The sequence below is a fragment of the Rubrivirga sp. S365 genome (assembly GCF_032248475.1).
GTDB classification, from domain to species: domain Bacteria; phylum Bacteroidota; class Rhodothermia; order Rhodothermales; family Rubricoccaceae; genus Rubrivirga; species Rubrivirga litoralis.
In genome coordinates this window covers 2,670,178-2,725,970 of sequence record NZ_JAVTTN010000001.1, presented here as the reverse complement: position 1 = coordinate 2,725,970, position 55,793 = coordinate 2,670,178, and the positions used below count along the sequence as shown (strand labels likewise).

At 75.0% G+C, this 55,793-nt stretch carries 51 protein-coding genes (2 of these 51 only partly in view); 16 read left to right on the top strand and 35 right to left on the bottom strand.

Features of this window, described 5'->3' with window-relative positions; translation table 11 throughout:
- The 6 genes from RQM47_RS11970 to RQM47_RS11945 form a co-directional block, all read left to right on the top strand.
- Positions 1-2,281, top strand: partial view of an efflux RND transporter permease subunit gene (locus RQM47_RS11970; protein ID WP_314009146.1) — the 3' portion only. 1,013 nt of this gene lie to the left of the window's left edge; only the last 2,281 of its 3,294 coding nucleotides appear in the window; the start codon falls outside the window, past its left edge; the stop codon is at positions 2,279-2,281.
- Between the two features lie 172 nt (positions 2,282-2,453).
- A complete protein-coding gene (locus RQM47_RS11965; RefSeq protein WP_311662143.1) occupies positions 2,454-2,837 on the top strand; it encodes a hypothetical protein in 384 nt (127 codons plus the stop codon).
- Positions 2,834-3,511, top strand: coding sequence for a TetR/AcrR family transcriptional regulator (locus RQM47_RS11960; RefSeq protein WP_311662142.1), 678 nt, complete (start codon positions 2,834-2,836; stop codon positions 3,509-3,511). Before RQM47_RS11965 ends, RQM47_RS11960 begins: the two co-directional genes overlap by 4 nt.
- Positions 3,512-3,653: 142 nt before the next feature.
- Entirely contained in the window at positions 3,654-4,316 is a 663-nt protein-coding gene (locus RQM47_RS11955) for a PhoU domain-containing protein (RefSeq protein ID WP_311662141.1), read from the top strand.
- Positions 4,317-4,408: 92 nt separating this feature from the next.
- The gene (locus tag RQM47_RS11950; protein WP_311662140.1) at positions 4,409-4,771 is read left to right on the top strand and encodes a hypothetical protein; all 363 of its coding nucleotides are present in this window, start codon (positions 4,409-4,411) and stop codon (positions 4,769-4,771) included.
- A gap of 173 nt (positions 4,772-4,944) precedes the next feature.
- The gene (locus RQM47_RS11945; RefSeq protein WP_311662139.1) at positions 4,945-9,342 is read left to right on the top strand and encodes a CusA/CzcA family heavy metal efflux RND transporter; all 4,398 of its coding nucleotides are present in this window, start codon (positions 4,945-4,947) and stop codon (positions 9,340-9,342) included.
- Positions 9,343-9,583: 241 nt separating this feature from the next.
- Here RQM47_RS11945 and RQM47_RS11940 read toward each other — a convergent pair whose 3' ends face one another.
- The 5 genes from RQM47_RS11940 to RQM47_RS11920 form a co-directional block, all read right to left on the bottom strand.
- Positions 9,584-11,053, bottom strand: coding sequence for an NAD-dependent epimerase/dehydratase family protein (locus RQM47_RS11940; protein ID WP_311662138.1), 1,470 nt, complete (start codon positions 11,051-11,053; stop codon positions 9,584-9,586).
- Between the two features lie 98 nt (positions 11,054-11,151).
- Entirely contained in the window at positions 11,152-11,553 is a 402-nt protein-coding gene (locus tag RQM47_RS11935) for a hypothetical protein (RefSeq protein ID WP_311662137.1), read from the bottom strand.
- Positions 11,553-11,792 (bottom strand): hypothetical protein, encoded by a 240-nt coding sequence (locus RQM47_RS11930; RefSeq protein ID WP_311662136.1) that lies wholly within the window; start codon positions 11,790-11,792, stop codon positions 11,553-11,555. Before RQM47_RS11930 ends, RQM47_RS11935 begins: the two co-directional genes overlap by 1 nt.
- A 383-nt stretch (positions 11,793-12,175) precedes the next feature.
- Positions 12,176-15,649, bottom strand: a complete 3,474-nt coding sequence (gene dnaE / locus RQM47_RS11925; protein WP_314009143.1) for a DNA polymerase III subunit alpha — start codon at positions 15,647-15,649, stop codon at positions 12,176-12,178.
- Between the two features lie 261 nt (positions 15,650-15,910).
- Positions 15,911-16,426, bottom strand: coding sequence for a fasciclin domain-containing protein (locus RQM47_RS11920; protein ID WP_314009141.1), 516 nt, complete (start codon positions 16,424-16,426; stop codon positions 15,911-15,913).
- 275 nt (positions 16,427-16,701) lie between these two features.
- Here RQM47_RS11920 and RQM47_RS11915 point away from each other — a divergent pair, with 275 nt between their 5' ends.
- From RQM47_RS11915 to RQM47_RS11895, 5 genes are all read left to right on the top strand, one after another.
- Positions 16,702-17,376 carry a hypothetical protein gene (locus tag RQM47_RS11915; protein ID WP_314009139.1) on the top strand — a complete coding sequence of 225 codons (675 nt, stop codon included), beginning with the start codon at positions 16,702-16,704 and terminating at the stop codon, positions 17,374-17,376.
- Between the two features lie 150 nt (positions 17,377-17,526).
- Positions 17,527-17,712: a histone H1 gene (locus tag RQM47_RS11910; RefSeq protein ID WP_311662132.1), complete on the top strand. Its 186-nt coding sequence runs from the start codon at positions 17,527-17,529 to the stop codon at positions 17,710-17,712.
- Positions 17,713-17,779: 67 nt separating this feature from the next.
- Positions 17,780-18,745, top strand: a complete 966-nt coding sequence (locus tag RQM47_RS11905) for a DUF3078 domain-containing protein (protein ID WP_314009137.1) — start codon at positions 17,780-17,782, stop codon at positions 18,743-18,745.
- A 72-nt stretch (positions 18,746-18,817) separates the two neighbouring features.
- On the top strand, positions 18,818-21,145 hold the full coding sequence (locus RQM47_RS11900; RefSeq protein WP_314009135.1) for a hypothetical protein: 2,328 nt from the start codon (positions 18,818-18,820) through the stop codon (positions 21,143-21,145).
- A gap of 69 nt (positions 21,146-21,214) precedes the next feature.
- Complete coding sequence (locus tag RQM47_RS11895; protein ID WP_314009133.1) at positions 21,215-22,495, top strand: type IX secretion system plug protein domain-containing protein; 1,281 nt, start codon at positions 21,215-21,217, stop codon at positions 22,493-22,495.
- 39 nt (positions 22,496-22,534) lie between these two features.
- Here RQM47_RS11895 and RQM47_RS11890 read toward each other — a convergent pair whose 3' ends face one another.
- From RQM47_RS11890 to aroB, 7 genes are all read right to left on the bottom strand, one after another.
- Positions 22,535-23,287, bottom strand: a complete 753-nt coding sequence (locus tag RQM47_RS11890; protein WP_314009131.1) for an SDR family oxidoreductase — start codon at positions 23,285-23,287, stop codon at positions 22,535-22,537.
- A gap of 47 nt (positions 23,288-23,334) precedes the next feature.
- Positions 23,335-23,925, bottom strand: a complete 591-nt coding sequence (locus tag RQM47_RS11885; protein WP_314009129.1) for a fasciclin domain-containing protein — start codon at positions 23,923-23,925, stop codon at positions 23,335-23,337.
- An 80-nt stretch (positions 23,926-24,005) separates the two neighbouring features.
- Complete coding sequence (locus tag RQM47_RS11880; protein ID WP_314009127.1) at positions 24,006-24,617, bottom strand: Maf family protein; 612 nt, start codon at positions 24,615-24,617, stop codon at positions 24,006-24,008.
- A gap of 360 nt (positions 24,618-24,977) precedes the next feature.
- Complete coding sequence (locus tag RQM47_RS11875) at positions 24,978-25,814, bottom strand: SDR family NAD(P)-dependent oxidoreductase (RefSeq protein ID WP_314009126.1); 837 nt, start codon at positions 25,812-25,814, stop codon at positions 24,978-24,980.
- A 118-nt stretch (positions 25,815-25,932) separates the two neighbouring features.
- Positions 25,933-27,024, bottom strand: a complete 1,092-nt coding sequence (locus RQM47_RS11870) for an alpha/beta hydrolase (RefSeq protein ID WP_311664205.1) — start codon at positions 27,022-27,024, stop codon at positions 25,933-25,935.
- Positions 27,017-28,498 carry an NAD(P)/FAD-dependent oxidoreductase gene (locus RQM47_RS11865; RefSeq protein WP_311664203.1) on the bottom strand — a complete coding sequence of 494 codons (1,482 nt, stop codon included), beginning with the start codon at positions 28,496-28,498 and terminating at the stop codon, positions 27,017-27,019. Before RQM47_RS11865 ends, RQM47_RS11870 begins: the two co-directional genes overlap by 8 nt.
- 388 nt (positions 28,499-28,886) lie before the next feature.
- Entirely contained in the window at positions 28,887-30,017 is a 1,131-nt protein-coding gene (gene aroB, locus RQM47_RS11860; protein WP_311664201.1) for a 3-dehydroquinate synthase, read from the bottom strand.
- Between the two features lie 195 nt (positions 30,018-30,212).
- On the opposite strand from aroB, the gene lysM reads away from it, so the two are divergent.
- Positions 30,213-30,689, top strand: a complete 477-nt coding sequence (gene lysM / locus RQM47_RS11855) for a peptidoglycan-binding protein LysM (protein WP_311664199.1) — start codon at positions 30,213-30,215, stop codon at positions 30,687-30,689.
- Positions 30,690-31,313: 624 nt separating this feature from the next.
- Here lysM and RQM47_RS11850 read toward each other — a convergent pair.
- The 14 genes from RQM47_RS11850 to RQM47_RS11785 all read right to left on the bottom strand — a co-directional run bounded on the left by RQM47_RS11850 (position 31,314) and on the right by RQM47_RS11785 (position 43,965).
- Positions 31,314-32,603: a flagellar hook protein FlgE gene (locus RQM47_RS11850; protein ID WP_311664197.1), complete on the bottom strand. Its 1,290-nt coding sequence runs from the start codon at positions 32,601-32,603 to the stop codon at positions 31,314-31,316.
- Between the two features lie 111 nt (positions 32,604-32,714).
- Complete coding sequence (locus RQM47_RS11845; RefSeq protein ID WP_314009124.1) at positions 32,715-33,104, bottom strand: TIGR02530 family flagellar biosynthesis protein; 390 nt, start codon at positions 33,102-33,104, stop codon at positions 32,715-32,717.
- 82 nt (positions 33,105-33,186) lie between these two features.
- A complete protein-coding gene (locus tag RQM47_RS11840) occupies positions 33,187-33,912 on the bottom strand; it encodes a flagellar hook assembly protein FlgD (RefSeq protein ID WP_314009122.1) in 726 nt (241 codons plus the stop codon).
- A gap of 12 nt (positions 33,913-33,924) precedes the next feature.
- On the bottom strand, positions 33,925-35,829 hold the full coding sequence (locus RQM47_RS11835) for a hypothetical protein (protein ID WP_314009120.1): 1,905 nt from the start codon (positions 35,827-35,829) through the stop codon (positions 33,925-33,927).
- The gene (locus tag RQM47_RS11830; protein ID WP_314009118.1) at positions 35,826-36,452 is read right to left on the bottom strand and encodes a hypothetical protein; all 627 of its coding nucleotides are present in this window, start codon (positions 36,450-36,452) and stop codon (positions 35,826-35,828) included. Before RQM47_RS11830 ends, RQM47_RS11835 begins: the two co-directional genes overlap by 4 nt.
- Complete coding sequence (locus RQM47_RS11825) at positions 36,449-36,904, bottom strand: flagellar FliJ family protein (RefSeq protein ID WP_314009116.1); 456 nt, start codon at positions 36,902-36,904, stop codon at positions 36,449-36,451. The genes RQM47_RS11830 and RQM47_RS11825 overlap by 4 nt, the downstream gene beginning before the upstream one ends.
- A gap of 301 nt (positions 36,905-37,205) precedes the next feature.
- Positions 37,206-38,486, bottom strand: a complete 1,281-nt coding sequence (locus RQM47_RS11820; RefSeq protein WP_409945977.1) for a FliI/YscN family ATPase — start codon at positions 38,484-38,486, stop codon at positions 37,206-37,208.
- A 44-nt stretch (positions 38,487-38,530) separates the two neighbouring features.
- Positions 38,531-39,505: a hypothetical protein gene (locus RQM47_RS11815; RefSeq protein WP_314009112.1), complete on the bottom strand. Its 975-nt coding sequence runs from the start codon at positions 39,503-39,505 to the stop codon at positions 38,531-38,533.
- A gap of 5 nt (positions 39,506-39,510) precedes the next feature.
- On the bottom strand, positions 39,511-40,644 hold the full coding sequence (gene fliG, locus RQM47_RS11810; RefSeq protein ID WP_311664181.1) for a flagellar motor switch protein FliG: 1,134 nt from the start codon (positions 40,642-40,644) through the stop codon (positions 39,511-39,513).
- Between the two features lie 143 nt (positions 40,645-40,787).
- Complete coding sequence (gene fliF, locus RQM47_RS11805) at positions 40,788-42,401, bottom strand: flagellar basal-body MS-ring/collar protein FliF (RefSeq protein WP_311664179.1); 1,614 nt, start codon at positions 42,399-42,401, stop codon at positions 40,788-40,790.
- A 126-nt stretch (positions 42,402-42,527) separates the two neighbouring features.
- Positions 42,528-42,836 carry a flagellar hook-basal body complex protein FliE gene (gene fliE, locus RQM47_RS11800; RefSeq protein ID WP_311664177.1) on the bottom strand — a complete coding sequence of 103 codons (309 nt, stop codon included), beginning with the start codon at positions 42,834-42,836 and terminating at the stop codon, positions 42,528-42,530.
- 3 nt (positions 42,837-42,839) lie between these two features.
- Entirely contained in the window at positions 42,840-43,109 is a 270-nt protein-coding gene (locus RQM47_RS11795; RefSeq protein ID WP_311664175.1) for a hypothetical protein, read from the bottom strand.
- 13 nt (positions 43,110-43,122) lie between these two features.
- Positions 43,123-43,623, bottom strand: coding sequence for a flagellar basal body rod protein FlgC (gene flgC / locus RQM47_RS11790; RefSeq protein ID WP_314009110.1), 501 nt, complete (start codon positions 43,621-43,623; stop codon positions 43,123-43,125).
- 3 nt (positions 43,624-43,626) lie between these two features.
- Positions 43,627-43,965, bottom strand: coding sequence for a flagellar basal body rod protein FlgB (locus RQM47_RS11785; RefSeq protein ID WP_311664171.1), 339 nt, complete (start codon positions 43,963-43,965; stop codon positions 43,627-43,629).
- Between the two features lie 287 nt (positions 43,966-44,252).
- Between RQM47_RS11785 and RQM47_RS11780 the strand changes: the two genes are divergently transcribed.
- On the top strand, positions 44,253-44,939 hold the full coding sequence (locus tag RQM47_RS11780; protein WP_314009108.1) for a HAMP domain-containing sensor histidine kinase: 687 nt from the start codon (positions 44,253-44,255) through the stop codon (positions 44,937-44,939).
- A complete protein-coding gene (locus tag RQM47_RS11775) occupies positions 44,932-46,383 on the top strand; it encodes a sigma-54 dependent transcriptional regulator (RefSeq protein ID WP_314009106.1) in 1,452 nt (483 codons plus the stop codon). Before RQM47_RS11780 ends, RQM47_RS11775 begins: the two co-directional genes overlap by 8 nt.
- A 171-nt stretch (positions 46,384-46,554) precedes the next feature.
- Here RQM47_RS11775 and RQM47_RS11770 read toward each other — a convergent pair whose 3' ends face one another.
- The 8 genes from RQM47_RS11770 to RQM47_RS11735 all read right to left on the bottom strand — a co-directional run bounded on the left by RQM47_RS11770 (position 46,555) and on the right by RQM47_RS11735 (position 53,895).
- Complete coding sequence (locus tag RQM47_RS11770; RefSeq protein WP_311664165.1) at positions 46,555-46,914, bottom strand: hypothetical protein; 360 nt, start codon at positions 46,912-46,914, stop codon at positions 46,555-46,557.
- 72 nt (positions 46,915-46,986) lie between these two features.
- A complete protein-coding gene (locus RQM47_RS11765) occupies positions 46,987-47,322 on the bottom strand; it encodes a hypothetical protein (RefSeq protein ID WP_314009105.1) in 336 nt (111 codons plus the stop codon).
- Between the two features lie 420 nt (positions 47,323-47,742).
- A complete protein-coding gene (gene fliD / locus RQM47_RS11760) occupies positions 47,743-49,230 on the bottom strand; it encodes a flagellar filament capping protein FliD (RefSeq protein WP_314009103.1) in 1,488 nt (495 codons plus the stop codon).
- 88 nt (positions 49,231-49,318) lie between these two features.
- A complete protein-coding gene (locus RQM47_RS11755) occupies positions 49,319-49,642 on the bottom strand; it encodes a flagellar export chaperone FliS (RefSeq protein WP_311664159.1) in 324 nt (107 codons plus the stop codon).
- A 239-nt stretch (positions 49,643-49,881) separates the two neighbouring features.
- On the bottom strand, positions 49,882-50,322 hold the full coding sequence (locus RQM47_RS11750; RefSeq protein WP_311664158.1) for a hypothetical protein: 441 nt from the start codon (positions 50,320-50,322) through the stop codon (positions 49,882-49,884).
- Between the two features lie 125 nt (positions 50,323-50,447).
- Positions 50,448-51,701, bottom strand: coding sequence for an NAD(P)/FAD-dependent oxidoreductase (locus RQM47_RS11745; RefSeq protein ID WP_314009101.1), 1,254 nt, complete (start codon positions 51,699-51,701; stop codon positions 50,448-50,450).
- A complete protein-coding gene (locus RQM47_RS11740) occupies positions 51,698-52,324 on the bottom strand; it encodes a hypothetical protein (protein ID WP_314009099.1) in 627 nt (208 codons plus the stop codon). Before RQM47_RS11740 ends, RQM47_RS11745 begins: the two co-directional genes overlap by 4 nt.
- Positions 52,325-52,422: 98 nt before the next feature.
- A complete protein-coding gene (locus RQM47_RS11735) occupies positions 52,423-53,895 on the bottom strand; it encodes a TIGR01777 family oxidoreductase (RefSeq protein ID WP_314009097.1) in 1,473 nt (490 codons plus the stop codon).
- A 291-nt stretch (positions 53,896-54,186) separates the two neighbouring features.
- On the opposite strand from RQM47_RS11735, the gene RQM47_RS11730 reads away from it, so the two are divergent.
- The gene (locus RQM47_RS11730) at positions 54,187-54,384 is read left to right on the top strand and encodes a hypothetical protein (protein ID WP_314009095.1); all 198 of its coding nucleotides are present in this window, start codon (positions 54,187-54,189) and stop codon (positions 54,382-54,384) included.
- Entirely contained in the window at positions 54,381-54,635 is a 255-nt protein-coding gene (locus RQM47_RS11725; RefSeq protein ID WP_314009093.1) for a hypothetical protein, read from the top strand. The genes RQM47_RS11730 and RQM47_RS11725 overlap by 4 nt, the downstream gene beginning before the upstream one ends.
- Positions 54,636-54,741: 106 nt before the next feature.
- Here RQM47_RS11725 and RQM47_RS11720 read toward each other — a convergent pair whose 3' ends face one another.
- Positions 54,742-55,793, bottom strand: partial view of an alpha/beta hydrolase family protein gene (locus tag RQM47_RS11720; protein ID WP_314009091.1) — the 3' portion only. The gene runs 328 nt beyond the window's last position; the window shows 1,052 of its 1,380 coding nt (coding positions 329-1,380); its start codon lies beyond the right edge, outside the window; it ends in the stop codon at positions 54,742-54,744.

The following is a 55,793-nucleotide window of genomic DNA, read 5'->3' as shown; positions in this document are numbered from 1 at the left end:
CGTGCGCGAGACCGTCGCCGAGATCCAGGCCGCCCTCCCCGCCCAAACCGAGCTCCAGGTGATCCGCGACAACTCGGTCACGATCGAGCACTCGGTCAACGACACGCTCTTCGAGCTGGTCCTGGGCGGCATCCTGACGGTCGTGATCGTCATGCTCTTCCTCAACGACGGGAAGGCCACGGTCATCACGGCGCTCGCGCTGCCCGTGTCGGTCATCGCGGCGTTCATCCTCATGGGCGTGCTCGGGTTCACGCTCAACATCATCTCGCTGCTCGCGCTCTCGCTCTCCATCGGCATCCTCATCGACGACGCCATCGTGGTCATCGAGAACGTCGTGCGGCACCGCGAGATGGGGAAGGGCTACTTCGAGGCCGCCGCCGACGGCACCAAGGAGATCTTCCTCGCCGTCATGGCGACGACGCTCTCGATCGTGGCCGTCTTTGTGCCGGTCGCGTTCATGGGCGGCATCGTCGGCCGCTTTTTCTACCAGTTCGGGCTGACGGTCGCCTTCGCGGTCCTCGTCTCGCTCTTCGTCGCGTTCACGCTCACGCCCATGATGGCCGCCCACTGGGGCGTGGACCCGCACGTCGAGGGCGGCCACGGGGCGCCGTCGAAGAATCCGCTCAAGCGCGCTATCTCGGCCTTTAACCGCTGGTTCGACCGGACCGCGCTCCGCTACCACGGCATCATCGAGTGGGCGCTCCGCCACCGCAAGACGACCGTCCTCGGGGCGACGGCCCTGTTCGTCGGGAGCCTGTTCCTGTTCCCGCTCATCGGCGGCAGCTTCCTGCCGCCCCAGGACCAGAGCCAGTTCGTGGTCCAGTTCGAGACGCCGGACGGGTCGAGCCTGACCTACACGCGCGACAAGGCCGAGCAGGTCTCTAGGGCGCTCCGCAGCCTCGACGGCGTGGACTACACCTACACGACGGTGGGCGCTGGGCAGACCGGGACGGTCACGTCCGGCGAGGTGTTCGTGTCGCTCGTCGGGACCGGCGAGCGGGACCGGACGCAGCAGGAGGTGCAGGCCGCCGCCCGCGAGACGCTCGCGCCCCTCTTCGGCGTGACCACGTCGGTGCTCGACGCCGGCGGCATCGGCGGGGCGGTCGCCCCGCTCGCCGTCGAGGTGCGGGGGCCGGACGTCGAGGGGCTCCAGGAGCTCGCGCAGGCCGTCGAGGCCGAGGTCGCCGCGCTCCCGGAGGTCGTCGACGTGCAGAACTCGCTGGGCCAGCCGCGGCCGGAGTTCCGGATCGCCGTCAACCGCAACGTCGCCAACGAGCTCGGGCTGACCGTGGGCGGGGTGGCGGGCACGGTGCGGCCCGAGCTGGCCGGCCAGGAGGTGACCACCTGGCAGGACCCGACGGGCGAGGAGCGCGACGTGGTCGTCCAGGTAGCCCCGGAGCTCCGCCAGTCGGTCCGCGACATCGCGCAGATCCCGATCGCGACGCCGCAGGGCGGGTCGGTCCCGCTCGAGCAGATCGCGGCCATCGAGGAGGGCACGGCGCCGTCCCAGATCGACCGGACCGACCTCCAGCGGACGGCGACGATCTCGGGGAGCCCGGCCACGGGCCTCTCGGTGTCGGAGGCCACGCAGGCCATCCAGGCCCGGCTCGACCAGATGGACATCCCGGCCGGCTACACGGTCGGGTTCGGCGGCGAGACCGAGCAGCTGGCCGAGACCGGCGGCTACGTGATCCAGGCCATCCTGCTCGCCATCATCCTCATCTTCCTCATCCTGGCCTCGCAGTTCGAGTCGATCACGCAGCCGTTCGCGATCATGATGTCGCTTCCGCTGTCGCTCATCGGCGTGTTCGTCGCGCTCCTGCTCACCAACGACACGTTGAACATGATGTCGATGATCGGGGTGATCCTGCTCTTCGGCCTCGTGGTCAAGAACGCGATCCTGCTCATCGACAACGCCAACGAGCGGCGGCGCGAGGGCGTCGATCGGTTCCAGGCGCTGGCCGAGGCCGGGCAGGTCCGGCTCCGGCCCATCGTCATGACGACGCTGGCGATGATCGCGGGCATGCTCCCGAGCGCGCTCGCGCTGGGCGAGGGCGGCGGGTTCCGCGCGCCGATGTCGCGGGCCGTGATCGGCGGCCTCATCACGTCGACGATCCTCACGCTCATCGTGGTGCCCGTGGCCTACACCTACTTCGACGACCTGGGCGCGTGGTTCCGCGGCAAGCTTGGCCGCGAGGACCCGCACGGCGACCCGACGACGGAGCCGAGCGCGACCGAGCGCCCAGACCCCGCCCTCGCGCCCGTCCCCGCCCTGGACTAAGGCACCCTCCGGATTGGGTACGGGGTACCGGGTACGCGGTACGGTCCTGCACATGCGCGGCGCTTGCGTACTCCGTACCGAGTACCCTGTACCATCCCGAACCGTGCTCTAGGGCGGGGCGGGGACACATACTCACCAGGGGGCCACCCGCCCAAACCCGCCACCCCGCCCCGTGTACGTCTCCACCTCCGAGGCCGCCCCGCCCGCCGGACCCCGTGTCCGCTCTGCGTACTTCGTGGGGGCCGTGGGCGAGGAGCACCGCGAGGCGTTGCTCGGCGACCTCCTGCGGTGGGCCGAGAGCGGCCCGTTCCGGCTGCTCGTCTTCGCCGAGGACGTCCTGGTCGTCGACGAGAGCCTGACGAGCGACGAGTTCCGCGTCGGGCGGGCGCTGCGCCGGCCACCGCTGTCCGGCGCCGTCGACCGGATCGCCCTTGTCGGCGCCACCCCGCCCCCCGCCGACCGCCCCGCCGGCGGCCCGTCGGTCCGCCGCTTCGGCGACGACTGGCAGGGCGCGCTCCGGTGGCTCCACGAGCCCACCTCACCCCTGACCCGATGACGTCTGAGAAGCCCCTCCCGACCTGGAAAGAGCGCGCGCAGGAGATGCTCCGGGCGGCGATCCTCGACGCAGCCCGCGCCACGTTCGCCGAGCGCGGCTACCTCGGCGCGACGGTGGACGAGATCGCCGCGCGCGCCGAGGTGGGCAAGGGGACGATCTACAACCACGTCGAGGGTGGCAAGGCTGGCCTGTTCGTGGCCGTCCTGGGTCAGCACTTCGACGAACTCCACGCCCTCGCCGACCGCCACCTGGCCGAGGACGGCACCCCGCTCCGGGGCCGCTTCCACGCGTTCGCCACTCGCGTGGCGGCCTACTTCGAGGCCCACCGCGATCTCCTGCGCGTCCACCTCCGCGAGGTCCCCCAACTGCTGGCCGCGGGCGGGGAGGGCGAGCAGGCGGAGGCGCTCCGGGCGCGGCGCGACGGGCTCGTCGAGGCGCTCGTGCCGCCCATCGAGCGGGCCGTGGCGCGCGGCGAGCTCCGCCCGGTGCCGGCCCGCCTCACGGCGCATGTCGCGTTCGGGGCGCTCATCGGGACGCTCATCCAAACCGTCGACGCGTGCGCCGCCCCGCCCCGCTCGGGTGGACCGGACGCGGGCGGACCCGGCGCGGGCGGCGTGGCCGACTACCTCACGGCGCTCCTGTTCGACGGTGTCGCGGCGGGGCCGGTGGAGTAGCGGCCACCCCGCCCGCTCCGCAGGGGCGGGGTGGGAGAGGGGCCGCCCCGCCCTCGGAGAGCGGGGCGGGGTGGGGAAACGCCGGGTGCGGCACCAATGGGTATCCCGGTGCGTAACAATTCGGTAACGCATCCCCCCGCCCATGCAGCTCTTCCGTTTCCTCACCGGCGCCCGCCCGCCCCTCATCGAGCGGGCCGTCCGCGACCTGGCCGCCATGCTCGACACGAGCGCCGAGATGTTCGCCGCGGCGACCGGCTGCCTCCTCGACAACGAGCCGCTGCGCATCGACCTGGGATCGCTCGACGACCGCGTCAACGACGGCGAGCAGGCCGTCCGCCGGGCCGTCCTGGAGCACATCGTGGCCGCGCCCCAACACGAGACCTCGTTCAGCCTCCTCCTCGTGTCCGTCGTCCAGGACGCCGAGCGGTGCGGGGACCTCGCGAAGACGCTCGCGAAGGTGTCCGAGCTGGCCGACCGCCCCCGGATGGGCCGCCACGTCGAAGCGCTGAGCGTGGTCCGCGACCGGGTCCAATCCGCGTTCCCCCGTGCCCGCCAGGCGTTTACTGGCGGCGACTCGCGCGAGGCCCGCGCGCTCATGGACGAGCACGCCCAGACCAAGGACGACGTGGCCACCTTCCTCCGTGAGATCACGTCGGACCCCGACCTCTCGCCCAACGCGGCCGCCGTGCTCGCCATGTCGGCCCGGATCATCGGGCGCGTGTCGTCGCACCTCTCGAACATCATCTCGGCCGTGGCGCTCCCGTTCGACCAGGTGCGCAACGCGCCGACGTGGAGCGAGGAGTAGGCCGCCCCGCCCGCTGCGTCTGGGGCGGGGTGGACGCCAATTCGCCGGAGCCTAGAGCGGCGCCCCTCCCCGCCCTCGTACCTTCGACGCGCATGACACGGCTCCGCCGCGCCCTCCCCGTTCTCGCCGCGCTCCTCGCGGTCGTCGTCGCCGTGCAGGCGACGGACCTCGTCGCGTGCGCCGACGAGGCGGAGGCGGCCGAGCACGGTGAGGCGCACACGGACGCCTCGTTCGCGCCGGGCGCCCACCCCGCCCCGGCGCCGGGCGACGCCCACGGCGCAGACGGCCACGCGGGCGCGTTCGCCGACTGCCTCTGCCACGTCGTGTTCGCGCCGACCGGCGTCGTCCCCGACGTCGGCGCCCGGTTGGTGGGCGGGGCGGCCGCGTTTGCCGCGTTCGTCGCCGCCCCGCCCGAGGTCGAGCCGCTGGGGCTCGACCACGTGCCCTTGGTCTAGGACCGTCCGCACGCTCTCGCGCTCGGTGAACCCGCAGCGCCGCCCCGTGTGGACCGCCGCGCCTGTTGGAGGCGCGGCCCGAACCACCCCGCCCGCTGCCTGCGGACGCGCGTAATCGCGCGCCGTCCCCGGCGGCCGGTGGGACTCCGCCCCGCCCGGTTCTCGGTCCCCCCATGTTCGATCGCATCGTCGCGTTCTCGCTCCGCCAGCGGGTCCTCGTCCTCTTCGGCACCGCCGCCCTCGTCGCCGCGGGCCTGTACGCCGCCACGCGGCTGCCCGTCGACGCCGTCCCCGACGTCACCAACAACCAGGTCCAGGTGCTCACGCAGGCGCCGGCGCTGTCGCCGCTCGAAGTCGAGCGGTTCGTGACGGTCCCGGTCGAGCTCTCGCTGAAGTCGCTGCCCGACGTGGTCGAGCTCCGCTCGCTCTCGCGCCAGGGGATCTCCGTCGTGACGGTCGTCTTCGAGGACGGCGTCGACACGTACTTCGGTCGCCAGCTCATCCTGGAGGCGCTGCGCGGCCTGAACGACGAGCTCCCGCCGGGCGCCGAGACGCCCGAGCTGGGGCCGGTCTCGACGGGGCTGGGCGAGGTGTTCCGGTACACGCTCCGCGACACGACCGGCCGCCTCTCGGCGATGGAGCTGCGCACGGTCCAGGACTGGATCGTCCGCCGGCAGCTGCTGGGCGTGCCGGGCTTGGCCGAGGTCAACTCGATCGGCGGCGAGCTCCGGCAGGTCCAGGTGCTCGTCGACCCCGACCGGCTCGCGGGCTACGGGCTGGAGCTCCGTGAGGTGTTCGAGGCGACGGCCGAGGCGAGCGGGAACGCGGGCGCGGCGACGATCGAGACCGGGCCGGAGCAGCTGGCGGTCCGCACGGCCGGCCTCGTCGAGTCGGCCGAGGACTTGAGGCAGTCGGTCGTCGCCACGCGCGGCGGCACGCCGGTCACGCTGGGCGACGTGGCCGAGGTCCGCGACGGCGCGGCCGTCCGCTTTGGGGCCGCGACGCAGGACGGCGAGGGCGAGGTCGTGACCGGCTTCGCGCTCCAGCTCAAGGGCGCGAACGCCCGCGTCGTCGTCTCGGCCGTGAAAGAGCGGATCGCCGAGATCCAGCGGGCGCTGCCCGACGGTGTCGTCATCGAGCCGTACTACGACCGGACAGCGCTCGTGGACCGCACGATCCGGACGGTCGCGAAGCACCTCGCCGAAGGCGCGCTCTTGGTCATCGTCGTGCTCCTGATCCTGCTCGTGAACCTGAGGGCGGGGCTGGTGCTCGCGAGCGTGATCCCGCTGGCCATGATGTTCGCCTTTATCGGCATGTGGATCACGGGCCAGAGCGCGAACCTCATGAGCCTGGGCGCCATCGACTTCGGGCTCGTCGTCGACGGCTCGCTCATCATCGTCGAGAACGTGCTCCGGCGGATCGGCGTGGTCCAGGACGAGGGCGGGGCGGGGCGGCTCACGAAGGAGGGCTTCCGCGACCTCGTGCGCGACGGGACGCTCGAGGTGCGGAAGGTGGCCCAGTTCGGCGAGGTCATCATCCTGGTCGTCTACCTGCCCATCCTGTTCCTGCGCGGCGTCGAGGGCAAGCTGTTCGCGCCGATGGCGCTGACGGTCAGCTTCGCGCTCGTCGGCGCCCTCGTCCTGTCGCTGACCTACGTGCCCGTCATGTGCTCGCTCGTGTTCGACCCGACGAAGCCGGTCAAGCACTCGCCGGTCGTCGCGTGGCTGCACCGGATCTACCGCCCGCTCCTCGACCGCGCGCTCGGCGCCCGCCGGCTCGTCGTGGGCGGGGCGGCGCTCCTGTTCGCGCTGGCGGCGGTCGGGTTCGGCGGGTTGGGCGCCGAGTTCGTCCCCCGACTGGACGAGGGCGACGTGGCGGCCCAGATCGTCCGGCTCCCGAGCGTGTCGCTGAGCGAGTCCATCGAGATCGCGGGCGACGTCGAGCGGCGGCTCGTGCGGTTCCCCGAGGTCGAGACCGTCGTCGGCAACACGGGCCGGCCCGAGATCTCGACCGACCCGATGGGCGTCGAGATCACCGACGCCTACGTCATCCTCAAGCCGCGCCACACGTGGCCCGAGGTCGACGGCGAGGTGCGGACGAAGGCCGCGCTCGTGGCGGCCATGCAGGAGGCCGTCGAGGACGTGCCGGCCGGCGTCCAGTTCTACCAGCCCATCGAGATGCGGACGAACGAGCTCGTGGCCGGCGCGCGCGGCGACGTCGTCGTGAAGGTGTTCGGTGAGGACTACGACGACCTCACCCCGCTCGCGGCCCAGATCGAGCGGATCGTGCGCGAGACGCCGGGCGCGTCGTCCGTGTCGCGCGACCAGACCGAGGGCTCCCCGCAGCTCGTCGTCCGCCCCGACCGCCCCGCCCTCGCCCGCTACGGGCTGACGGTCGCGGCGCTCAACCGGATCGTCGAGACGGCCGTGGGTGGGGCGGTGGCCGGCCAGGTGTACGAGGGCGAGCGGCGGTTCGACCTCGTCGTCCGGTTCCAGGCGGGCGTGCGGTCGAGCCCGGCCGCGATCGAGGCGCTCCCGGTCGTGACGCCGACGGGCGCGCGCGTCCCGCTCTCGGCGCTCGCGTCAGTGGCCGTCGAGTCCGGGCCGGCGTCGGTCTCGCGCGAGGAGGGCAGCCGGTTCGTGTCGGTCCAGTCGAACGTGGCCGGGCGCGACCTGGCCGGCTTCGTCGACGAGGTGCGGGCGCGCGTCCGGGCCGAGGTGGACCTGCCGCCGGGCACGCGCGTGGCCTACGGCGGCCAGTTCGAGAACCTGGAGGCGGCGTCGCGGCGGCTCGCGCTCGTGGTCCCGATCGCGCTCGCGCTCATCGTCGTGCTCCTGTACCAGACGTTCGGGTCGGCCCGGGCCGCGGCCGTCATCTTCCTGTGCGTGCCGATGTCGGTCGTGGGCGGGGTGGCGATGCTGTACCTGCTGGGCCTGCCGTTCTCGATCTCGGCCGGCGTCGGCTTTATCGCCTTGTTCGGCATCGCGGTCCTCAACGGGCTCGTGATGGTGGGCGCCATCCGCGGCTTCGAGGAGCAGGGGCTGCCGACGCGCGAGGCGGTCCTGGCGGGGGCCGACCAGCGCCTCCGCGCGGTCGTCACGACGGCGACGCTCGCGGGCGTCGGCTTCCTGCCGATGCTGCTGGGCAGCGGCGCTGGGTCCGAAGTGCAGCGGCCGCTCGCGGCCGTCGTCATCGGTGGCCTCGTTACGAGCACGGTCCTGACGCTCTTCGTGCTCCCGACCGTCTACGCCTGGATCGGCTCGGGCGCCGCCCCGCCCCCGGCCAGCGCGCAGGGCGACGGCCACGCGCCCGCCCCGCCCGCGCGGCTCGGCCGGGGCGGGGTGGCGCTCGGGCTCGCGCTCCTCGCCGCGGGCGGGGCGGCGCAGGCGCAGGACGCCCCGCTCACGCTCGCCGACGCGCTCGACCGCGCCGAGGCCGTCGCGCCGGAGCTCGCGGGCGGGGCGGCGGCTGTCGCCCGCGAGGCGGCCCGGCGCGAGAGCGCGGCGATCCTCCCAGCAACCGAGTTTTTCTTGGGCGTCGACCGCGTGCCCACGGTCGACGGCGGGTTCGGGGGGACCGAGACGGCGCTCGGCGTGGGGCAGTCGTTCCGGCTCCCGGCGTTCTACCGCGCCCAGCGCGGGGCGGCCGATGCGCTCTTGGCTCAGGCCGAGGCCGAGCGCGGCGCGCTGCGGCGGGGCGTCCGCCTCCGGGCCGCGCTCGCCTACGTCGAGGCCGTGGCCGCCGACGCCCGGCTCGCGATCGCCGACTCGTCCGTGGCCGTGGCCCGGAGCTTTGCGACCGCCTCGACGCGGCGGCAGGAGCTGGGCGCGGCCGGCGCGCTCGAACCGCTCCAGGCCGAGGTCGCGCTCGCCCAGGCCGAGCGCGCCCGCGCCGAGGCCGCCGGACTCGCCCGCGCCGCGCGCGCCGCGCTGGGCGCCTACCTCGGCACGACCGCCCCGCCCGCGCTCGCGGACCGCCTGCCGCTCGCGGTCGAGCCGCTCCCTGAGGGCGGGGCGGACGCGCTCGCCCCGACGGATTCGCTCCTCGTCCGGGCCAACCCGCGCCTCCAGGCAGCCGAGGCCGCCGTGCGCGTGGCCGAGGCTGACGCCCGCGCCGTGGCGGCGGAGCGGCTCGTGTCGTTCGGGGCCGAGGCCGCGCTCCAGACCGAGGGCGGGGCGGTCGGCTTCCTCGGCGGCCGCGTCGGCGTGGCGGTCCCGCTCGCGCGGCTGGCGACGGACGCGCCGGACCGGGCGGCCGCGGCCGCCGTCGAGGTCGCGCGGGCCGAGCGCGACCGGCTCGCCGTGGGCCTCGCGGTCGACCTCCGCCAGCGGGCCGCACGGCTCGCCGCCGCCGTCGAGCAGGCCGGCCTCTACGCCGAGCGCCTGGTGCCGCAGGCGGAGCGGGCCTACGCCATCGCGCTCCGCCTGCGCCGCGAGGGGGCCGCGAGCTACCTCGAAGTGCTCCAGGCGCAGACGGCCCTGCTCCAGACGCGCGCCGACGCGCTCGACGCGCGCCTCGACGCTGCCCGCCTGCGGACGGAAGTCGACGCGCTCCTCGACCCCGCGTTCTGACCCGGCGGCCGCCCCGCCCCACCCATGCGCCGCGGCCCGACGGCGTTGCACGCAACGCCGCTACGGCGCCACCCCGCCCACGCCGCGGGCGGGGTGGGTTTTGTCTCGGCCGGCGGGCGACCGCCGGTCGCTCCTACGGGCGGGGTGGGGCGGTTCTCGCCGGCCCGCTGCCTGCCTGCCTTCCCTCCGGTTTCCGCCCCGCCCGCTTGCCGCCCCGCCCATCTGGTCGGGCGGGGCGGTCCTACGCCGGAGCCGGGGCGCCGGCGGCCGCCGCGTCCGCCCGGTCGACGAGCCGGCGGAGGTGGCGGCCGAACTCGTGCATCACGAACAGGTGCGCGAGCGCCTGCGTCGACTGGTAGAGCCGCCACGGGAGGCGCGGCGCGAAGTCGTGGATGCCGGCCAGGAGCGTCCGCCCGCCGAGCATCTGGCGGAATTCGAGGCGCCCGCGGTGCGGCGTGTCGGGCTTGTGGAGGAGCCCGCCGGTCACGTAGAACAGGGCGCGGTCGGGGTGGCTCCGGTCGGGCGAGTACGTGAGCTCCAGCACCGGCCGCGGCACCGGCCCGACGCGGAACCGGGCGACCGTGTGCTCGTCGCCGCCCGACACCTCGACGTCGATGAACGGGCCGGCAAAGCGGTCGAGCCACCGGAGGTATTCCTGCGCGGCCCACGCGGCCGAGCGCCCCGGCGGCAGCGGGAACCGCTGGACCGACCGCACGAGCCGCTCCTCGCGGATCACGCGGGCGTCGGGCTTGCGGAGCGGCGTCCGCGGGTCGGGGAGCAGATGCCCCTCGGCGTCGAGCGAGGCGCGGAGGGCGTCGTCGAACCCCAGCGCGTCGGGCGCGATCGCCTCCTGCACGGGGTTGTCGCGGACCACCATGTCGTGCTTGAGGCTGGCGACGAGCGGCCCCGCGAGCGCCCGCGGGCTCCCCGACACGAGGCTGACCCAGAGCGTCGAGAGCCGCGGCGTGATCAGCGGGACCCCGAACATGGGCCGGTCGAGGCGCATCACACGGGCCGTCCGCTCCATCATCTCGCGGTAAGTCATCACCTCCGGCCCAGCCACGTCGAACACGCCGTCGAAGCGGGCGGGGTGGCCCAGCACCAGGCGCACGGCGCGGACCACGTCGCGGAGCGCGACCGGCTGCGTGTCCGACTCGGTCCACGACGGGAGCACCATCGCCGGCAGCCGCCGCACGAGGTTGACGAGGATGCGGAGCGACGACCCGCCCGCCCCGACCACGAGGCCCGTTCGGAGCGTGGTCACGGGCGTCGACCGCGCGGCCAGCGTCTGCTCGACCTCGAACCGGCTGCGGAGGTGGCGCGAGAGGTCCTGCCTGTCGTCGGGGAGCAGGCCGCTGAGGTAGACGACCTGCTTTACGCCGTTGTGCTCGGCCGCGCGCGCGAAGTTGTCGGCGAGCACCAGGTCGAGGTCCGCGAACGTCCCCTGCGTCAGCCGCGACGACGGAAGCATCGAGTGGACGAGGTAGACGGCGTAGTCGGCGCCTTCGAGCCCGCGCTCCAGCTCGAGCAGCGAGAACAGGTCGCACCGCCGCCACTCGACGGGGTCGTCCGGGTCCTTCCGCCCCGCCCGCGTGGCCGAGCGCGTGAGGCCGACGAGCCGGTAGTCGTCCGCGAGCGCCTTGCGGATCGCGGTGCCGACGAAGCCCGTGGCCCCGGCGATCGCGACGGTCGGCCGGTCGGACATGGACATCAAGGCAGGGTGGGGGAGGGGCGCCTCGCGGTCGGGGCGACTCGAAATGGGCGGGGCGGCCGTGAGACCACCCCGCCCGCGCGTCTTGAGGTGCGGCGCTAGCGGCGGAGGCCGAGGAGCAGGCCGAGCGCGAACGCCCCGCCCACGACGCCCCGACGCACGCGCGGGTCGGCGAACGCCGTCGCGGCGGCCGCCCCGCCTTCGATCTGGACGCCGCCCAGGCCGACGGCGCGGGCGAGCCGGCCGGACACGGCCGACGGGCCGACCGACGCGAGCGGGCGGCCGCCCAGGACCACCTCGACGTCGACGCCGAACCGCTCCAGCAGGTCGACGAGCGAGCGGACGGCGCCGCGGCCGGGCCTGCGCCCGCCGAACACCTTCCACGCCGTCTGCGCGTCGCCCACGTCGACGACCACGCGCGGCCCGTCGCCGCGGACGGTGACGGGGCGGCCGTCGACGGTCAGGTCGAGGTCGGCGTCGACGAGGAGTCGGCGGGCCACTACTTGTTGGCGGCCCCGCCGTTCTGGTCGTCGCGCGTGCGGATGCGGAGCGTCCCGTTCATCTTCCACGTCGCGTGGTCGACGTTGTCGCCGACGCCGCTCGGGACCATGAGCTCGAAGTTGTCGAACTCGTAGGCGATCTCGGCGCCGCGGCCGGTGAGCTTGTCGTAGAGGCCGATGGCGAGCTCGGGCCAGCTTTTGGTCTGGTTGTCAGCGCCGGGTTGTGTAGGGGCAGCCATGAGGGGCGGGGTGGTGAAGGGGGCGGTGTCAATCGCCGCCGCCCCTCGCAGTTCCTCCACAAACGCTCACAGGAAATCCCTGAGCGGCGCCCCGCCCCGCCCGTGCGCGTGGGCGGAATGGCCCCGCCCCGCTCTGGGCCACCCCGTCGTTGCGGCCGCCCCGCCCATGGCGCGGGCGGGGTGGTACATGGTGATCGGACGCTGCGGCCCGACGGCGTTGCATGCAACGCCGCTACGGCGGCCACCCCGCCCCGCCCTCGCATTCTGCGGGCGGGGCGGTGCACCTTGGCTGCCCGCTGCCCGCTGCCCGCTGCCCGCTGCCCGCTGCCCGCTGCCCGCTGCCCGCTGCCCGCTGCCCGCTGCCCGCTGCCCGGGCGGGGCGGCTACCCCTCGCCCTCCAGCACGACGGACCGCGCGCCGAACAGGCCGTTCAGCCCCTTCATCAGCTCCGGCGTCAGGTCCACGACCGCCGTCCGCGCGTGGAGGCGGACGGGGCGGGGCAGCGCCCGGCTCGCCACCTCGAAGTACACCTTGCACGCGCCCGGGTGCTCAGCGCACAGCCCGGCGAGCGCGTCCACGTCGGCCTCGGTCGCCACATCGGGGTCGATCCGCAGCACGACCGCCTTGACCATCTGCTCGCGGACGCGCCACATGGGCAGGATCTCCTTCGCCACCAGCTTGAGGTCGCCGCGCGTCGTCTCGGCCTTGCCGCGCACCATCATCACCGAGTCCACCTCGATCAGGTGGCCGCACCGCTCCAGCGTCTGCGCGAACAGGACCACCTCGGCCTGGCCCGTCGTGTCCTCGATCGTCACGAACGCGATGGGCCGGCCCGACTTCGTCGTCCGCCGCGTGACCTCGGTCACGATCGCGAGCACCGTCTGGTCCGACTCGTGCGGGATGTTCTCGACGTTCCCCAATTGGCACGACGCGAAGGCGGCGGCCTCGGCGGCGAAGTCGTCGAGCGGGTGGCCCGAGACGTAGAACCCCATGAGGTCGCGCTCGTAGCGGAGCGTCTCGCCCTTCGTCCACGGCTCGGCGTGCGGGAGCGTCGGCGTGAACGACGAGCCCACCTCGTCGGCGGCCCCGAACAGCGACGACTGGCCCGCCAGCTTGTCCGCCTGGTGCTTCTGCGCGTAGGCCCACGCGAGGTCCACGGCGTCGACGAGCTGCCGGCGGTGGGCCTCGAACGTGTCCATCGCGCCGGCCGCCGCGAGCGCCTCCAGCGTCTTCTTGCCGACCGTCCTGAGGTCGAGGTCGCGGGCCAGCGCGAACACGTCGTCGAACGCCCCGCCCGCCGCCTCGCGCGCCTCCACGAGCGCGTCGATGGCCCCGTGCCCAACGCCCTTGATGGCGGCCAGCCCGAACCGGACGCGCCCGTGCTCGACCGTGAAGTGGGCGTCCGAGCGGTTCACGCACGGCGGCAGGATCTCGATGCCCGCCACGCGCGTGGCGTCGAGGGCCGTCGCCAGCTTCGAGCTGTCGGCCATCTCCGTCGTGAGGACCGCGGCCATGAACTCGGCCGGGTAGTGGGCCTTGAGGTACGCCGTGTGGTAGGCGACGACGGAGTAAGCGGCACTGTGGGATTTGTTGAACCCGTAACCTGCAAACTTGGCCATCATGTCGAAGACCTCGTTCGCCGTCTTCTTGTCCACGCCCTTGTCCGCCGCCCCGCCCACGAAGATGACCCGCTGCTTGTCCATCTCCGACTGCTTTTTCTTGCCCATCGCCCGCCGCAGGAGGTCCGCCCCGCCCAGCGAGTAGCCGCCCATGACCTGGGCCATCTGCATCACCTGCTCCTGGTACACCGGGATGCCGTAGGTCGGCGCCAGGATCGACTCCAGCATCGGGTGCGGGTACTCGACCGGCTCCTTCCCGTGCTTCCGGTCGATGTAGCTCGGGATGAGGTCCATCGGCCCCGGCCGGTAGAGCGCGTTCATCGCGATGAGGTCGTCGAGCGACGTCGGCTTCAGCTTCCGCATCCACTCGCGCATCCCCGACGACTCGAACTGGAAGATGGCGACCGTGTCGCCGCGCTGGAAGAGCGTGTAGGTGTCGGGGTCGTCGAGGGGCAGCGCGTCGAGGTCGATCTCGACGCCATGGTTCTCCTGGATGAGCGCGAGCGCGTCGTCCAGGATCGTCAGCGTCTTCAGCCCCAGGAAGTCCATCTTGAGCAGGCCGAACTCCTCGACCCACTTCCCGTCGTACTGCGTGACGACGGCGTCGGCCGCCCCGCCCTTGCCCTTCTGGATGGACACCGGCACGTACTGGCTCACGTCGCCCGGCGCGATGATGACGCCGGCCGCGTGGACGCCCGTGTGCCGCGCGCTCCCCTCCAGCACCGTCGCGTAGTGCATGAGCTTGCGGATCTGGGGGTCCTGGTGCTCGTAGAGCTTGGCGAACTCCGGCACCTCGCCCTTGGCCTTGTCCAGCGACACCTTGACGCCGTCCGGGATCATCTTGGCGATCCGGTCGGCCTCCGGGAGCGGCACGCCGAGCACGCGCGAGACGTCGCGGATGACGCTCTTCGAGCCCATCGTCCCGAACGTCACGATCTGGCAGACCGACTCGCGCCCGTACTTCTCGACCACGTAGTCGATCACCTTGCCCCGCCCGCGGTCGTCGAAGTCGATGTCGATGTCGGGCATCGACACGCGCTCCGGGTTCAGGAAGCGCTCGAAGAGGAGGTCGTACTGGAGCGGGTCGATGTTCGTGATCCCCAGGCAGTACGCGACGGCTGAGCCCGCCGCCGACCCGCGGCCCGGCCCGACCGACACGCCCATGTCGCGGGCCGCCGTCGTAAAGTCCTGCACGATGAGGAAGTAGCCCGCGTAGCCCATCGTCTGGATCACGCCCAGCTCCAGGTCCAGCCGCTCGCGGACCGTCTCGGAGATCTCCGGGTAGCGCCGCCCCGCCCCCTCGTACGCCAGCGCGCGGAGGTAGGCGTCCGGCCCGGCGTGCTCGGGCGGGATGGGGAAGTGGGGCATGAGGAGCTCGCCCATCGGGATCTCCAGCCGGCACTTGTCGGCGATCTCGCGCGTCGCGTCGAGCGCGGCGTCGACGGCCGCTTCGGACCCGAACACGCCCTCGCGGACCGACGGCCCGAAGGCGAGCCGCATCTCGTCGGCCGACTTGAGGAAGAACTGGTCGTTCTCGAACCGCATCCGGTTCGGGTCGTGGAGGTCCTTCCCCGTCTGGAGGCACAAGAGCACGTCCTGCGCCTCGGCGTCGGCCTGGTCGACGTAGTGGACGTCGTTCGTGGCGACGACCGTCACGCCGTACTCCTCGGCCCACCGCATGAGGACCGCGTTGCACTGCCGCTGCTCGGGGATCGCGTGGTCCTGGACCTCGATGTAGTAGTCGTCGCCGAAGATGTCGAGGTAGTCCTCGAACACGCGCCGTGCCTCGGCCTCGCCCTGCTTGAGGATCGTCTGGAGCACCTCGCCCTGGAGGCAGCACGTCGTCGCCACGAGGCCGCCCGAGTGCTTGCGGAGCGTCTCGCGGTCGATCCGCGGCTTGTAGTAGTAGCCGTCGGTGTAGCTCTGCGACGAGAGCGCGATAAGGTTCTGGTAGCCCTCTAGGTTCTTGGCGAGCAGCACCTGGTGGTAGCGCGTCCGGTCCTGCGTGTCGCCCATGCCCGACGGCGTGACGTAGAACTCGCACCCGACGATGGGCTGCACGCCGGCGCGGCGGGCCTTGGTGTAGAGCTCGGGGACGCCGTACAGGTTGCCGTGGTCCGTGATGGCGACCGCTTTATGGTCCAGCTGCACCGCCCGGTCTACGAGCCGCTCGATCCGGGCCGCTCCGTCGAGCAGCGAGTACTGCGTGTGGCAGTGGAGGTGGCAGAACTCGGGCATGGGATCTCGGCGTCGCGGGGGGACGGCAAGAACGCCCACCCCGCCCCGCCCGGGCAACCCGTGTGCGTAACTCGCCGGCAGTTCAGAGACGCGGCCGCGCCGCCACCCCGCCCGGCGGCGGGCGCCGTGAGGGATACGACGCGCCGCGCCCGACGCGGGCGGGGCGGTCTGAGGCGCCGCCGAAAGCGGGCGGGGCGGCCCAAAACGAACGGGCGCGGCCCGGAGGCCGCGCCCGCGCGCCACGAGAGACGGACGTCGTCCCTAGTTGTCGGTCGGGAGGAGGACCGCGTCGATCTTGTGGATGACCCCGTTGTCGGCGTCGATGTCGGTGTCGACGATGAGGGCGTTGGCGTTGGTGTCGGCGTCCTCGGTGTCGAGCCCGAGCCCGGACCCGACCGCGACGACCGTCAGCGTCTCGCCGTTGAGGGTCTGGACGACGTCGCCGACGTTGAGGTCGTCGGCGTCGAGGTCGGCGTTGGGGACCACGTGGAGCCGGAGGATGTCGGCCAGGTTCTCGAGGGCGACGACCTCGTCCGGCGTTCCGACCGCGGCGAAGGCGGCGTCGGTCGGGGCGAAGACGGTGAACGGGCCGCCGCCGGCGAGGGCGTTAGCCAGACCGGCCTCGACGACGGCGTCTTCGAGCGTCGAGAGGTCGGCGTCGGCGACGACGAGGTCCGTGATGGTATCGCCGTCGCCGACGACGTCGTCGGAGTCGCAGGCGGTGAGGGACAGGGCGAGAACGGAGAGCCCGAGAAGGGCGGGGCGGGGGACGTACATGGGACTGGGGGGTGGAGAGTGGGCGGGGGACGTCCCCGCGCTCGGGCAGGAAAGGGCGGGGGGGCGCCAGTCGTGCGGAGGGATCTGACGGTGAGGTGTGGTTGCGGTGTGGAACGGGGTGTGGTTCTGGTGTAGAACAGGGGAGGGGCGGGCTGGGGGCGCCCCCGCGCGGAATCAGCGGGCGTTCGGGCGGCGTCTCCCGCCACCCCGCCCGCGGCGCGGGCCGGGCGGGGCGCTCGTCCGGACCCGCCGCCTCTCCTCCCGCACCCGAGCCCATGGTCTTGCTCCTCGACGCCTACCACCTCGGCGACCCCCTCTTCCTGACCGGCCTCGCCCGCGACCTCGCCGCGCGGGCGGGCGGGGCGGTCCTCGTGCACGGGAGCGGCGAGCGGGGCGAGCGGGCGCTCGAATCGCTCGGGCTCCTGCCCGAAGCCGTGGGCGGCGCGTGGGCGACCGCCACCGACGAGGAGGCCGCGGCCGTCGAGCGCGCCACGCGGGCGCTCAGCCGCGAGATCGTCCACGAGCTGAACGAGGCCGGCGTCTCGGCGGTCCGTGCGCTCGGGGCCGACCGGGGGCTCTTGAAGCGCTCCGGGGGCGGGGTGGTGGCCGGAAAAACGGCGTGGCTCCAGACGCTCGTCGGGCAGGGCGTCGTGGCCGTGGTGGCGTCGCTCGTGGCGGCCGCGGACGGCGGCCCGCTCGCCGAGGCAGACCCGGCCGCGGCCACCGCGGCGCTGGCCGGCGCGCTCGAAGAGCCGGTGACGGTCCTGCTCAAAAAAGGGCTTCCCAGTGGCGGAGGGGCCGTTTCGCTCGCCGCCCCGCCCACGCGCGCCGCGCTCGGCGACCCCGACGGCGCCGGGCGTCTCGTGGCGTCGGGCGCCCGCGTGGTGGCTCTCCCCAAGGGCGCCCTCCGCGACGCGGGCGGGGCGGCCGCGGTGCCCGTCTCGGGCTGACGGCGGCGTAGGGAACCGGCGTTTCTGGCCGATGCGGGCCGGTGATCCTTGACAGGCCAGAAGGCCGCACGGTATGTTGAGGTCCTTCCGAGCGCTTCTGAGGGCGATTTTGCCCGCGCCGCTCCTCTCCCCACTCACTCCCCCCTCCCCATGGCCCAGAGCATGTACAACAAGCTCCAGGAGCACGTCGCCTCGCTCGAGGACGACTTCAGCAAGTTCTACGACAAGAGCAACAAGGCCGCCGGCACCCGCGTCCGCAAGGGCATGCAGGAGCTGAAGCAGATGGCCCAGGACATCCGCACCGACGTCCAGGACAAGAAGAACGCCGAGGGCTAAGCGACGCCCTCCCTGGTTGCCGAGGCCGCGCCACCGCTGTGGCGCGGCCTCGCTCGTATGTCGCCCCATGCCCCGGACCGCCCTGCCCCGCCGCCCCGCCCTCGCCGCCGCGCTCCGCCCCGCCCTCGCGCTCGCCCTCCTGTTCGGCGCCCCCGCCGCGGCCCAGGACGCGGCCTTGGAGAAAGCCCCGGCCCGCGCCCTGGGCAAGGCCGACACGCTCCGCGCCGCCGACGGCTGGCGCACGTCGCTCGTGGCCCAGCTCCAGGGGAACCAAGCGGCCTACTCGAACTGGCAAGAGGGGGGCGTCAACGCGCTCGCGTTCACGGCCTCGGCCGAGGGCTCGTTCGACCGCGTGGTCGGCCGGTTCCTGATCAGCCAGAACGGCCGGCTCGCGTTCGGGCTGCTCCGCCAGGACACGCTCTCGTTCCGCAAGGCCGTCGACGTGGTCCGCTACGGGGCCACGGTCGAGACGGCCTCGGACGACGCGTTCCGCCCGTACCTCGGGGTCTCGCTGCGGACCCAGTTCGCCGACGGCTACGACTACGACCCGTCGCCGGAGGACTACCCGTCGCTCGTGGTCGTCCCCGGCGAGGAGGTCCGCGTGAGCACGTTTGCCGCCCCGCTCGTGCTCGGGCAGTCGGTGGGCCTGGCGTACCGGCCGGGTGGCGGGTTCGTGGCGCGGAGCGGGCTCGCGCTGCGGGAGACGGCCGTGAGCGTGCGCGAGCTCCGGCCGGTCTACGGGAACGGGCTCGACCAAACCGTGCGGGTCGAAGTCGGCGTGGACGTCGAGGCGATCTTCGAGCGGGACGTGATGGAGAACGTCCGCCTGCGGTCGCGGCTGACGGCGTTCCAGGGGTTCGGCGTGGTGGGCGAGGCGCTCCCCGACGTCCTGTTCGAGAACGCCCTCGTGCTGAAGGTGAACGACCTGATCAACGTGACGCTCAACGGGTCGGCGCTCTACGACCGCGACGTGAGCTCCGACCTCCAGCTCCGCGAGACGGTCGCGCTCGGGCTCACGTTCGAGCTGCTGTAGCGGGCGGGGCGGAGGCTCGGCCGCCCCGCCCTGGCTGCGAGACCTCGGCCGCCCCGCCCGCGTCCCCACGCCATGCCGCCCGCCCCGCCCGACCCGTCGGACACTTTGGGGCCGACCGCCCGGCCGCCCCGCCCGTGGGCGACCGCGCGGGCGCGGCGGCTCCGGTGGCCGGCGCTGGCCTACGCGGCCGTGTGCGTCGCGCTGTGGCCGGTCCCGGTTCTCGGCCTGCTCCACGCCGAGTCGTCGGCGGTCGTCGCGGCCGTGGCGTTCCTCGTGGGCGGCGTCGCGGGCGGGGCGGCCGTCCGCGCCGGCGTGCCGCTGCGGACGGTCGTGGCCGAGCACCTCGCGCTGCTGGCCCTCCCCGCGCTCCTCCTGACCGTCACGCTGCTGTGGCGGCCGAACTGCGGGATCGCCCAGGGCGCCGGCCTCTACGCGCTGCTCGTGCCGCCGAGCCTGCTGTTCGGGGTCGCCCTCGGGGTCGCGCTCGACGCGTGGGCGGTGCGCCGCCCCGCCCTCTGGGGCGTCGGCGTCGGGCTCGCGGTGGCGGCGGGCGGCGTCGCGTGGGACCTGGGGCTCCACCCGCAGCTGTTCACCTACAGCCACGTGTTCGGCGGCGTCCTCGGGCCGATCTACGACGAGGAGCTGGCGGTGCGGCCGGGGCTGTGGGCGGCCAAGGCGCAGACGCTCCTGTGGGCGGCCTTTTTGCTGTTCGCGGCGCGGTGGAAGCGGGGGCGGGGCGGGGTCGAGCCGCGCGAGGGCGGGGCGGGGCGGAGGCCCGCGCTCGCGGTCGGCGCGCTGCTCGCGGCGAGCTACGCGCTCGCGGTCCCACTCGGCATCCAGCAGAGCGCGGCGCACCTCCAGCGCGCGCTGTCGCAGCGGGTCGACCTCGGCCCGCTCGTGCTGCACCTCGACCCGGCCGCCCCGCCCGAGGAGGCGCGGCGGCTGGCGGACGAGGCGCTCTACCGGTATGCGCAGGTCACGGGCGCGCTCGGCGTGGCGCCGGCCGAGCCCGTCGACGTGTACCTGTACCCGGACGCCGACGCGAAGGCGGCGCTCATCGGGTCGCGGCGGACGAGCGTGGTGCCGGTGTGGCTGCCCTCGCCGCAGGTCCACATGCTGGCGGACCAGGTGCCGGCGTCGCTGGGGCACGAGCTGGTCCACGTGGTCGCGCGCGAGTTTGGGGCGCCGGTCCTGCGGGCGTCGCCGGCCGTCGGGCTGGTCGAGGGGTTGGCCGTCGCGCTGGAGCCGCCGGACGGCCGCCCCGCCCCGGCCGACCTCGTGGCGGCGGGGCGGGCGCTGGGCGGCGACGCCGGCGGGCTCGACGCCGACCCGGCCGCCGTCGTGACGCGCGTGATGAGCCCGGCCGGGTTCTGGACGGCGCGGGCCGGCGTGGCGTACACGGCGAGCGGGGCGTTCGCGGCGTGGCTCCTCGACACGCGCGGCCCCGGCCCGCTCCGCGAGGCCTACCGCACGGGCGACTTCGAGGGCGCCTACGGCGAGAGCCTGGGCGCGCTCGCCGCCGCATGGGGGCGGGACCTCGCCGGCCGCCCCGCCCAGCCCGAGGCCGTCGCCGTGGCCGCGTGGCTGTTCCGGCGGCCGTCGCTGTTCGAGGTCCGGTGTCCGCACCACGTCCCGCCGGCCGTCCGCCACGCGCGGGCGGGGTGGGAGGCGCTCCGGGACGGTCGCGATGGCGACGCGCTGGCGGCCTTCGACGACGCGCTCGCCGCCGAGCCGCTCTCGGCCGCGGCCGAGGCTGGCCGGCTCCAGGCGCTCGCCCGGCGGGGCCGCCGCCCCGTTCCCGCCGATCTCGACCGCGCCCGCGCCGCCGCCGACTCGTTGGGCGACGCCCTCTCCCTCCGCGTCCTGGCCGACGTGCGTCGCCTCCGGGGCGAGCCCGGCGCCGCCCGCGCCTACCGCGCCGCGACCGACTCGCTGAGCGTGGTCGACGCCGTCGGCCGTCTGCTCCTGCGGCGCCGGGCGGGGTGGAGCGCGCCGACGCTCGCGGCCGTCCTGGGCGCCCCGCCCGATTCGGTCCCCCCGCGCGTCGAGGCTGCGGCGCCCGTCGCCGCCGCGCTCGGGTGGGCGCAGGCCGACCGCCCCGCCCGCGCCTGGCGCCTCGCGCGGGCGTGGGACGACGGCGCCCTCCTGGCGGGCTCCGCGCCGGACGCCGCGCGCGAGGGCGGGGCGGCGCTCGACCTGCTCCGCGCGCAGCTCGCCTACCGCGCGGGCGCCACGAGCGACGCCGAACGCTTTGCCGAGCGGGCCGCCGCGCGGTTCCGCGCCGCCGGGCCGCAGTCGCTTGTCGCCGTTGCCGAGGACTGGGCGGCCCGCGCCCGGTGGCGGCGCGGGCTCCCGCCCCGCCCGCGGGCTAGCTTGGGCGGGAGAGGGGCCGGGAGGTGAGCACGGAGCGCCCCCGCCCACCGTCCCCGACGCGCGGCGCGCCTCCCGCCCCTCCTTGCCACCCCGCCCATGACGCCCGCCCGCTTTTTCGCGCTCCTCGCCTTGTGCGCGCTGGCCGCCTGCGCCCCGCCCGACGAGACGTTCGACGGGGGCGGACCGGCGCCGGCGCCCGTCCGCGCGGCGGCGCCGGGCGAGTGGGTCTACGCCAGCGACGCCGTCGGGGCGGCCCAGCTCTACCAGACCGGCGACGAGGCCTCGCTGCCGGTCCTGACGCTGGGCGGGGCGGGCACGCTCACGCTCGCGTTCGACCTGCTGGGCCAGGAGGCTGGCGCCCCGCTCGACGTCTCGTTCGTCCACACCGACCGGCTGGGGCGGCCGGACCTGGTGCCGTCGGAGTACCTGACGGCGTTCGAGCGCGACGACATCCTGGACTACCGGCCGTCGGGCGCCGCCGTCGCCGTCCCGTACGTCCACTACGAGTACGCTTTCCCGAACGAGTCCATCGGGTTCCGCGTGAGCGGGAACTACCGGGTGCGCGTCAGCCGGCCCGACGGGACGCCTCTGTTCGAGGCCCCGTTCTACGTGTCCGAGGAGCTGGCCCAGGTGGGCCTCGCGTTCGGGGCCGCGGTCCAGGGCGGGACAATCGGTACGTCGATCCAGCCGTCGGTCCAGGTCCGCCCGGACCGCCGGATCGCCCAGTTCGACGCCTCGCAGTACACGGTCTGCTTTGCCCGGAACGGCCAGACCGACGGCGTCCGGTGCGCGCCGCAGCCGTCGCTCATCGACCTCGCGCTGTTCCAGTTCTACCTCCCGCGCGACGACGTCTTCGAGCCGGCCGCCCCGCTCTACGAGTTCGACCTGGGCCTCCTCGGCCTGGGAACCGAGGTCGTCGAGGTCGACCGCGCGGCGCGGCCGCCGACGGCGGTCCTCGACCTGGACTACGCCGAGTTCGGCGGCGACGTCCGCGACCCGGTCCTCGCGGCGACGCCGCTCATCGGGGCCGTTTACCGCGACGTCGGCACGTCCGACACCGACGCGCAGTACGTCGACGTCCTGTTCCGGTACGTGCCCCCGGGCAGCCGCCAGCTCACGCGGCGCGTCTACGTGCAGGGCTCGTTCAACGGGTGGCGCCGGGAGCCGTCGACGGAGCTCGCGTGGGTCGAGGCCGAGGGCCGCTACGAGGGCGTCGTCCTCGTCAAGCAGGGCCGGTACGTCTACGGCTACGCCCCGCCCCCAGCCCGCGTCGCGCCGGCCGCGCGGCCCCAGCTGTTTACGGCGTTCGTCTACCTCCAGGACCCGATCCTGTTTACGGACCGCCTCGTGGCCGTCCAGAGCGGCGTGGCGCAGTAGGGCGGGGTGGCCGCCGGGCGGGGCGGTCGGGCGGGGCGGTCAGCGCGGGCGGACGGTCGAGAACCCGCCGTCGACCGACAGGGTCTGCCCCGTGACCCACCCGCTCCGCTCGCGGTCGAGGAGGAACGCGAGCGCGTCGGTGAGGTCCTCGGGCTCGCCGATCCGCCCCAGCGGGTGCATCGCGGCCGACGCCTCGACGGCCTGCTCCGAGGCCACGAGCCGCCCCGCCAGCGGCGTCCGCACGAGGCCCGGCGCGACCGAGTTCACGCGGATCCCCTGCGGCGCGTAGGTCGCCGCGGCCGCCCGCACCAGGCCGTCGACGCCGGCCTTGGCCGCCGCGACCGCCTCGTGGTTGGCGAGCCCCAGCCGGGCCGCCACGCTCGACATGAGCACGACCGCCCCGCCCGCCGGATCGGCGTTTTTGCGCATGGCCGTGGCCGCGGCGCGGACGGCGTAGAACGCGGTGTGGAGGTTGAGCCGGAGCGTCTCGTCGAACGCCTCGGGCGAGAGCGCATGGGCGGGCTTGAGCGTGATCGACCCGACCAGGTTGGCGATCCCGTCGACGCGGCCGTGCGCCTCGACCGCGGCGCCGACGAGGCCGCCGATGGCGTCGGGCTCGGTCGCGTCGAGCGTGAACGCCTTGGCGCCCGTCTCGCCGGCGAGCGCCGAGAGCTTGTCAGCGTCGCGGCCGCCGAGCACGACGCGCGCGCCGTCCGCGGCCAGCCGCCGCGCGAGCGGCGCGCCGATGCCGCCGGTGCCTCCAACGAGAACGTAAACGGGAGCGTCGGGCATAGGTCGAGAAGGAGGAAGGGGGAACGAGAGGCCAGCCGCCCCGCCCGCTAGACCGCGCTCGGCCGAGCGAGGACGGCGTCGACCACGTGGACCACGCCGTTGGCCGCGTCGAGGTCCGCCGTCGTGACGCGCCCCGCCCCGCCCGGGCCGCTCGCGGTCACGCCCGCGTCGTCGGCGTCGACCGTGAGGTCGGTCCCGCCCGGGGTCTCGAACGCGATCTCGGCGAACACGTCGGCCGCCGGCAGCCGCGTCGGGACGACGTGGGACAGGAGCAGGGCGCGCGTGGCGGCCGGGTCGGCGCGGAGGGCGTCGAGCGCCCCGGCGGGGAGCGCGGCGAACGCCGCGTCGCTCGGCGCGAAGAGCGTGATCGTCTGCGACGTGTCGCGGAGCACGGCGCCGAGGTCGGCGCGCTCGATCAGTTCCGCCAGCGTCGAGAGGTCCGGCGTCGCGGCGACGACGTCGAGCACCGTCTGCGGCCCCGCCGGCGGACGCGCGGCGCCCTCGGCGGCCACCCCGCCCGCCGCCGGGGGCGGGGCGGGCTCGGGCTCGGCGCCGCACGCGGCGAGGCACGCGGCGGCGACGACGAAGGCGGCGAGGCGGGCGGGGCGGAGGCGCCCCGCGAGCGGGAGCACGGGCATCGGGCGGGGTGGAAGAGGGGCGTCGCCGGGGAGCCGCTCGGGCTCCGGCCTAGGAGCGCCGCGCCGCAGGCGGGGTTCCCTCACGCCGCCCCGCCCGCGTCCGCCCCGCCCGGGGGGGCGACGAGGTCGGGGAAGGCCGCGCGGAGCGTGACGTAGAGGAGCCGGAGCGGGAGCCCGACCACGTTCGAGTAGTCGCCGTCGATGCGCTCGACGAGCAGCGCCCCGGCGTCGTCCTGGATGCCGTAGGCGCCGGCCTTGTCGAGCGGCGACCCCGTCGCGACGTAGGCCGCGATCTCGGCGTCGGCCAGCGCGCCGAACGTGACGTGCGTGACGGCGTGGGCGGTCTCCTCACGGTCGCCGTAGCGGAGGGCGATCCCGGTCGCGACGCGGTGCGTCCGGCCGCTCAGGCGGCGGAGCGTCCGACGCGCGGCGTCGGGCGTGGGCGGCTTGCCCAGGACGTCGCCGTCGAGCTCGACGACGGTGTCGGCCGCCAGGACGAGCGCGCTTGGCGCCTCGAGCGCCCGGGCCTTGCGGAGCGCGACGGCCTCGGCCGCCGGCCCCAGGTCGAGGTCCGGCCACGTCTCGTCGGCGTCCGTCGGGCGGACGTCGAACGCGAGCCCCAGCCGTCTGAGCAGGTCGCGCCGCCGCGGCGAGGCGGACGCGAGGACGAGCGGGACGCGGAGAGCGAGCACGGGCGGGGCGGCGAGGAGCCGGAAGCTCGCTCCGGGGAAGAGGGGAACGGGCGGGGCGGCAAGGTTCCGGTCATCCCGTTGTCTCCCAACGTGAGCCGGCCGATGTGGGCACCCGTAGGGACACGACTCGTCGTGTCCGGGCCGAGCGGGGCGGTCCCGCTGCTTGCGCGCCTGCCCAGCGCGGATCCGCCCACGCCCACGCCGCCATCCACGCCACGGGCGGGGCGGTCCGTCCTCGCCCGCTGCGTCCCCCGGCACCACCCCGCCCCAGCGCCACGGGCGGGGCGGGCGCCGCCGGGGCCGCCAGCCCGCCCCGCCCCCGCGCCGCCGGAGTGGGCGAGCACTCTCAACCCTCAACCCTCAACCCACCTCACCCGTGATCCGCTGGTACTGGCGGCGCATGATCGACCAGTAGCGGCCCGGCGAGAGGCGGGCGAGCGCGTCGCCGGCCTGGGCGTCGGCGCCGATGAGGACGCGGGCCTTGCGGCGCTCGATGCCCCGGACGATGGCGGCGGCCGCCACCTCGGGCTCCAGGCGGAGCGCGTGGTCCGTGAACGCCTTCGTTTTGCGAGCGGCGGCGTCGGCGTCCATGCGCGCGGCCACGCGGCTGCTCGCCGCGATCCCCGTGCGGATCCCGCCCGGGTGGACGACCGTCACGCCGACCGGCGTGCCCTCGAGCTCGTGGCGCAGCGCCTCGCTAAAGCCGCGGACGGCGAACTTGGACGAGGCGTAGGCCACCTGCTCGGCCGGGCCGATGAGCCCGAACAGGCTCGACACGTTGACGAGGCGGGCCTCCGGCTGCTCGCTGAGGAGCGGCAGGAACGCTTTGGTGAGGCCGACGACGCTGAAGAAGTTGACCTCCATCAGCCACCGGAACTCCTTCAGCGACACGTCCTCGAAGTGGCCGACGAGCGAGGCGCCGGCGTTGTTGAGGAGCACGCCCACGCGCCCGTGGGCCGACCGTACGCCGACGGGGAAGGCGCGGACGTCGGCGGCGTCGGTGACGTCGAACGCGTGGCGGCTTACGCGGACGCCGTGCCCCTCGGCCTGCTCGATCGTGGCGTCCAGGCCGGCCTCGTCGCGGTCGGCCAGGGCCAGGTGGCACCCCCGCGCCGCGAGCGCGAGCGCCGTCGCCCGGCCGATGCCGGAGGCCGCGCCCGTCACGGCGGCCACGTTGTCTCGGAGCGGGAAGGGCATCGTCGGGGGCGGGGCGGCGGCACGGTTTGGGTCCGCATCGAGCGGGTCCGAATTCTACGCACACCCGTGGCCGAATGCGTCCGCACGCCGCTCGCAGATCTCGTTGTCAGACGGACCCCTACGCCGCCCCGCCCGCCGCGTGCTCGGCAAGGAACCGCCGCCACCGCCGCGCGACGGCGACGGTCGCCCGCCGCGCCGCCGGGCTCACGCCCGTGAGGTTGACGAACCCGTGCGGGAGCGCCGCCTGCCGGTAGAGCGCGACCGCCCCGCCCGCGCTGTCGAGAGCGCGCGCGTAGGCTTCGCCCTCGTCGCGGAGCACGTCGAACCCGGCCGTCACCACGAACGCCGGCGCGAGCCCGTCGAGGCGACCGCTGATGGGGGAGAGGCGCGGGTCGTCGTCGTCCACGCCCGTCCCGCGCGTGTAGACGTCGAAATAAGCCCGGCGGAGCGCGTCGGGGAGGATGTAGCCGTCGAAGAGCGTCCGCGAGGGGCGGGGCGTCGGGTGGTCCGCCGATGGGTAGATCAGGAGCTGCGCCACGGGACCGCCCCGCCCGCGCACGGCCTGGGCCGTGACCGCGGCGAGCGCCCCGCCCGCGCTGTCGCCGCCGACGGCCACGCGGCCGGGGTCGGCGCCGAGGCGCTCGGCGTGGTCGCGCGCCCACCGGAAGGCGGCCTCGGCGTCCTCGACGGCGGCCGGGAACCGGGCCTCCGGCGCCAGCCGGTAGTCCACGCTCAGGACGGCGTGCCCGGCCTGCCGGCACAGGAGCCGGCACGGCTCGTCGTGCGTGTCGAGGTCGCCCTGCGTGTAGCCGCCGCCGTGGAAGTAAACGACGAGGGGCGGCCGCTCGGCGTGGGCGGGGCGGTAGAGCCGGGCGTCGAGCGGGCCGGCCGCCCCGCCCACGACGAGGTTTTGCACGCGGCCCACGGCCGTCGGCCGCCCCGCCAGCCCGAGCACCTCGCGGCGGAGCCGTGCGCGCGCGCCGACGGGGTCGGCCCGGACGTGGGAGGCGTTGCCCGCGCCGTCGGGGTTGAGCGCGAGGAGCAGGCGGACCGCCGGGTCCAGCCGCTGGCCGTCGACGGCGGGCGCCGGGCCGCCGGGGAGCGCGTCGGCCAGGGCGTCCTGGAGCGGGGCGGGGAGGCGGCCGAGGGCGCGGGCGGCGGCGCCGCGCACGCGGTCGGTGGTCGTGGGCTCGGGCGGACTCTCAGGCATGGACGGGCGCGGGGGCGGGGTGGAGGCGGTACTCGCTCTCGTCGAACGGCCCGACGCGGCGGCGGAACGCGCCCACCCCGCCCGGCCACAGCGCCGCGTTGCGGCCGGTCTCGTCGAGGTACCAGCTTTCGCACCCCGACAGCCACACGGTCCGCTCCATCTGCGCGTCGACGTCGGCCACGAAGGCGGCCTGCGCCTCGGGCCGCGGCTCGACGGCGGCCACGTCGGGCCGGTCGAGGAAGGCGAGGGCGTTGACCAGGTGCTCGATCTGGGCCTCGGCCATCAGGAGCACGGACGAGTGGCCCAGCCCGGTGTTCGGCCCCTGGAGCACGAACAGGTTGGGGAAGCCGGCGACGGTCGTGCCCAGGTGCGCCTTCGGGCTCGCCCCCCAGACCTCGCCCAGCGTCCGGCCGTCGGCGCCCACGAGGTGCTCGGCGAACGGGAATTCGGTCGCGTAGAACCCCGTCGCGAACACGACCACGTCCGCCGGCCGCTCGACGCCGTCGGCCCCGACCACGCCGCCCGGGCGGACCTCGACCGCCCCGCCCGCGACGACCTCGACGTTGGGCTGCGTGAGGGCGGGGTAGTAATCGTCCGAGAGGAGCACGCGCCTGCAGCCCAGCGTGTCGTCGGGCCGGAGCGTCTCGCGCAGGGCGGGGTCCTTGACCTGGCGCCGGAGGTGGAGCCCGAGGACGTGGCCGGCGACGCGCGCCAGGCTCACGTGGCGGAACACGAACCCGAGCGCCTCGTGGTGGACGTAGAGCGACCCGCGGAGCGCCTTCCGCACGAGCGGGACGCGCCGGAGCAGCCGCCGCACGCGCGGCGAGAGCGCCTTGTCGCGGCGCGGGATGACCCACGCCGGCGTCCGCTGGTACAGCGTGAGCCGGCCGACGCGCGGCTGGATCCCGGGGACCACCTGGATCGCCGAGGCGCCCGTCCCGATCACGGCCACGCGCTGGCCGTCGAGGTCCACCGACTCGTCCCACTGCGCCGTGTGGAACGCCGGCCCCTCGAACGTGTCGAGGCCGGGGAGGTCGGGCAGGCGCGGCTCGGCGAGCGCGCCCGGCGCCGCCACCAGGACGTCGGCCGTGAGCGCGCCGCGCGAGGTGTCGAGGCGCCACCGCGCGGCGTCCTCGTCCCACCGCGCCGCCTCCAGTTCGGTCCCCAACGCGAGGTGCGGCCCCAGCTCGAAGTCGCCGACGAGCCCGCGGAGGTAGGCGCCGATCTCCTCGCCCCCGGCGAACCGGCGCGACCAGTCGGGGTTGGGGGCCGCGTCGAGCTCGTAGAGCCGCGACTCGACGTCGCAGGCGGCGCCGGGGTAGCGGTTCTCGCGCCACACCCCGCCCACCTCGTGGGCCCGCTCCAGGACCACGAAGTCGTCCTCGCCCTCCTGCGTCAGCCGGATGGCCGTGGCGAGCCCGGCGAATCCGGCTCCGACAATCGCGACGCGGACGTGGGCGGGGAGGTCAGGCATGGGACGGCAAGGGAGGCGAACCTGGAGGGCGGGGCGGGTCTGACCCGCGGGGCGGGGCGGAGGGTCCCGCGGGCGGTCGCGACGGGCACGTTGCTGTCCCGAGGCGGCGGCAGTCCCCCTCCTGGCCACCGCGCAGCGTCGGCGCAGCCAAGAGGGGATCGGGGTGGTTGTGGGGCGGGCGGGGCGGTCGGAGAAGGCGCCGCCCCGCCCGATGACGGGCACCCGTAGGGACACGACTCGTCGTGTCCGACGCGAGCGGACCCAGAGGGCGGGGCGGTCCTGAACGCCGCCGCCCCGCCCGGACGCCGCGCCCGACGGCGTTGCATGCAACGCCGCTACGACGGGCGCCCCGCCTACGCCGGGGGCGGGGCGGTGGTCTTCCGCTGCCCTACTCGCCGCGGGCGTAGCGCCAGGCCGCGGCGATGGCGTCCGCGGGCACGTCCTCGGCCAGCCGCGCGCGGCCGACGTCGTCGAGGACCACGAACCGGAGCCCGCGCGACGTCCGCTTTTTGTCCGTCTGCATGGCGTCCGTGAGGGCGTCGTCCGAGACGGCCGCGTCGAGGGCGGGCGGGGCGAGGCGGGCGACGAGCGCGTCGGCCCGGTCGAACGGGGCGGGGAGGACGCCGGCCACGCGCCCCGAGGCGAGCGAGGCCGAGAGGTGGACGGCCGCCCGCATCCCCAGCGCCACGGCTTCGCCGTGCGTGAGGGCGCCGTAGCCCGCCTCGCGCTCGACGGCGTGGCCGAACGTGTGGCCAAAGTTGAGCAGCGCCCGGTCGCCGGTCTCGAACTCGTCGGCCGCCACGACCCCCACTTTGACCGCCGCCGCGTCGCGGACGACGCGCCCGAGCACAGCCTCGTCGCGGTCGAGGAGTTGGTCCCAGTCGCGCTCCAGCCGCTCGACGAGCGCCGCGTCCGCGATCAGCGCGTGCTTGACGACCTCGGCCAGCCCGCTCCGCAGCTCGCGGTCCGGGAGCGTTTGGAGCGTGGCCGGGTCGGCGAGCACGAAGCGGGGCTGGTAGAACGCGCCGACGAGGTTCTTGCCCGTCGCGTGGTTGACGCCCGTCTTGCCCCCGATCGCGCTGTCGACCTGGGCGATGACCGTCGTCGGGAGGTGGACGAGCGGGAGCCCGCGGAGGAGCGTGGCCGCGGCGAACCCGGCGAGGTCGCCCACGACGCCGCCGCCGAGCGCGAGGACCGGCGTCTGGCGGTCGACCCCGAGCCTGAGCGCCCAGTCCAGGACGCCCGACCACTGGCCGACGCTCTTCGACGCCTCGCCGGCCGGGACCGCGAGGGCCTCGACGTCCCACCCCGCCCCGCCCAGCGCCGCGCGCACGGCGTCGAGGTAGAGCGGGCCGACCGTCTCGTCGGTGACCACGAGCGCGCGCGGGCCGCGCAGCCCGGCCTCGCGGAGGTGCCGCGCGAGCTCGGCGAGAGGGTCGAAGTGGACGGCGTAGTCGCGGCCTCCGGGGAGGGCCACGACGGCGGCGGGGGGCGGGGTCGAGCCGGGCGGGGCGGGCATGGCGAGGGCGGAGCGGGCCGGAAGATCGCCCCGCCCGGGGTCCGAGAGGGCGGGGCGAGCCGCGCGTTCCGCCCCGCCCCAGGCCGCCCCGCACGGGCGGGGTGGGGGCGCCGCTGACGGCGCCGTCGGGGAACAGCGGAGGCCCGAGCGTCGTGTCGAGCGGCCCCCTCTCTCTCCCCACGCTCCGCCTCTCTTATGGGACTCCTCGACTTTATCAAAGACGCCGGCAAGCAGCTGTTCGACAAGGACGAGAACGCCGCCGAGACCATCAAGAAAGAGGTCGAGCGCGCGCTCGGCAGCAACGTCCCGACGCTGGGCGTCCGCTACGACAAGGGCCGCGTGACGCTCCAGGGCGAGGCCAAGAGCCAGGCGGCCAAGGAGAAGGCTGCGCTCATCGCCGGCAACGTCAAGGGCGTCACGAGCGTCGACGACGACGGCCTCCGCGTGGCCGGTCAGCGCGCCCAGACGGCCGGCGCCACGACCGCGGCCGCGCCCGCCGCCTCGCGCTCGACGTACTACACGATCCAGAGCGGTGACACGCTCTCGAAGATCGCCCAGGACAAGTACGGCGACCCCGGCGACTACACCAAGATCTTCGAGGCCAACCGCGAGGTGATCGAGGACCCCGACAAGATCTACCCGGGCCAGCAGATCCGGCTTCCCGCCGCGTAGCGCCCGACGTTCCGCCCCGCCCGCGCGCCCCGCCGACGTCTCTCGGCGGGGCGCTCGCTGTTTGCCCGCCCCGCCCGTGCCCGCCTCCGCGGGCGGCGCGTACCGCTCGGCGGACCGCCACCCGTACGCCGCGGGCGGAGCGGTGTAGGCGTCGCTCTTCCACCCCGCCCGCGCTCACCCCGCCCTCGGCGCCGGGTACGCCGAGGGGTTCGCGGCCAACTTCGGTCGCTGCTGACTCGGCCTCCAGAACGCGCCCGTAGGCGGGGCGGGGCGGGGTCCATGGGATTCTGTGAACATGGCGTGCACGGCGCGCGGTGTCGTCGTTATCCTTGCGTCACGTTCTTAGACACGGCGACGGGCGTCTGCTTTATCTCTCTCTCCTTCGGCCTGCATCGTCGGGTCCGAATACATATCAGGGAATAAAGTGGTGGAGACATCTGCGGTTCGGAGACGCGGAATTAAAACTTGTCCGTCGGCCCGCTCTTTCTAACCTCCGAAAGGGGGCGGTGCAGCGTCGGGAACGGCGTGGGGCGCCGGCTGCGATTGCAGCCAGCGCCCCATTTTTGGGCACACCGTGGCAGGCGGGGCGGCCTCAGCCCGTCCCTCTACCCATTAACACGCCTCCTAGCGCTTGAGCTGGACGAGCTCCTGGAGCAGCTCATCCGACGTCGTGATCACGCGCGCCGAGGCCTGGTAGCCGCGCTGCGTCACGATCATGTCGGTGAACTCGTTGGCCAGGTCCACGTTGCTCGACTCGAGGGCGCCGGCGACGACCGACGTGTTCACCTCCTGGCCGGCCCGGCCGACGAGGAGGTCGCCGGCCGCGCTCGTGACGCCGTAGAAGTTCTCGCCGCGCTGCTCGAGCCCGTTCGGGTTGTTGACCTGCGCGATCGCGATCTTCGAGACGTCCCGCTGCTCGCCGTTCGAGAAGTTGAGCGAGAGCGTGCCCGAGGGGTCGATCCCGTAGCCGACGAGCCGGCCGGCGGCCTGCCCGTTCTGGCTGCTGATGGTGGCCGTCGTCGAGCCCCCGTACTGCGTCAGCTGGGCGACGTCGAGCGTGAGCGCGACGTCGTCGCCGGCCGTCCCGGGGTAGGTCCCCGTGATGTCGAACGTGGCCGGGTCGGGCGCCGTCAGGTTCCCGGCGTTGTCGAACGTGACGGCCCCGGCCGAGACCGTGAGGTCGGTGGCGGGCACGGGCGGGGTGGCGTTGGCGTCGCCGGCGAGCTGGGCCGAGGCCACGCCCCACTCGTTCGTGGCCGTCTTCTGGAGCGTCGTGACGAGCGTGTGGGCGCGGCCCTGGCCGTCGTAGACCACCTGCGACATGGTGATCTGGCTGTCGAGCGGCTGCGGGTCGGCGGCCGGGTCGAGCGGGGCGGCGTCGAGGTTGGCCGAGAGGTTCCCGCCGATGCCGACCTCGTCCGTCTCCTTCGGGGCCGCGTTGAGCTCGAGGTCGAGCCGGATGTTCTGGAGCTGGCCCGTGTTCAGCGTCCCGTCCGGGTTGTACTGCCAGCCCTGGACCGGGAGGCCGCCGGCGGTCACGAGCTCGCCGTCGGCGTTGAACGTGAAGTTGCCGGCGCGCGTGAGCACGTTGCCGTCGCCGCCCTTGGCGATAAAGTAGCCGTCGCCCGAGAGGGCCAGGTCGGTGCCCACGTTCGTGTACTCGAACGTGCCCTGGCTCCAGTCCTGGTCGACGGAGCCGATCGCGACGCCGGTCCCGATCGACGCCGGGTTGATGCCCGACCCGCCCGAGGAGCGGCCGAGCCCGAGCAGGCGCTGCCCGAGCAGCTCGTTGAAGGCGACGCGGCTGCGCTTGAACGCGGCCGTGTTGACGTTGGCGATGTTGTTGCCAATCACGTCCATGCGGACCTGGTTGGACTTGAGGCCGGAGACGCCGGTGCGGAGGGAGCGGATCATAGTGTGGGGTGTAGGGTGCGCAGCGTCGGTCGGTCGGCTGCGGCCCGGCGTCCCGTGCCCCGCCAGAGTGCGGGGCGTGGGGCCAGCCGGAGTGAGACAAAAAGGGGGGAGCTAGAGCACGAGGGCGCTGTCGATCCCGGTAAAGACGCGGGCGGTGAGGTCGTCCGCAGCGAGGGCCGTCACGACCGTCCGGTTGGGGACGTTGACGACGAAGGCGGCGTCGGATCGGAGCAGGAGGGCGTCGCGGGCGCCCTTGGCGTCGAGCGTCGCCACGGCCTCGCTCATCGCCTCCTGCTGGGGCGGGGTGAGGGAGATGGCGCGCTGCTCGATCCGCTGCTCGGCGTGGGCCGAGAGCGTGAGCGGGCGGGGCGCGCCCTCCTGGGCTCGACGCAGCGCGTCGGCGAACGACGAGCCGGGCGGGGCGGGGGCGCGCGGCGGCGGCGCAGGCGGTCCCGGGCGGGACGGGCCAGCCGTGCGCGTGGCGAGGTGGCGGACGTTCATGGGCGGCGGGCGGGTAACGAGTGACGGGTGATGAGTAAAGGGTTAGAAGGCGTGGGGCGGGGTGGCGAGGCGGGACGGTCCGCTACCCGACCAGGCTGAGGAGGTCGTTCATCGGGACGCCGTGGGAGCCGATCCAGAAGCGGACACCGTCGGCCTCGATCGTCACGCGGTCGACGCGGCCCTGGGTGAAGGGCGTCGCCTCGACGGGGTCGCCGGCGGGGTCTGTGGCCTCGACCGTGAACGAGTAGGCGCCCGGCGCCGCAGGCCGACCTGCGTCGTCCAGGCCGTCCCAGGCCGCCGTGTTCCGCCCCGCCCCCAGGTGCCCGAGCTGGAGCGCGCGGACGGGCTGGCCGGCCGCGTCGCGGACGACGACGCGGACGTCGGCCGCCGGGCGCTCCAGCGTCACGCCGACCGTGGCCGGTGCTTGGCCGTCCCACACGGCTCGGTTGCCCTGGGCCTCGACCGTCTTCCCGATGAGGCTGGCCGCTGACGTGAGGTCGCCCCGCTTCGTGAGCGAGTCGGCCAGCTCGCCCTGGCGCAGGGCGGCGTCGTCGAGCCCGGCGGCGAGCTCGGCCAGCATCTCGCGCTGCGCGCCCAGCGTCTGGCCGATCGACGTCAGCTGCTCGACCGACGTGAACTGGGCCAGCTGCGCGGCGAACTCGTGGCCCTCCTGGGGGTTCAGCGGGTCCTGGTTCGAGAGCTGGGTGACGAGCAGCTGGAGGAACGCGTCGCGGTCGAGCGACTTTTCGGCGCTGGAGAAGACGGCGCCGGTGTCCGGCGGAGCCGAGGGGATGGGGGACGTGGTCATGGCAGGGGAGGGTCAGCCGACCCACTCGTGGCGGGACGCGGCCGGCCGGGACGGCGCGGGCGTGCCCGAGGGAGCGGGGCGGGGGGATTCGGGGCGGGGCGGGGCCGTCGACGGCCGCGGGGCGTCGTCGGAGGGGCGGTCGCTGCCGCCCTGCTCGAAGGAGAGGTCGACGGAGGTCCCGTAGTGCTGTTCGAGCCGGACGCGGATCTCGTCGGCCTGGCCCTGGGCCGCCGCGCGGACGGCGGCGTCGCTGAGGTGGACGGCGACGACGAGGCGGCCGTCGTCGCGGCGCGCGCGGACGGTCAGGCTGCCGTCGCCGTCACCCAGGTCGACGGCGAGCGTTGCCCACTCGGCCGGGGCCTCCAGCGCGGGGTCGATCTGCTGGGCGAGCAGGGACGACCACGTGCCGGCGGGGCGGGCCGCTGCGCGGAGCCCGGGGCCGGCCGGCGCGTCGGGCGTCCGGGGCGCGCCGGCAGCGGCAACGTCGGCGTCGGCGTCGGGCGGAGCCTCGGCAGCCTCGACATCGAGGGGCGCGTCGGGCGGGGCGTCGCCCCGATCGGCGTCCTGCCCAGACGCGAAGGCGTCGGCGGACGCGTCGGCGGCCTGGACCGCCCCGACCGGCGCGTTCTGCGCGGCTCCGCCCGTCGTTTCGCGCCCCGCCCCGCCCGGCGCCTGTGCGGCCTCGGGGGCGGGGCGGAGCCCACGGGCGTCGGAGGCGACCGGCCGCCCCGCCCTCAGCGGAGCGTCGGGGACGTCGTCGGGCGGGAAGGCGGGCGGCGGGAGCGCTGGATCGGTGCCGTCAGAAAGAACGGCCAGAGGCGTGGGCGGGGCCGCGGTGTGGCGGCGCGGCGCGGCGGGAGCCGGAGACGCGTCTGAAGCCGTTGTAGGCGGGCCGGTCGGCCGGTCAGCGCCCTGCTCGCTGGCCGTCGTGGAGACACGAGCCTCGGCCTCGGCCGACATCGCCGGTGTTTGGGCGGGGCGGGCGGGTTCGAGTCGTCCCGACGCCGCGCGAACCGTGGCCTCCGCAGGGAGCGGGGTGGTCGCCTCGGGTCGGTCGGATGTGGCGGCCGCGCGATCGGGGGGCGGGGCGGCGGCTGTCTGCTCCTCCGCGACGGCGGGGACGGTCGGCGCGGACGGTGCCTCCGTCGTTGTGGCGGGGTGGTTCTCGGCGCGCGGGCTCGCCGGCGCGGCATCGCCGTCCAGCCTTGGGGCACCGCGCACGATGTCCCTACCGGATGGCGAGGGCGGGGCGGGAGGGTCAGCCGCCCCGCCCTCGCCCGTTTGGCCCGCGGCCGCCCCGCCCTCGGCCGTTCCGCTCTGGACCGCCCCGCCCGTCGCCAGCGGAGCGGTCGGATCGTGGGGAGGTGACCCGACCGCGCGGGCGGGCGGGGTGGCCGGGGCAGAGGCCGCGTCGGCGTCGCTGGGACGGGCCGGGGTCTGTGCCCGCGCCGCGTCTCCCGTGGGCAGGGTCGGATCGGCGGCGGGCGGGGCGGCCGGTCGGGCCTCGCCCTCGTCAGCCGGCGCCGCGGCGGGGCGTGCCGAGGGAGGAGCCGTTTCGGCCGCAGGCGAGTCGTCGCCCTCTGCAGGCCGCTCGGCTGTCTCCGCCGCCCCGCCCGCCGGGCGCGTAGCGGCGCCGTCGACAGACTCGGCCTCGGCTTCGGGCGGGGCGGCGCTGCTGCCCGTCGGCGCCGCGGGCGGGGCGGGGAGGAGGAGGGCGGGGAGCGGCCAGACGGCACCCGCCGCTGCGTCGTTCTCCTCCTCGGGCGCGGGCGCCGCGTCGTCCGGCGCGGACGGGCTCTCGGCGGAGCCCTCGACGGCGCCGAGGAGCAGGCGCGCAAACGTGTCGCCGTCGGCCGACGAGGCGGGGCGGGGAGCCGGGGCGTCCGCCGAAGGCGCGGGCAGGGGAAACACCGTCATGCGGAAGCGCGGCTGGAGTCCGCGGGCGGGGTGGTCGGGCGGGGCGCCGGCGCGGGCCGCGGCGAGGTCGACCGCGACGAGGCGGAGCGCGCCGGCGCCGCCGACCGGGGGCGGCTGGAGCCGTAGGCAACCAGCTCGACGAGCGCGGCGCTGGCCCCGGCCGGAAGCGCCGCGAGCATCTTCGTCCGGTTGCGCGACGAGGCCTGCGTGTAGAGGTCGACCAGGACGCGGCCGTCGAGCTGGACGAGGACGTCGCGGAGCTCGTCGTCTTCGAGCCGGCTGACCGAGCTCGCGAGCTCCTTTGCCCGCTCCTGGCGGTCCTGGCGGACCGTCAGCTCCTGCTCGAGCTGGTCGATCCGCTGGAGGAGCGTGGGGATGCGCTCCTGCGTGCTGGCGAGCTGCTGGCGGAGCTCTCCGAGCTCGTCGAGCGTGACCTGGGAGGCGGTGGCGGCGCTGTCGGCGGCGAGGCGCGCGCGCGCCTCGGGCGTGGCGGCGACCGCGGCCGAGTCGCCGGCGGCGAGTTCCGCCCCACCCTCGGCGGCGTCGGGCAGGACCATCTTGACCCCGTAGAGGCCGGCCCCAAAGGCGGCCAGGGTGATGGCGAGGATGACGGCGACTTTCATCCGTTCGTGCGGAGTCGGCGGCAGTACGCCGCCGTGGCCTGGTCGTCGAGGAACGCGAGCTCGGCCTGCTCGGCGGCGCGGCGGTGGGCGAGCGCCTCGCGGTCGCGGAGCGTGTGCAGCGCCTCCTCGGGCCGGCGCGCCTCGACCAGGGCGGCGCGGGCGGCGGCCTCCTGGTGGTGCGCGGCGTCGAGCGCGCGGCGGGCGCCGGCGCGGTCTCGGAGCGCGGCCTGCTGGGTCGCCGCGAACCGGCGGAAGTCGCCGGGCGCGGCGGCGCCGGCGGACGGCGCCCGCTCGGCGAGGGCGGGGAGGGCCGCCTCGACGTGGGCGAGCCGGGCCTCGTGGCCGCGCCGAGCGTGGAGCGCGGCCGCCAGCGTCTGCTCGGCCTGCCGCGCCGCGTGGCCGCGGACGGCGAGGACGTGGTCGAGCGAGAACTGGAACTCTTTTCCAGGCATGGGCAGGTCGTACCGGAGACGGGGGCGGGGTGGGGGCGAAATGGGCCGCGGGGGCGCCACAGGGGAGAGTGGCAAAGGCCGGACCAACCCGCCCCGCCCGCCCCAGACCGCCGCGCTCGCGGGACGCGGGGCAGAGCACCACCCCGCCCTCACCACGCGTCTGGTCCATCGTCAACACCTCCCGCCGCCCCGCCCCCGGCCGACGTCCGTTCCCCACCCCGCCCGTCTCCGAGCCTCAGGAACGAGCCACGAACTCACTGACCCACCGACCTACTGACTCACTGGCTTACCGCCCCGCCCGCTACAGCCCGGCGAGCACGGCGGCGAGGTCGGCGGCGGCGTCGGGCGGGGGCGGCTCGCCGACCGTCTGCTGGAGGAAGGCCGCGAGGGCGGGGTGGGCGTCGACGGCCCGGTCGGTCGCGGGGTCCTGGCCGCGCTCGTAGGCGCCGACCCGGATAAGGTCCTCGACCTTGGCGTAGTCCGCGAGCAGGCGGCGGGCCTCGTCGGCCGCGCGGCCGTGCTCGGGCGCCGTGACGCGCGGCATGACGCGGCTCACGCTCTGGAGCACGTCGATGGCCGGAAAGTGGCCGGCCTGCGCGAGCGTCCGCGAGAGGACGACGTGGCCGTCGAGGATGCCGCGCGCGGCGTCGGCGACCGGCTCGTCCATGTCGCCGCCGTCGACGAGGACGGTGAAGATGCCCGTGATCGTCCCGCGCTCGCCCGGCCCGGCGCGCTCGAGGAGGCGGGGAAGGAGGGCGAACACGCTGGGCGTGTAGCCCCGCGTCGTCGGCGGCTCGCCAACGGCCAGCCCCACCTCGCGCTGGGCCTGGGCCACGCGCGTGACCGAGTCCATCATGAGGAGGACGTCCTGGCCCTGGTCGCGGAAGTGCTCGGCGATCGCCATCGAGACCGAGGCGCCCTTGACGCGGCTCATGGCCGCCTGGTCGCCCGTGACGGCCACGACGACCGACCGCGCGAGCCCCTCCGGGCCGAGCGTGTCCTCGACGAACTCGCGGACCTCCCGGCCCCGCTCCCCGATCATCGCGATCACGTTGACGTCGGCCTGGGCGCGCCGGGCGATCATGCCCAGCAGCGTGCTCTTGCCCACGCCCGAGCCGGCGAAGATCCCGATGCGCTGGCCCTTCCCCAGCGTGAGGAGCGCGTCGAGCGAGCGGACGCCGGTCGCGAGCGGTTCGGCGATGAGGCGGCGCGTGAGCGGCGACGGCGGCTCGGCGTGGACCGGCTGCTGGCCCTCGACGCGGAGCGGCCCGCGCCCGTCGATGGGCCGCCCCGCCCCGTCGACCACGCGGCCCAGGAGCGCCGGCCCGACCGGCACCGTCAGCGGGAGCCGGGCTGGCTCGACGAGCCCGCCGGCCCGGAGCCCGGCCGTCGGTTCGAGCGGGATGAGGACGGACGTCGCCTCGCGGATCCCGACCACTTCGGCCTTGACGCGCCGGCCGCCCGGCCGCTCGCCCTCGTGGAGGTAGCACAGCTCGCCGAGCGCGGCCTGGAGGCCCGTCGCCTCGACGAGCAGCCCGACGACCGAGCGGATGCGGCCGTAGGCAGCGGGGCCGGCCGGCATCGTCCGCAGCTGGGCCAGCGCGTGTTCGAGGGCGGGCGGGGCGGTCATGCGGTCTCGGGATGAGCGGGGACCGCCCCGCCCTCGGCGGCTTGGGTTCCTGCCGCCCCGCCCTCGCCCTGCGCGTCGAGGGCGGGCGGGGCGGGGCGGGGGGGGCGAGCGCTGGGCGGCACGTCGTGGGCCGCCTGGAGCAGGTCGAGCCGGGCGCGGAGGCCGTCGAGCAGCTCGGTCCGCACGCGGCGGACGACGGCCGTGCTCGACGCGGCGGCCCAGTCGCCCTCGGCGTAGGCGTCGTCGGGCGTCCAGCGGAGGGCGGGGTAGGCCGCCGAGGCGCCCTCGACGACGCCGCCCTCCTGGAGGCGCAGAAAGTCGACGGGGTGGAGCCGCACCGTCAGGCCGTCGCCGTCGGCGAGCCCTTCGAGCGCCTGCACGACGGCCCGGTCGGTCGCCTCGCGGGCGGCGGCCGAGAGCGGGGCGGCGGCGAGGAGGTCGGCGGCCTCGACGGCGAGCGCCACCAGCTGGCGCTCGACGCGCTCGTGGTGGCCGCGCCAGACGGCGCCGAGCCGGTCGAGGTCGGCCGCGGCCGCCGCGCGAAGCGCGTCGAGGGCGCCGCCGATCTCGGCCTCGGCCGCGGCGCGGCCCGCGGCGAGCCCGGCCTCGCGGCCCTCGGCGCGGGCGGCCTCGACGGCGGCCGCGTGGCGGACCTCGGCCTCGGCCTCGGCCGCCGCCCGCACCTCGTCGGCCGACGGCTCGGGCGGGGCGGGCGGAACTTCGGGCGCCGGCGCCGGGGGCGGCGCGAGCCGCGCGGCGCGGACCGAGACGGCCGCCCCGCCCGTGGCGACGGCTTCGCGCCCGAGCACGCGCGGGCGCTCGGGCGGGGCGGCGGGGCCGTCCGGCCGCGGGGCGCCGCGGACGACGCGGGGCGGCGGGGCGACCACCCCGCCCGCGGCGGCGGCGTCGGGGGCGGCGGTGGGAGCCTCCGGGGGCGGGGCGGCGGACCGTTTGAGGACGCGGGGGAGCATCGCGGCTAGATCGTCTCGACGGGGTTCCGCGTCAGCGTCACCTCGCCGCGCGCTTCGAGCTCGGTGGCCGCCTGGAGGACGCGGGCCTGCGCGTCGTCGACCTGGGAGACGGCGACGGGGCCGAGCAGCTCGATCTCCTCGCGGACCGTCTGCGCCACGCGCTCGGACACGTTCTCGAACACCTTCCGCTGGAGCACGTCGGGCGCTGCCTTGAGCGCGAGCGCGAGGTCCTGCTGCTCGACCTCCATGAGCACCTTCTGGAGCGCCCGGCCGTCGAGGTGGACGAGGTCGTCGAACACGAACATCAGGCCCTTGATGGTCGCCGCCAGCTCGGGGTCCCGCTCGCGGAGCCCCTCCATGATCGACTGCTCGGTCGTCCGGCTGCTCGCGCTGAGGATGTCGGCCACGCGCTCGGCGCCGCCGCGCGAGCCGGTGTCGGCGCCCAGGCCGGCCCCGATGTACTGGCGGATCACGTCCTCGACCTCGCGGAGCACGTTGGGGAGCGGGGCGGCCATGTTCGCGATGCGCACGACCACCTCGCGCTGGACCTCGGCGTCGAGGTGGTTGATGAGGTCCGACGCCTTGCGCGTGTTGAGCTGCGTCAGGATGAGGGCGACGGTCTGGGGGTGCTCGTTCTCGAGGAAGTCGAGGAGCGGCACCAGGTCGACGGTCTGGAGCATGTGGAAGGCCGAGACCTCCATGGCTGCCTCCACCTTCATCATGACGTCCTCGGCCCGCTCGCCGCCCAGCGCGGCCTCGAGCATCTGGCGCGCGAACGCCGCCCCGCCCTGGCTCACGTAGCTCTGGGCGAGCGCGACGTCGTGGTACTCGCCGAGCACGGCCTCGACCTGGTCGCCCGACACGTTCTGGAGCCGGGCGATCTCGACCGACACGGCCTCGACGTCCTCGTCGCTCAGCCGCGAGAGGATGGGCGAGGCGGCCTCGACCCCGAGCGCGACGAGGAGCACGGCCGCCCGCTGCGCCCCGCTCATGGCCTCGAGCACGGCGGCCGTGTCGGCGGACTCCGGCGTGGTGGCGAGCGCCGACGAGACGAAGGCGGCGGAGTCGTCGGCGTCGGCGGGCGCCCCGTGGGCGACCCAGGCCGCGTCGGGGGCCGGAGGGGGCGGGGCGGTGGGCATGGGCGGTGAATCGGTGGGTCAGTAAACCAGTGAGTCGGTCGGTCGGTGGGGCGGGGTGGTGACTCCGCGGCCCGTGCGTCGGCGGGCGAGGCCTTCCGACCCGGCGGATCCGCCCCGCCCACGGATCGACTGACCCGCTGGAGCTAGCCGGAGCGGTCCTCGACGAGCCACGTTCCGATCAGGGCGGCGGCCTCGTCGGGGTTGTCGGTGACGCGCTTCTGGATCTTCTCGTAGAACTGTCGGCGGGCGTTGAGCTGGGCGCGGGCCTCGTCGGAGAGCCGGCTCGTGTACATGTCGGAGAGGACGGCCTCGCCGCCGCTGGCCTCGGCGAGCGCGAGGGCCGGCTCGCCGGCGGCGCCGTCGCCGGCCGCGAGCTGGGGCGTCTCGACCGGGGGCAGCGCCGCCGGCTCGTCGGGGTCGGGCTCGTCGGCGAGCGCGCCGACCCGGGCCGTCGCCGCGCGGAGGAGCCACGCGCCGACGCCGAGCGCCAGCGCCATGAGCCCGTAGCGGAGGTAGAGCCGGAGCCGCTCGTCCTTGCGCTGGGCCGCCCACTCGGCCGCGAACGCGTCGTCGCCCGAGGTGTCGAACCGGGTCTGGTGGACCGTGATGCGGTCGCCCCGCTCCTCGCTGAACCCGACCGCGTTGCGGACGAGGTCGTCGACCTCGGCCAGCTGGGCCGGCGTGTAGGGGACGGGCTCCGAGACGGGCGCGTCCTCGACGTCGGCGCCGGCGGCGCCGGTCGGGGGCGGGAGCGGGCGGTGGTCGAGGATGACCGAGACCGTGAGGAACTGGATCTGCCCCGCCCCCTGCTCGCGCTGCTCGCGCTCACGCGTCATCTCGTAGTTGCGGACGGTCGAGGCCGCCCCGCCCCCCGGCCCCTCCTCGTCCATCCGCTCCTCCGAAAGGATCGTCGAGCTCTCGGGGTCGATCCGCTGGACGTCGGTGACGGTCGTGCTAAAGTCCAGGTTGGCCGCCACACGGACGATCGCACGGCCCGGCCCGAGCACGCGGTCGAGCATGGACTGGCCCTGCTCGGCGAGGTGCTCCTCGACGGCCTGCTGGTGCTGGAGCTGGCTCGACGAGAGCGACCCGTCGGCCGAATCCGAGGGGTTCGAGAGCAGCGTGCCCTGGTCGTCCACGACCGTCACGTTCGACGGGCTGAGCCCCTCGACGGCGCCGCCGACGAGCGCCGCGATTGCGTCGACCTGGTCTCGCCCGGGCGCCCCGGTCCCTAGGTGGAGCACGACCGACGCCGACGCGCTCACCTGGCGGTCGCGGAACGGGTTGCGCTCGGGGAGCACGAGGTGGACGCGGGCGCCGGTGATGCCCTGGACGTTCATGACGGTCCGCGCGAGCTCGCCTTCGAGCGCCCGCTTGTAGGACACCTTCTGCATAAAGTCCGTCATCCCGAGCGTGCCTTCGTCGAACAGCTCGTAGCCGGCGATCCCGTCGGAGACCAGGCCCTCGGCGGCAAACTGGAGCCGGAGCTCGTAGACCTCGTCGCGCGGGACGAACACGGCCGTCCCCCCGTCGCGGAGGTCGTAGGTGACGCCGTCGCCCTGGAGCCGCTCGACGATGGCGGCGGCGTTCTGGGCGTCGAGGCCGCCGAAGAGGAGGGCGTAGTCGGGCCGGCTGGCCCAGTAGCCCACGGCCATCAGGAGGGCCACCCCGCCCGCGACCACGGCGGCGAGCGTCGCCCGCTGGCGCGGGGCCAGGCGGCCGAAAAAGTCGCGGAGCTGGGCGAGGTAGGGGCTCATGGGGTGGGGAGTACTCGTCGTTCGTCACTCGTCATTTGTCACTCGTCCTCCTTGGTCTCGAGTAGCACCACGCTCGGTGAAACCGGAGGGCGAGTGACAAGTGACCAAGAACCAATGACCAAGTCCTTACACCTGCATCCGCATGAGCTCCTGGTAGGTCTCGAGCGACTTGTTGCGGACCTCGGTCATGAGCTGGAAGTGGAGCCGGGCCTCGTTCATGGCGATCGTGACCTCGTGGAGGTTTTCCTGCTCGCCGGCGACGAACGCCTCGATCTGGCCGTCGGCCGTCTTCTGCGAGGCGTCGACCTGGCCGATGGCGTCGCGGAGCGTGTCGGCAAAGCCGCCGCCGGCGCCGGGCGCCGTCCACGACGGGCGCGGGCCGTCGCCGGGGGTGAGCCCTTGGAGCCGCTGGAGTTGGATGGGGGAGACGGTCATGGCTTAGCCGCGGAGGTCGATGTGGCCGCCCAGAGCCTGCGCCGGCTGGGACGAGGCGCGCGGGCCGTAGAGCCGGAGCGCGAGGTCGGGGGCGGCGGGAAACTGCTGGCCGAGGGCCTCGCGCTCGGCGTCCGAGAGCGGGGCGGCGTCCGAGGGCGGGGCGGCCGCCGGGCGAGCGCTGGTCGCCAGGGCGGGGCGGGGCGCCACGGCGGCGGCCTCGGGACGGACGGCGCCGGGGCGCGCGGGCGGGGTGGCGAGGGGGCGGATCGTCATGGGGTGGTGGGGGCTAGAGTTCGAGGGTCCGCTTGAGCATCTCCTTGGCCGCGGTCAGCGTGGAGAGGTTGGCTTCGTAGACGCGGTTTGCCGAAATCATGCCAGCCATCTCGGTCACGACGTTGACGTCGGGGTAGTGGACGTAGCCGTCGGCGTCGGCGTCGGGGTGGGAAGGGTCGTACTCGAGCCGCTCCCAGTCCTGCTCCTCGACCTCGGTCTGGGGGCCGGCGTCGAGCGAGTCCGAGAACCGGCGGGCCGTGAGCCCGGACAGGTGGCGGGCGTCGGAGCGCGTGAGCGGCTGGTCGCTCTGGAGGAGCGCCCGGAACGGGAGCCCGGCCGGCCCGCCCCGCGCCCGGTGGACGGCCCGGCGCACGCGGTACGGCGTGCCGTCGGCCGTGCGGCTCGTGGTCGCGTTGGCGATGTTCTCGGTCGCCACGCCCATCGCGACGCGCTGGGCTTCGAGGCCGCGGGCGCTCGCGCGGAAGACGGAGAAAAAGCGGGGGCCGATGGGCATGGGTTACTCGGGGCGTCCGGTGACCGACGTGCGCATCAGCGAGAAGTGCTCGCTGAGCGCGCGCGTCGCCAGCTGCGTCCGCATCTGGGTGTCGGCCAGCTCCATCATCTCGTCCTCCAGGAGCGGCGGGCGGTCCTCGGTCTGGGCGCGGACGCGGAGTGCGGAGGCGTCCTGGACGCCGCCCGGCCCGCGGCGGGCGCGCTGGAGGGCGTCCTCGAACGAGACCGAGACGCGCTGGAAGCCCGGCGTGTCCAGGTTCGACACGTTCGTCGCCAGCGCCCGGGTGCGGAGCGCGTAGGCGTTCATGGCCTGGCGGAGGATCTGAAACTTGGGCGTGTCCACAGGAGCAGCGGTGGGGGGGACGGCTCGGGGGGACAAGGGCCGTGCCAGCCTCGCGCCACCCCGCCCGTGCCGCCCGCCCGCCCCGCCCCGGGCGGGGTGGTCCGGGAGCGAAATCAGGCTACACCGGGCGCCTGCCGCCGCTCCGTTTTAGGCCGCCGCCCGCCCCGCCGATGCCTAACGGCGCCCGCGCCCCTCGATGTGAGCCTGTCCGCCCCGCCTGCCGCCGCTCGTCCCGGACCGCCCGGAAAAACGTGCCGCCGCCGGCTCGGAAAAACCCGCCCCGCCCCGTGCCCACCCCGCCCCCGACGCTCGCCCACCTGGGACCGCCCGAGGGCGCCCTCGCCCCGCTCGCGACCGTCCTCGCGCACCGGCTGCGGAGCTTGGTCGCGGCCATTCAGGGGAACGCCGAGCTGCTGGCCGACGCTGTCGACGGCGAGGACCGCGACCTCGCCCTTCACATCCTGGAGGGGACCGCCGCCGTCGAGCGCGTCCTCGCCGACCTCCTGTGCTACGGGCACCGGCCCGTGTCCACGCCGTTCCCCGTGCCCGTGGCCGCGATGGTCGCCGGGCTGCCCGAGGCGCTCGGGCTGCCGGCGCCGGTCCGCCTCGCGCTCGACCTCCCGCCCGACTACCGGCACGCCGCCGACCCCGTGCTTCTGCGCCAGGTCCTGGTTATCCTGCTCCAGAACGCGTCCGAGGCCGCCCCGCCCGGGGCCGCCGTCGACCTCCGGGTGGCGTCGCCCGGCGGGGCGCTTACCGTAGAGGTCGGCAACGACGGCGTCGTGGGCGACCCGGATCAGATGTTCGAGCCGTTCCACACGACCAAGACCGACCGCCTCGGGCTCGGTCTCGCCATTGCGCGACGGGCCGCCGAAGTCCAGCGGGGGACCCTGACGGCCACGTCCGAGCGGGGCCGGGTGACGGTCCGGCTCCGGCTCCCCCCCGCGTCCTGCCCCGCCCCGCCCCATGCCTAGCTCCCCCGTGTCCGACCGCCCCCAGGTCCTCGTCGTCGACGACGAACGGCTGCTCCACAACGTGATGTCCCGGTTCCTGGGCCGCCACGGGATCGACGTCACGAGCTGCACGAGCGGGCCGGAGGCCCTCGACGTGCTCGCCGAGCAGCCGATCGACCTCGTGCTCTCCGACTTCCAGATGCCGGAGATGGACGGGCTCGAGCTGCTGGCGCAGATCCGCGAGCGCTACCCGGCCCTCCCGGTCATCATCATCACGGGCTACGCCAACGTCCAGCACGCCGTCCGCGCCATGAGCTCGGGGGCCGTCGACTACCTCCCCAAGCCGTTCTCGACCGACGTGCTCCTGGAGCGCGTCCGCCGCCACCTGGCCGCCCCGCCCGCGCCGCCCGCGACCAACGGGAAGGCGAGCAAGGCCGGCGGGCGGGGCGGGGCGGGGCGGAGCCGGGCCGGGCGGGGTGGGGCCGCGTCGGCGCCGGCGTTCGTGGGCGAGCACCCGACCGTCGTCGAGCTCAAGGCGTTCCTGCCGCGGCTCGCCGGCAGCCAGGCGCCCGTCTTCGTCCACGGCGAGAGCGGGACGGGCAAGGAGGTCGTCGCCCGGCTGGTCCACGAGCAGAGCCCACGCGCGGGCGGCCCGTTCGTCGCGCTCAACTGCGCGAACCTCCCGTCGGAGCTGGTCGAGAGCCACCTGTTCGGACACAAAAAGGGCGCCTTCACCGGGGCCGTCGACGACATGACGGGCGCGTTCGGGCGGGCCGACGGCGGGACGCTCCTGCTCGACGAGGTGACCGAGGTCGCGCTCCCGGTCCAGGCCAAGCTGCTCCGCGTGCTCCAGGAGGGCGAGTTCCAGCGCGTCGGAGCCGAAAAGACCACGCGCGTCGACGTCCGCGTGGTGGCGACGAGCAACCGGGACCTGGGGCAGGCCGTGGCCGAGGGGCTCTTCCGCGAGGACCTCTACCACCGGCTCGCCGTGTTCCCGCTCCACGTCCCCCCGCTCCGCGAGCGCCGGAGCGACGTGGCGCTCCTGGCCGACCACTTTGCGACCCAGTACGCGACCCAGTACGGGCTCCCCGAGAAGACGCTCGCGCCGGCGCTCCTCCGCGAGTTCGAGGCCTACCACTGGCCCGGCAACGTCCGCGAGCTGGGCAACATGCTCCACCGCGGCGTGGTGCTCGCGGCCGAGCGGACGACGATCGAGCGCGAGGACGTGCTCAACCCGTTCTTTTCCGACGGCCCCTCGCTCTCCGCGCCCGGCTGGCTCGACGGCGACGACGCGCCGCAGACGCTGGCCGACATGGAGCGCGTCATGATCCTCCGCGCGCTCGGCGAGCACGACCAGAACCAGGAGCGGGCGGCCGAGCAGCTCGGGATCAGCGCCCGGACGATCCGCAACAAGCTCAAGCGCTACCGCGAGGAGGGCCTGCTCCCCGAGTCCTCGCTGGGCTGACCGCCCCGCCCGCTCGCTCCGAAATGGTCGTCTGGGCGGGGCGGAGGGGTTGGGCGGGGCCGCCCGCCGCCGGCCGGGTAGATCGGGACCGTGGGCGGTAGAAACCTCTCAGGCAGACTCCTCCCGGAGAGACGAGCCGGCGGGCGGGGTGGAGAGCGTGCCCGCCCCGCCCTACGGGAGGGGCTCGCCGCGGAGGTCGCCGGCGAGGCGGGCCGCCGTGGCGTCGACGACCTCGGGCCGGTCGTAGTGGCCGTCGGCCACGCGCTGCTGGAGCTCGGCGAGGCGCTCGTCGCTCAGGCCCGGGCGGGCGTGGAGCGCGCGGCGCGCGGCGTCGACCTCGGCCTGGTGCGCCGAGGCCTCGGCCTGCTGGGCGCGGGCGGCGTCGGACAGCTCGACGCGGTCGGCGGAGCCGCCCTGGGCCGACGACGGCCCGACGGGCGGGGCGGGGCGGACCCGCTCGGCCTTGTCCGCGGGGCCGGCGGCGGACGCCGCGGCGGGGCGGGAGCCGGGAAAGAGGCGGTGGAGGTTCATGGGGGGGCGGGGTGGGGGCACCCTCCGTTATCGAGGGGCGCGGGCCGGCGCTAAGGGCGGCGCCGGGAAAAACTAGCCCCGCGCCCGGAGCCGGGCGGCGGGCGGGGCGGCGCTGGCGTACCGGCCCGCCGCGCGCTGCGTGCGGCCGGACTGGCGGAGGGCCTCGGCGATCTGGTCGTGGGCGCGGCCGAGCCGGTCGGCGAGCGCCCGGTCCTGCTCCGCGAACCGGGCCGCGAGCGCGGCGTCGGGGGCCGCGCCCGAGCGCGCCAGGCGGTCGACCGCCCCGCCCCGCTCGCGGGCGGCAACGAGGACGGCGTCGAGGTCGTCGGCGTCGAGGGCGGCGAGGAGCCGCGCGCCGGCTTGGAAGGCGGCCTCGGCGGGCGGGGTGGTCGTCATTGTGGGAGTCATCGTAGAGGTGTGGGTTGAGCACGCTGTCGAGCGGCTTCTGCCGGGCGGGGCGGGAGGAGTCCCCCTCCTGGCCAGGAGGGGACACCGCGCAGCGTCGGCGCAGCCAGGGTGGTTGTCGAATCGAGCGCCCGGCTCCGACTCCGCGTACAAGATCCCCGCCGCCCCCGCGGGGAGGACGGTCGGGGACGTTCATCACGCACTTACATCAGGTCTCACCGTGGATGCGCCACCTGAACCTCCCCGCCCCTGGCTGTACTGACGCTGCGCGGTGTCTTTCTCCCAGCGGGAAAGGGACACCGCAGAGCCCGCTCGGGCGGGGTGGAGCATGGCGCGCGAACTCAACGATCTGGTAGTAGGCGTCGGACACGCCGCACGGGACACGCAGCAGACGAGGGCGGACCCGTCGAGAACCCAACACCGCTAATAGCCGCCCCCGTAGAAGAAGCTGGAGAGCGACTGCTGCTGGCCCTGGAGGAGCGAGAGCGTCTCCTGGAGCTTCGCGTACTGCTGGCGGAGCTGGTCCTCACGTTGGGAGAGCCGGTCGTCCCAGGACGAGATGCGGGCGTCGAGGCGCTTGGTCCGCGCGTCGACCACCCGCTCGCGGGCGTCGACGATGCCGCCCGTGCCGAGGAACGCGTCGAGCCGGTCGCGGAGCCGCGTGCCCAGCCCGCCGTCCTCGGCGGCGAACAGGCGCTGGACGGACGAGGGGTCGCGCTCGACGGCGGCCTGGAGCGCCTGCGTGTCGACGAGCTTGAGCGTCCCGTCGTCCTGGACTTCAATGCCCAGGTCCGAGAGCCGGCCGAGCCCGGGCGGCTGGCCGGCCACGTCGCCGGCGAGGTCGTTCCGCATCCCGAAGCGGAGGCCGCGGACGGCCGAGTCGCCGGCAAAGTCGCCGCGCGTCCCCTTCTCGGGGTTGATGTCCGTCTTGCGAGCGATGAAGGTGAGGGCCGCGTTGTACTTCTCGATAAAGGCCTCGACCTCCTGCTTCGAGGCGTCGCCGTCGGCGCCGACGCGGAAGGCGGTCTCGTCGCCCACGCGGTCGAGCGAGAGCGTGACGCCGCCGAGGGCGTCGTCGACCGTGTTCGCGCTCCGGTAGAGCGTGAGGCCGTCGAGGTCGAACTGCGCGTTGAGCGCCGAGTCCGCGTCGCCCGTTCCGACGGCCGTGACGGCGCCGCCGCCGGTCCCGCTCGCGACCGCCCCGCCCCCGACGTCGAGGAGGGCGAGGAGCCCGTTGTCCGAGTCGGCAAAGCCCAGCCGGTTGGCGAACCCGGTCTCGCCGCTGCGCAGCGAGAGGCGGGCCGTCTCCGAGGTCTCGTTCACGACCGAGGCGCCGGCGCCGTGGCCCCGCTTCTCGAGCGTGCCGTCGGCGACGGCGGCGTCCGTGGCGCCGGCAATCGCCTTCTGGACCTCGGCCAAGACCTCGGCGTCCGTCGCGCCCGTGGGGTCGACGGTCACGGGCAGCGCCACGCGGCGGCCGGCGTCGTCGGCCGTCGGGCTGGCGACCGTGAGCTCGAAGGTCTGCGGGCCGTTAGCGTCGAAAAAGTCCCGGAGCACGGTGCCCCCGGCGTCGAACTGGCGCGAGACGCGGCGGTCGGCCGTGGCCAGCCGGCGGACGGCGATCGTGTGGGATCCCGGCGCGGCCTCGTCCGAGACCTCGACGCCGAACCCGGCGTCGTCGGGCACGCTTGACGATCGGGCGGCAAAGGGGTTCGCGAGCGTGTCGGTCAGCCCCTTGAGGGCCGAGTCGAGGGCCGAGAGCGAGCGGTCGAAGTCGCTCAGGACGCCCTTGAACACCGACTGGTTGCTCCGCTCGACCTTGAGGGCGAGCTGAGGCTGCCGCTCGATGGACACCATCTGCGCGATGAGGGTCTCGTACGGATCGCCGCTGTTGTACGCGCGGATCGGCATGGCGGTGGGGGCGGGGTGGAGCGGGTAGAGCGGAGAGAGCAGGTAGAGCGGAGAGGGCGGGGTGCCCGTCCCGCCCCCCGCCTCCGCTCTAGGCGGCGGCGCGCGGGGCGAGCACGCCCTCGGCCCACGCCTCGCGGAGCCCGCCGAGCAGGTCGCCGACGGCGGCGAGGTCGCCGTCGATGCTCTCGCGCAGGCAGAACTCGTAGAGCGCGTGGAGTTGGTCGGCCACCTCGCCGCCGGCCTCGAAGTCGAGCGAGCCCACGAGCTCGACGAGCACGGCGCGCACCTTCGAACGGTCGTCGCGGTAGCACGCGGAGACGCCGAGGTCGTAGAGCTTGGAGACGAGTTGGTCGGGCGTCGCCGTGACGACGGACTGGCGCTCGTACTGGCGCATGCGGAGGGACGGGTGCATGGGGCTCTGCGGTGGGGACAGGGGCGGGGTGGGGCCTCTCGGTGGGCCGCCACGCTCTTGTTATCGGGCCGCCCGCAGTCGCTTAAGCGGCCGGGCCAAAAAAATCAGGACGGCAGGGTGAGATGGTGTGGTCTCGGCGCGCTTCCGCCCCCGTCGGGCTCGCGCTCCACGGTCGGCTGACGGACGTCGCGGCGGGTCTCGGCGCGCAGAGTCCGCGCAGCCGCACCCAGACCGTCGATCTAGAGGTCGGGGAGGAGCCTCGCGGTCAGCCACAGCACGAGCCCGCCCCGCGCCGTCCACGCCAGCGTCCGCACCCAGTTGGTGGCCACGAGTCGAGCGTGAGCCGCCGGGTCGAACGCGCCGCCGAGCGCGGCGTGCAGCGGCACCTGCACGAACGCCGTCGACGCCCAGATCACGCCGACGAGCGCCGCGCCGGCGACGACGGCCCACGCCGGCAGCGCCGCCGGCCGCGCGACGACGAGCCAGACCGCCGTCGCCAGCTCGATGAGCATAGCTGGCCCCACGACGCGTGTGATCCGCGCCTGGTGCTCCGCCTCGTACGCCGCCCACCCCGCCCCGCCCACGCCCGCGAACAACGGGTAGTGGACGACTTGGACCGTCCAGATCACGCCGACCATCACGAGCGTCGAGAGGACGTTGAGGAGGAAAACGAGCTTCAAAGGAGAAGAGGGAGAAGGGAGAAGGGAGAAGGGAGAAGGGAGAAGGGGGCGGGGTGGCGCCCGATTTGTTCCACCCCGCTCAGGCGGCCGAGGAGGGCGGGGCGGTCGATCTTGCTCTACCTGCTCTACCCGTTCCGCCCCGCCCCCACGTCCTGCGCGACCGCCTCCGCCGCGTGGCGGCCGGCGACGAGCGCTCCATTGATCGAGCCGTTCCGGCGCCAGTCGCCCGTCACGTAGAGGCCGTCGGAGACGCGGGCGGGGCGCTCGGGCGGGGCGAGCGAGCGCAGCCGCGGGAGCGCGTGCGGCACGGCCGTGACCGCCAGGAGCCGCCAGGCGTCGACCTCGTCGCCGAACCAGCCGCGGAGCTGGGCGCGGGCGGCCGCGTCGGGGGCGGCGCGGGCCGCCGGGGCCTCGCCCAAGATGCTGGCCGTGACGAGCGCCTGCCCGCCCGGCGCGTACGTCGGCGCGACGGCGCTCATGACCTGGACGTTGTTGACCGGCCCGGCGCCCTCGCCGTCCAGCATCAGCACGGCCTCGTCGCGGGGCGGGGCGGGGGCCGCCCACGCGAGCTGGAGCGTCCCCTTCCAGCCAGGCTCGCTGAGGCCGGGCACGAGCGCGGCCGCCGCCGAGGCGTCCGTCGCCACGACGACGGCGCGGCACGCGAGCGCCTCCCCGCCCTCGGTCTCCACGGCCCCCTCGCGGACGGCGGCGACGGGCGTGTCCAGGCGGACCGTGCCGGCGGGGAGCCCAGCCGCCAGCTGCTCCGGGATCGCCTGCATGCCGGCGGCCGGGACGGCCGCAGCGCCCGTCGAGAACATGCGGAAGTAGAACTCGAACGACCGGCTGGACTCGGCGAGCGAGCCGTCGAGGAAGACGCCGCCCAGGAACGGGCGGAAAAAGCGGTCGACCATGCGCTCCGAGAACCCATAGCGGTCGCGGAGCGCGCGCTCGGTCGTCACCTCCGGCCGCCGCCACAGACTGTCCACCCCGCCCCGCGTGACGGACTGCCGGAGGCGGAGCACGCGGAGCTTGTCGGCGACCGAACCGACGTCGGCCAGCAGCGTGGGGGCGGCCTGGAGCGGGCGCCGCAGCGGGTCGCCCACGCGCTCGAAGGCGCCGCCCCGCCACACGAGCGCGCCGGGCTCGAACGGGCGCAGGTCGAGCGCGTCGTGGTCCAGCACGCGCTGCGCCTCGGGGTAGGCCGTCAGGTGGACCTGGAAGCCGCGGTCGATCTGGAACCCGTCAACATGGTCCGTCCGCACGCGCCCACCGACGGCGTCGGCGGCGTCCAGGACCACGCACTCGACGCCCTGCCGGACCAACTCCCGGGCGCACGCGAGGCCGGCGAGCCCGGCCCCGACGATCACGACGTCGGTCATCGCGTCGTCGTCTCGTAGAACACCGGCTCGTCCTCGCCCGGCGGGTGGACGCGGAGCGTGAGCGGCGTCGTGCTGAGCGCGGCCGGATCGGGCACGAACGCGCCCGCGGCCAGCATGGGCTCGACGAGCGCCGTCTCGACGCAGAGCGTCCCGAACGCGCGCTCGACCCGGTACTGCCCGGCGACGTCGTACGGGATCGCCGCCCCGCCCTGGTCCGGGTTCTCGCGGCGAACGACCTCGTACTCGCCGCGGTACCGCCCCGCCCCGTCGGGCACGACGGTCAGCGTGATCACGTGGTCCTCGGGGACGTACGGGTCCTGGGGGAGCGGGACGTAGACGAGCCGGAGGGTCTCGCCGAGCTGCTCCAGGTCGAGGGCCGAGAGCGGCGTCGTGCGGAGCCCGGTCCGCTCCGCGGAGCGGCTGCCCAAGAGGTCGAAGGCGGTCGCCGGAAACACGCCGTCCGCTTCGTGGAGGAGCGCGGCGGTGGCCGTCATCCGCGTCAGGTGGTCGAAGTCGTCGCGGAGCAGCGCGGCAGTCTCGGCGAGGGCGGGGTCGCCGTCGGACGTCTGCGCGTGCGCGAGCGGGGCGGCCAAAAGGGCGGCCAGCAGGAGGAGGCGGGTCATGGCGGGGTGGGACGAGGTACGCGGTACAGGGTACGAGGTACGGGGGCGGCGACGTGGGCTCCGGGTCGTGCCCGGTACCGCGTGCTCCGTACCCGCATCTAGGCCAATTCGGGCGGGGCGGCGGGCTCCTCCGGCGGCGGCGCGTGGCCGAGCTCGTGGCCGAGGGCGCTGGCGAGCGCCGGGTACGCGAACCGGAAGCCCGACGCGAGCAGGCGCTCGGGGAGCATACGGGCGCTCTTGAGCGCGAGTTCTTCGGCGGCCTCCCCGCCCAGCGCGCGGACGAGCCGGCTGGGCGCGCGGAGCACGACGGGGCGGCGGACGGTCGCCCCGAGCGTCTTCATAAACGCCCGCGCCTGCGCCGGCTCCGGCGCCGACAGGTTGACCGCCCCGGCGGTTTCTCCCGGAGCGTCGGGGCGGAGGAGCCAGGCGAGGGCGTAGACCACGTCGTCCAGAGCAATCCAGGGCCAGTAGGCCGTCCCGTCGCCGGGCCACCCGCCCAGGCCGGCGAGCGTGGCGGGGAGGAGCGGGCCGAGCAGCCCACCGGCCGGCGACAGCACGAGCCCGACGCGGGCGTGCGTCACGCGGATGCCGGCGGCCTCGGCCTCGGCGGTCGACGCCTCCCACGCGCGGCACACGTCGGCCAAAAACCCGTCGCCCAGGTCGGAGGCTTCGGTGAGCGGCTCGGCGCCGCGGTCGCCGTAAATCCCGCTCGCGCTCGCGGAGACGAGCACGCGGGGCGGGGTGGGGAGCGCGGCGAGCGCGCGGCTCAGGAGCTGCGTGCCCTTCGTTCGGCTCTCCCAGACGGCCCGCTTTTTCTCGGTCGTGTAGGCGAGCCCGAAGACCGGCTCGCCGGCCAGGTGCACGACGGCGTCCGGCGCTGCCTCGGCGAGCGCGGCCTGGTCGATCTCGCCGTCCGCGACGTTCCAGTAAACCGCCTTCTGCTGCGGCCCCCAGTCGCGCGCGGCCTCGGCGCGGTCGCGCACGAGGCGGACGACCTTGTGGCCGCCGCCGGTGAGGAAGGCGGCGAGGGCGGACCCGATCAGCCCCGATGAACCCGTTATTGCAACCGTCATCGACTCCACCCCCCCCCCAATGGCCTGCGCGTGGCGCGTCACGTCCTCGCGCGTGACGCGGTGGCGGTAGGCGAACATCCGCTCGATCTGGCTGCGCGCCACCCACCCCGCCACGGCCGACGAGAGCGGGGCGAGCGGGAGCGTGTACGCCACGTCATCTTCGAGGAGCGAGGCGTCCGGCCCCTGCTCGATCATCCAGTGCGTGTGGCGCCACGCGGCGAACGGGCCGCTCGTCTGGATGTCGGTAAACTGGCACGCGCCGTCGCCGCGGCGGCAGGCGTCGGAGTAGGCCCGGTGCTCGGCGGTCCACCGGATCGACGCCGGCCCGTAGCCCAGGCGGATCACGGCGCGGTCGCCCGGCCGGATGCCGTCGGCGTGCTCCAGCGCGACGGGCTGCCAGGGCGGGGTGAGCCGCTCGAACGCGCCCGGCCGCTCGTGCCAGTCGAACAGGAGCGACGCGGGGGCGGGGACGCGGAGGCGGGCGACGAACTCGGGCATGAGGCGCGAACCGCGAGGTGGCCGTCGTGGGTTCCGCCCCGCCCGCGGGAGGGAGGAGGGACTGCCCAGCCCGACCACCCCGCCCACGGCAGAACCACAGCGTCAAGGGCGGGGTGGAGAAGGCGCGGGCGGGGTGGGCGGCAGCCTGCTGGGGCGGCGGTCGCTGCGCTCTGGGTACGGGCGGCGCGGGCTGTTTCTACCGCCGTCTGCATACCTTCTGGGCTTACCACCTTGATAACACGGTGATCGTGTGAGACGTTGGTTCTCCACATTCCCACTCCAGAGCCCACCATGAGCGTCCAGGAACTCGAAGCCGCCGTTGCGCAACTCGACCCCGAGGAGTTGGCGCGCTTCGCCAAGTGGTTCGAGGAGTACCAGGCTGACGAGTGGGACCGTCAGTTCGAGGCGGATGTCGCAGCGGGGCGCCTCGAAGCGCTCGGCCGCCAAGCTGACGAAGACTTCGAGGCCGGTCGAGCGACGGCTCTTTGAAGCATTTCGCCACGCCGTCTTTTTGGTCAGCCTACCGGGCGCTCTCCGACGAGGTGCGGAGCGTGGCCGACAAGAACTTCGCGCTGCTCAACGCGAACCCGCGTCACCCTTCGCTGCGGTTGAAGAAGGTCGGAGCCTTTTGGTCGGTGCGCGTCGGTCGAGGGCACCGCGCCGTTGCCCGCCACCGAGCCGAAGGGTTTGTTTGGTTCTGGATCGGCCCGCACGACCAGTACGACCGCTTGATCGGATAGCGCGGGTGCCGCGGCCGAAGAGCCCGCCACGGGTACCGGGCGGAGCCAAGGAGCCGGCGGCGATTCTGCCTGAGCAGGGCGGAGACGGCGCCTCGGGCGGGGCGGCCTACGGCGCCCGCGCCGTGATCCAGTCCGCGACCGCCTCCATCACGGCCGGCGCGTACGACGAGTCGATCCGGCCGTACTCCGCCGGGTCGCCCGTCTCGGTCGGCTGGAACAGGTGGTTGAGGCCCTCGAAGACCACGACGTCGGAGCCCGCGGGCGCGTCCGCGAGCGCGGCGCGCATGGCCGGCACGTTGTCGTCGGCGCGGACCTGTCGGTCGAGCCCGCCGAACACGGCGAGGGCGGGCACGCGGAGCGCCCGGAGCGCCGGCACCGGGTCGTATGCGATGAAGTACCGCTCCCACGGGCCGGCGAGCCCTGCCGCCAGCGGGACGGCCGGGGCGGCGTCGAGGCCCAGCGCCTCGCGGTCCGCCGGGCCGAGCCCCGCCGTCTCGTCGCGGAACGCGTCCGCCGCGCGCTCGGCGGCGTCGGCTGGACTGCCCGTCGAGACCTCGTCGAGCAGCCGGTCCAGGGCCGCGCCGTACGCCGCTCGGCCGGCGTCGGAAACGCCCGCCCCGCCCAGGCCGCGCGAGAGCTGGTACCGCAGGATGTCGCGCCCGGGCACGGCCGGACCCGCGAGAAGGACCACGAAGTCGACGGCGTCCGGGGCGTTCGCGACGAGTGGGGCGACGAGGCCGCCCTCGGAGTGCCCCACGACGCCCACGCTCGACACCTCGGGCCGCCCCGCCAGGTGCTCCGCCGCGGCCTGCGCGTCGAGCGCGAAGTCGGACGTCGTCGCCGCGCCGAAGTCGCCCGTCGAGGCGCCCACGCCCCGCTCGTCGTAGCGGAGGACGGCGATCCCGCGCCGGGCGAGGTGGTCAGCCAGGACCAAGAACAGGCGGTGCCCCATCACGTCCGCGTCCCGGTCCTGCGGCCCCGAGCCCGACACGAGGACGACGCCCGGGAACGGTCCCGGGCCATCCGGCACCGTGAGCGTCCCCGCCAGCGTCACGCCGTCGACCGACGCGACCGACACGTCCTCGTCGCGGTACGGGAACGGCGGCCGCGGCGTGTCGGACCGCTCGGGCGGGGCGGCCGCCCCGCCCTCGGCGCGCG

What these genes read in the sequence shown, in the direction of transcription:
- RQM47_RS11900 (WP_314009135.1), top strand. Translation starts at nt 18,818, where the DNA reads ATGCCGCCCGCCCCGCCCGACCCGTCGGACACTTTGGGGCCGACCGCC.
- RQM47_RS11740 (WP_314009099.1), bottom strand. Translation starts at nt 52,324, where the DNA reads ATGACCCGCCTCCTCCTGCTGGCCGCCCTTTTGGCCGCCCCGCTCGCG.
- RQM47_RS11905 (WP_314009137.1), top strand. Translation starts at nt 17,780, where the DNA reads ATGCCCCGGACCGCCCTGCCCCGCCGCCCCGCCCTCGCCGCCGCGCTC.
- RQM47_RS11885 (WP_314009129.1), bottom strand. Translation starts at nt 23,925, where the DNA reads ATGCCCGTGCTCCCGCTCGCGGGGCGCCTCCGCCCCGCCCGCCTCGCC.
- lysM (WP_311664199.1), top strand. Translation starts at nt 30,213, where the DNA reads ATGGGACTCCTCGACTTTATCAAAGACGCCGGCAAGCAGCTGTTCGAC.
- RQM47_RS11895 (WP_314009133.1), top strand. Translation starts at nt 21,215, where the DNA reads ATGACGCCCGCCCGCTTTTTCGCGCTCCTCGCCTTGTGCGCGCTGGCC.
- dnaE (WP_314009143.1), bottom strand. Translation starts at nt 15,649, where the DNA reads ATGCCCGAGTTCTGCCACCTCCACTGCCACACGCAGTACTCGCTGCTC.
- RQM47_RS11735 (WP_314009097.1), bottom strand. Translation starts at nt 53,895, where the DNA reads ATGCCCGAGTTCGTCGCCCGCCTCCGCGTCCCCGCCCCCGCGTCGCTC.
- RQM47_RS11850 (WP_311664197.1), bottom strand. Translation starts at nt 32,603, where the DNA reads ATGATCCGCTCCCTCCGCACCGGCGTCTCCGGCCTCAAGTCCAACCAG.
- fliD (WP_314009103.1), bottom strand. Translation starts at nt 49,230, where the DNA reads ATGCCGATCCGCGCGTACAACAGCGGCGATCCGTACGAGACCCTCATC.
- RQM47_RS11830 (WP_314009118.1), bottom strand. Translation starts at nt 36,452, where the DNA reads ATGAAAGTCGCCGTCATCCTCGCCATCACCCTGGCCGCCTTTGGGGCC.
- RQM47_RS11770 (WP_311664165.1), bottom strand. Translation starts at nt 46,914, where the DNA reads ATGAACCTCCACCGCCTCTTTCCCGGCTCCCGCCCCGCCGCGGCGTCC.
- RQM47_RS11845 (WP_314009124.1), bottom strand. Translation starts at nt 33,104, where the DNA reads ATGAACGTCCGCCACCTCGCCACGCGCACGGCTGGCCCGTCCCGCCCG.
- flgC (WP_314009110.1), bottom strand. Translation starts at nt 43,623, where the DNA reads ATGCCCATCGGCCCCCGCTTTTTCTCCGTCTTCCGCGCGAGCGCCCGC.
- RQM47_RS11820 (WP_409945977.1), bottom strand. Translation starts at nt 38,486, where the DNA reads ATGCCGGCCGGCCCCGCTGCCTACGGCCGCATCCGCTCGGTCGTCGGG.
- RQM47_RS11910 (WP_311662132.1), top strand. Translation starts at nt 17,527, where the DNA reads ATGGCCCAGAGCATGTACAACAAGCTCCAGGAGCACGTCGCCTCGCTC.
- RQM47_RS11775 (WP_314009106.1), top strand. Translation starts at nt 44,932, where the DNA reads ATGCCTAGCTCCCCCGTGTCCGACCGCCCCCAGGTCCTCGTCGTCGAC.
- fliG (WP_311664181.1), bottom strand. Translation starts at nt 40,644, where the DNA reads ATGCCCACCGCCCCGCCCCCTCCGGCCCCCGACGCGGCCTGGGTCGCC.
- RQM47_RS11955 (WP_311662141.1), top strand. Translation starts at nt 3,654, where the DNA reads ATGCAGCTCTTCCGTTTCCTCACCGGCGCCCGCCCGCCCCTCATCGAG.
- RQM47_RS11890 (WP_314009131.1), bottom strand. Translation starts at nt 23,287, where the DNA reads ATGCCCGACGCTCCCGTTTACGTTCTCGTTGGAGGCACCGGCGGCATC.
- RQM47_RS11835 (WP_314009120.1), bottom strand. Translation starts at nt 35,829, where the DNA reads ATGACGGTGTTTCCCCTGCCCGCGCCTTCGGCGGACGCCCCGGCTCCC.
- RQM47_RS11730 (WP_314009095.1), top strand. Translation starts at nt 54,187, where the DNA reads ATGAGCGTCCAGGAACTCGAAGCCGCCGTTGCGCAACTCGACCCCGAG.
- fliE (WP_311664177.1), bottom strand. Translation starts at nt 42,836, where the DNA reads ATGACCGTCTCCCCCATCCAACTCCAGCGGCTCCAAGGGCTCACCCCC.
- RQM47_RS11765 (WP_314009105.1), bottom strand. Translation starts at nt 47,322, where the DNA reads ATGACTCCCACAATGACGACCACCCCGCCCGCCGAGGCCGCCTTCCAA.
- RQM47_RS11755 (WP_311664159.1), bottom strand. Translation starts at nt 49,642, where the DNA reads ATGCACCCGTCCCTCCGCATGCGCCAGTACGAGCGCCAGTCCGTCGTC.
- RQM47_RS11920 (WP_314009141.1), bottom strand. Translation starts at nt 16,426, where the DNA reads ATGTACGTCCCCCGCCCCGCCCTTCTCGGGCTCTCCGTTCTCGCCCTG.
- RQM47_RS11960 (WP_311662142.1), top strand. Translation starts at nt 2,834, where the DNA reads ATGACGTCTGAGAAGCCCCTCCCGACCTGGAAAGAGCGCGCGCAGGAG.
- RQM47_RS11950 (WP_311662140.1), top strand. Translation starts at nt 4,409, where the DNA reads ATGACACGGCTCCGCCGCGCCCTCCCCGTTCTCGCCGCGCTCCTCGCG.
- RQM47_RS11915 (WP_314009139.1), top strand. Translation starts at nt 16,702, where the DNA reads ATGGTCTTGCTCCTCGACGCCTACCACCTCGGCGACCCCCTCTTCCTG.
- RQM47_RS11825 (WP_314009116.1), bottom strand. Translation starts at nt 36,904, where the DNA reads ATGCCTGGAAAAGAGTTCCAGTTCTCGCTCGACCACGTCCTCGCCGTC.
- RQM47_RS11875 (WP_314009126.1), bottom strand. Translation starts at nt 25,814, where the DNA reads ATGCCCTTCCCGCTCCGAGACAACGTGGCCGCCGTGACGGGCGCGGCC.
- RQM47_RS11945 (WP_311662139.1), top strand. Translation starts at nt 4,945, where the DNA reads ATGTTCGATCGCATCGTCGCGTTCTCGCTCCGCCAGCGGGTCCTCGTC.
- RQM47_RS11815 (WP_314009112.1), bottom strand. Translation starts at nt 39,505, where the DNA reads ATGCTCCCCCGCGTCCTCAAACGGTCCGCCGCCCCGCCCCCGGAGGCT.
- RQM47_RS11930 (WP_311662136.1), bottom strand. Translation starts at nt 11,792, where the DNA reads ATGGCTGCCCCTACACAACCCGGCGCTGACAACCAGACCAAAAGCTGG.
- RQM47_RS11865 (WP_311664203.1), bottom strand. Translation starts at nt 28,498, where the DNA reads ATGCCTGACCTCCCCGCCCACGTCCGCGTCGCGATTGTCGGAGCCGGA.
- fliF (WP_311664179.1), bottom strand. Translation starts at nt 42,401, where the DNA reads ATGAGCCCCTACCTCGCCCAGCTCCGCGACTTTTTCGGCCGCCTGGCC.
- aroB (WP_311664201.1), bottom strand. Translation starts at nt 30,017, where the DNA reads ATGCCCGCCCCGCCCGGCTCGACCCCGCCCCCCGCCGCCGTCGTGGCC.
- RQM47_RS11870 (WP_311664205.1), bottom strand. Translation starts at nt 27,024, where the DNA reads ATGCCTGAGAGTCCGCCCGAGCCCACGACCACCGACCGCGTGCGCGGC.
- RQM47_RS11840 (WP_314009122.1), bottom strand. Translation starts at nt 33,912, where the DNA reads ATGACCACGTCCCCCATCCCCTCGGCTCCGCCGGACACCGGCGCCGTC.
- RQM47_RS11940 (WP_311662138.1), bottom strand. Translation starts at nt 11,053, where the DNA reads ATGTCCATGTCCGACCGGCCGACCGTCGCGATCGCCGGGGCCACGGGC.
- RQM47_RS11745 (WP_314009101.1), bottom strand. Translation starts at nt 51,701, where the DNA reads ATGACCGACGTCGTGATCGTCGGGGCCGGGCTCGCCGGCCTCGCGTGC.
- RQM47_RS11795 (WP_311664175.1), bottom strand. Translation starts at nt 43,109, where the DNA reads ATGACGATCCGCCCCCTCGCCACCCCGCCCGCGCGCCCCGGCGCCGTC.